Annotated in this window: 49 protein-coding genes and 1 pseudogene; 30 read left to right on the plus strand and 20 right to left on the minus strand. The window is 62.2% G+C overall.

The features are described from left to right. Positions 1 to 163: 163 nt before the first annotated feature. Positions 164 to 1033: an MBL fold metallo-hydrolase gene (locus LB524_RS26475; RefSeq protein ID WP_015316424.1), complete on the minus strand. Its 870-nt coding sequence runs from the start codon at positions 1031 to 1033 to the stop codon at positions 164 to 166. 313 nt (positions 1034 to 1346) lie between these two features. Here LB524_RS26475 and LB524_RS26480 point away from each other — a divergent pair, with 313 nt between their 5' ends. Further along, complete coding sequence (locus LB524_RS26480) at positions 1347 to 2516, plus strand: beta-glucosidase (protein WP_224531243.1); 1170 nt, start codon at positions 1347 to 1349, stop codon at positions 2514 to 2516. Positions 2517 to 2574: 58 nt separating this feature from the next. On the opposite strand, the gene LB524_RS26485 is transcribed toward LB524_RS26480, so the two are convergent. The 3 genes from LB524_RS26485 to LB524_RS26495 are packed head-to-tail and all read right to left on the minus strand — an operon-like array spanning position 2575 to position 5469. Then, positions 2575 to 3096 carry a ferritin-like domain-containing protein gene (locus LB524_RS26485; RefSeq protein WP_015316426.1) on the minus strand — a complete coding sequence of 174 codons (522 nt, stop codon included), beginning with the start codon at positions 3094 to 3096 and terminating at the stop codon, positions 2575 to 2577. Between the two features lie 34 nt (positions 3097 to 3130). Next, positions 3131 to 4294: a UDP-galactopyranose mutase gene (gene glf, locus LB524_RS26490; protein ID WP_140614620.1), complete on the minus strand. Its 1164-nt coding sequence runs from the start codon at positions 4292 to 4294 to the stop codon at positions 3131 to 3133. 2 nt (positions 4295 to 4296) lie between these two features. Beyond that, the gene (locus LB524_RS26495; RefSeq protein ID WP_224531246.1) at positions 4297 to 5469 is read right to left on the minus strand and encodes a glycosyltransferase; all 1173 of its coding nucleotides are present in this window, start codon (positions 5467 to 5469) and stop codon (positions 4297 to 4299) included. A gap of 360 nt (positions 5470 to 5829) precedes the next feature. Between LB524_RS26495 and LB524_RS26500 the strand changes: the two genes are divergently transcribed. After that, positions 5830 to 6747, plus strand: a complete 918-nt coding sequence (locus tag LB524_RS26500; protein WP_015316429.1) for a hypothetical protein — start codon at positions 5830 to 5832, stop codon at positions 6745 to 6747. A gap of 179 nt (positions 6748 to 6926) precedes the next feature. Then, positions 6927 to 7772, plus strand: coding sequence for a manganese catalase family protein (locus LB524_RS26505; protein WP_015316430.1), 846 nt, complete (start codon positions 6927 to 6929; stop codon positions 7770 to 7772). A gap of 66 nt (positions 7773 to 7838) precedes the next feature. On the opposite strand, the gene LB524_RS26510 is transcribed toward LB524_RS26505, so the two are convergent. After that, positions 7839 to 9479, minus strand: coding sequence for a M20/M25/M40 family metallo-hydrolase (locus tag LB524_RS26510; protein ID WP_224531248.1), 1641 nt, complete (start codon positions 9477 to 9479; stop codon positions 7839 to 7841). A gap of 344 nt (positions 9480 to 9823) precedes the next feature. Between LB524_RS26510 and LB524_RS26515 the strand changes: the two genes are divergently transcribed. The 3 genes from LB524_RS26515 to LB524_RS26525 are packed head-to-tail and all read left to right on the plus strand — an operon-like array spanning position 9824 to position 11660. Then, positions 9824 to 10435: a hypothetical protein gene (locus LB524_RS26515; protein WP_140715606.1), complete on the plus strand. Its 612-nt coding sequence runs from the start codon at positions 9824 to 9826 to the stop codon at positions 10433 to 10435. Further along, positions 10432 to 10824, plus strand: a complete 393-nt coding sequence (locus tag LB524_RS26520) for a phage holin family protein (RefSeq protein ID WP_224531250.1) — start codon at positions 10432 to 10434, stop codon at positions 10822 to 10824. Before LB524_RS26515 ends, LB524_RS26520 begins: the two co-directional genes overlap by 4 nt. Next, entirely contained in the window at positions 10821 to 11660 is an 840-nt protein-coding gene (locus LB524_RS26525; protein WP_140715604.1) for a DUF3618 domain-containing protein, read from the plus strand. Before LB524_RS26520 ends, LB524_RS26525 begins: the two co-directional genes overlap by 4 nt. 173 nt (positions 11661 to 11833) lie before the next feature. Here LB524_RS26525 and LB524_RS26530 read toward each other — a convergent pair whose 3' ends face one another. The 4 genes from LB524_RS26530 to LB524_RS26545 form a co-directional block, all read right to left on the minus strand. Then, positions 11834 to 12310, minus strand: coding sequence for a GNAT family N-acetyltransferase (locus tag LB524_RS26530; protein ID WP_140715603.1), 477 nt, complete (start codon positions 12308 to 12310; stop codon positions 11834 to 11836). A gap of 28 nt (positions 12311 to 12338) precedes the next feature. Then, complete coding sequence (locus tag LB524_RS26535) at positions 12339 to 13013, minus strand: LysE family translocator (protein ID WP_140715602.1); 675 nt, start codon at positions 13011 to 13013, stop codon at positions 12339 to 12341. Between the two features lie 241 nt (positions 13014 to 13254). Next, positions 13255 to 14109: an alpha/beta fold hydrolase gene (locus LB524_RS26540; RefSeq protein ID WP_224531298.1), complete on the minus strand. Its 855-nt coding sequence runs from the start codon at positions 14107 to 14109 to the stop codon at positions 13255 to 13257. Then, positions 14109 to 15200, minus strand: coding sequence for a flavodoxin family protein (locus tag LB524_RS26545; protein ID WP_140715600.1), 1092 nt, complete (start codon positions 15198 to 15200; stop codon positions 14109 to 14111). Before LB524_RS26545 ends, LB524_RS26540 begins: the two co-directional genes overlap by 1 nt. A 603-nt stretch (positions 15201 to 15803) precedes the next feature. On the opposite strand from LB524_RS26545, the gene LB524_RS26550 reads away from it, so the two are divergent. From LB524_RS26550 to LB524_RS26565, 4 genes are all read left to right on the plus strand, one after another. Next, entirely contained in the window at positions 15804 to 16553 is a 750-nt protein-coding gene (locus LB524_RS26550) for a Crp/Fnr family transcriptional regulator (protein WP_140660831.1), read from the plus strand. Positions 16554 to 17020: 467 nt separating this feature from the next. Beyond that, positions 17021 to 17452, plus strand: a complete 432-nt coding sequence (locus tag LB524_RS26555; protein ID WP_224531253.1) for a DUF2231 domain-containing protein — start codon at positions 17021 to 17023, stop codon at positions 17450 to 17452. Continuing rightward, entirely contained in the window at positions 17449 to 18795 is a 1347-nt protein-coding gene (locus LB524_RS26560; RefSeq protein ID WP_224531255.1) for a PQQ-dependent sugar dehydrogenase, read from the plus strand. Before LB524_RS26555 ends, LB524_RS26560 begins: the two co-directional genes overlap by 4 nt. 152 nt (positions 18796 to 18947) lie before the next feature. Further along, positions 18948 to 19211, plus strand: coding sequence for a DUF6894 family protein (locus tag LB524_RS26565; RefSeq protein ID WP_224531258.1), 264 nt, complete (start codon positions 18948 to 18950; stop codon positions 19209 to 19211). Between the two features lie 237 nt (positions 19212 to 19448). Here the strand turns inward: LB524_RS26565 and LB524_RS26570 are convergent, their stop codons facing one another. The 4 genes from LB524_RS26570 to LB524_RS26585 all read right to left on the minus strand — a co-directional run bounded on the left by LB524_RS26570 (position 19449) and on the right by LB524_RS26585 (position 21982). Continuing rightward, positions 19449 to 20168, minus strand: a complete 720-nt coding sequence (locus LB524_RS26570) for a Crp/Fnr family transcriptional regulator (protein ID WP_140790257.1) — start codon at positions 20166 to 20168, stop codon at positions 19449 to 19451. A 446-nt stretch (positions 20169 to 20614) separates the two neighbouring features. Then, positions 20615 to 20962, minus strand: a complete 348-nt coding sequence (locus tag LB524_RS26575) for a hypothetical protein (protein ID WP_224531261.1) — start codon at positions 20960 to 20962, stop codon at positions 20615 to 20617. 158 nt (positions 20963 to 21120) lie between these two features. After that, positions 21121 to 21537 carry an HD domain-containing protein gene (locus LB524_RS26580; protein ID WP_224531264.1) on the minus strand — a complete coding sequence of 139 codons (417 nt, stop codon included), beginning with the start codon at positions 21535 to 21537 and terminating at the stop codon, positions 21121 to 21123. Positions 21538 to 21586: 49 nt separating this feature from the next. Next, positions 21587 to 21982 (minus strand): GFA family protein, encoded by a 396-nt coding sequence (locus tag LB524_RS26585; RefSeq protein ID WP_015316449.1) that lies wholly within the window; start codon positions 21980 to 21982, stop codon positions 21587 to 21589. A gap of 432 nt (positions 21983 to 22414) precedes the next feature. Here LB524_RS26585 and LB524_RS26590 point away from each other — a divergent pair, with 432 nt between their 5' ends. From LB524_RS26590 to LB524_RS26600, 3 genes are all read left to right on the plus strand, one after another. Continuing rightward, positions 22415 to 23398, plus strand: coding sequence for an ABC transporter substrate-binding protein (locus tag LB524_RS26590; protein ID WP_224531267.1), 984 nt, complete (start codon positions 22415 to 22417; stop codon positions 23396 to 23398). Positions 23399 to 23493: 95 nt separating this feature from the next. Then, entirely contained in the window at positions 23494 to 24297 is an 804-nt protein-coding gene (locus LB524_RS26595) for an ABC transporter permease (RefSeq protein WP_140660837.1), read from the plus strand. A 122-nt stretch (positions 24298 to 24419) separates the two neighbouring features. After that, complete coding sequence (locus tag LB524_RS26600; RefSeq protein ID WP_224531299.1) at positions 24420 to 25178, plus strand: ABC transporter ATP-binding protein; 759 nt, start codon at positions 24420 to 24422, stop codon at positions 25176 to 25178. A gap of 110 nt (positions 25179 to 25288) precedes the next feature. Here the strand turns inward: LB524_RS26600 and LB524_RS26605 are convergent, their stop codons facing one another. Continuing rightward, on the minus strand, positions 25289 to 26887 hold the full coding sequence (locus LB524_RS26605) for a GMC family oxidoreductase (protein ID WP_224531269.1): 1599 nt from the start codon (positions 26885 to 26887) through the stop codon (positions 25289 to 25291). A 382-nt stretch (positions 26888 to 27269) separates the two neighbouring features. Here LB524_RS26605 and LB524_RS26610 point away from each other — a divergent pair, with 382 nt between their 5' ends. From LB524_RS26610 to LB524_RS26630, 5 genes are read left to right on the plus strand one after another with little or no spacing between them, the layout of a single operon-like run. Continuing rightward, positions 27270 to 28541: a flavin-containing monooxygenase gene (locus LB524_RS26610; protein WP_224531300.1), complete on the plus strand. Its 1272-nt coding sequence runs from the start codon at positions 27270 to 27272 to the stop codon at positions 28539 to 28541. Positions 28542 to 28585: 44 nt separating this feature from the next. Beyond that, positions 28586 to 29002 (plus strand): RidA family protein, encoded by a 417-nt coding sequence (locus tag LB524_RS26615; protein WP_015316456.1) that lies wholly within the window; start codon positions 28586 to 28588, stop codon positions 29000 to 29002. Positions 29003 to 29007: 5 nt separating this feature from the next. Next, the gene (locus tag LB524_RS26620; protein WP_140614607.1) at positions 29008 to 29682 is read left to right on the plus strand and encodes a DUF1028 domain-containing protein; all 675 of its coding nucleotides are present in this window, start codon (positions 29008 to 29010) and stop codon (positions 29680 to 29682) included. Between the two features lie 20 nt (positions 29683 to 29702). Continuing rightward, positions 29703 to 31193: an aldehyde dehydrogenase gene (locus LB524_RS26625; RefSeq protein WP_015316458.1), complete on the plus strand. Its 1491-nt coding sequence runs from the start codon at positions 29703 to 29705 to the stop codon at positions 31191 to 31193. 49 nt (positions 31194 to 31242) lie between these two features. Beyond that, positions 31243 to 32178, plus strand: coding sequence for a LysR family transcriptional regulator (locus tag LB524_RS26630; protein WP_015316459.1), 936 nt, complete (start codon positions 31243 to 31245; stop codon positions 32176 to 32178). A gap of 15 nt (positions 32179 to 32193) precedes the next feature. On the opposite strand, the gene argE is transcribed toward LB524_RS26630, so the two are convergent. Continuing rightward, positions 32194 to 33351, minus strand: coding sequence for an acetylornithine deacetylase (argE, locus tag LB524_RS26635; RefSeq protein WP_224531301.1), 1158 nt, complete (start codon positions 33349 to 33351; stop codon positions 32194 to 32196). A 224-nt stretch (positions 33352 to 33575) separates the two neighbouring features. On the opposite strand from argE, the gene LB524_RS26640 reads away from it, so the two are divergent. Both LB524_RS26640 and LB524_RS28945 read left to right on the plus strand, forming a co-directional pair. After that, positions 33576 to 35645: an FAD-dependent oxidoreductase gene (locus LB524_RS26640; RefSeq protein ID WP_224531272.1), complete on the plus strand. Its 2070-nt coding sequence runs from the start codon at positions 33576 to 33578 to the stop codon at positions 35643 to 35645. Positions 35646 to 35816: 171 nt separating this feature from the next. After that, positions 35817 to 35909: pseudogene (locus tag LB524_RS28945) on the plus strand (SDR family NAD(P)-dependent oxidoreductase); the annotation flags it as partial. 56 nt (positions 35910 to 35965) lie between these two features. Here the strand turns inward: LB524_RS28945 and LB524_RS26645 are convergent. Next, positions 35966 to 37288: an MFS transporter gene (locus LB524_RS26645; protein ID WP_224531275.1), complete on the minus strand. Its 1323-nt coding sequence runs from the start codon at positions 37286 to 37288 to the stop codon at positions 35966 to 35968. Positions 37289 to 37494: 206 nt separating this feature from the next. Here LB524_RS26645 and cyoA point away from each other — a divergent pair, with 206 nt between their 5' ends. The 9 genes from cyoA to LB524_RS26690 all read left to right on the plus strand — a co-directional run bounded on the left by cyoA (position 37495) and on the right by LB524_RS26690 (position 46542). Continuing rightward, on the plus strand, positions 37495 to 38676 hold the full coding sequence (gene cyoA / locus LB524_RS26650; protein WP_224531278.1) for a ubiquinol oxidase subunit II: 1182 nt from the start codon (positions 37495 to 37497) through the stop codon (positions 38674 to 38676). Between the two features lie 10 nt (positions 38677 to 38686). Continuing rightward, entirely contained in the window at positions 38687 to 40684 is a 1998-nt protein-coding gene (gene cyoB, locus LB524_RS26655; RefSeq protein ID WP_224531281.1) for a cytochrome o ubiquinol oxidase subunit I, read from the plus strand. A 2-nt stretch (positions 40685 to 40686) separates the two neighbouring features. Continuing rightward, on the plus strand, positions 40687 to 41313 hold the full coding sequence (gene cyoC / locus LB524_RS26660) for a cytochrome o ubiquinol oxidase subunit III (RefSeq protein WP_411909944.1): 627 nt from the start codon (positions 40687 to 40689) through the stop codon (positions 41311 to 41313). Next, positions 41310 to 41687 (plus strand): cytochrome o ubiquinol oxidase subunit IV, encoded by a 378-nt coding sequence (gene cyoD / locus LB524_RS26665; protein WP_224531284.1) that lies wholly within the window; start codon positions 41310 to 41312, stop codon positions 41685 to 41687. The genes cyoC and cyoD overlap by 4 nt, the downstream gene beginning before the upstream one ends. Beyond that, positions 41684 to 42490, plus strand: a complete 807-nt coding sequence (locus LB524_RS26670; protein ID WP_224531286.1) for an SURF1 family protein — start codon at positions 41684 to 41686, stop codon at positions 42488 to 42490. The genes cyoD and LB524_RS26670 overlap by 4 nt, the downstream gene beginning before the upstream one ends. Next, on the plus strand, positions 42487 to 43839 hold the full coding sequence (locus tag LB524_RS26675; protein ID WP_224531287.1) for an ATP-binding protein: 1353 nt from the start codon (positions 42487 to 42489) through the stop codon (positions 43837 to 43839). The genes LB524_RS26670 and LB524_RS26675 overlap by 4 nt, the downstream gene beginning before the upstream one ends. Further along, on the plus strand, positions 43829 to 44365 hold the full coding sequence (locus LB524_RS26680; protein ID WP_224531289.1) for a response regulator transcription factor: 537 nt from the start codon (positions 43829 to 43831) through the stop codon (positions 44363 to 44365). The genes LB524_RS26675 and LB524_RS26680 overlap by 11 nt, the downstream gene beginning before the upstream one ends. 227 nt (positions 44366 to 44592) lie before the next feature. Then, positions 44593 to 45201, plus strand: coding sequence for a cysteine hydrolase family protein (locus LB524_RS26685; RefSeq protein WP_015316470.1), 609 nt, complete (start codon positions 44593 to 44595; stop codon positions 45199 to 45201). 78 nt (positions 45202 to 45279) lie between these two features. After that, the gene (locus tag LB524_RS26690; protein ID WP_224531291.1) at positions 45280 to 46542 is read left to right on the plus strand and encodes a DUF763 domain-containing protein; all 1263 of its coding nucleotides are present in this window, start codon (positions 45280 to 45282) and stop codon (positions 46540 to 46542) included. Positions 46543 to 46553: 11 nt separating this feature from the next. On the opposite strand, the gene LB524_RS26695 is transcribed toward LB524_RS26690, so the two are convergent. Then, on the minus strand, positions 46554 to 46754 hold the full coding sequence (locus LB524_RS26695; RefSeq protein WP_224531292.1) for a KTSC domain-containing protein: 201 nt from the start codon (positions 46752 to 46754) through the stop codon (positions 46554 to 46556). 70 nt (positions 46755 to 46824) lie between these two features. Continuing rightward, positions 46825 to 47262 (minus strand): GFA family protein, encoded by a 438-nt coding sequence (locus LB524_RS26700; protein WP_224531293.1) that lies wholly within the window; start codon positions 47260 to 47262, stop codon positions 46825 to 46827. Between the two features lie 167 nt (positions 47263 to 47429). Between LB524_RS26700 and LB524_RS26705 the strand changes: the two genes are divergently transcribed. Further along, positions 47430 to 48041, plus strand: coding sequence for an alpha-ketoglutarate-dependent dioxygenase AlkB (locus tag LB524_RS26705; protein WP_015316474.1), 612 nt, complete (start codon positions 47430 to 47432; stop codon positions 48039 to 48041). Positions 48042 to 48201: 160 nt separating this feature from the next. Here the strand turns inward: LB524_RS26705 and LB524_RS26710 are convergent, their stop codons facing one another. Both LB524_RS26710 and LB524_RS26715 read right to left on the minus strand, forming a co-directional pair. Then, positions 48202 to 49059, minus strand: a complete 858-nt coding sequence (locus tag LB524_RS26710; RefSeq protein ID WP_224531294.1) for a DUF1236 domain-containing protein — start codon at positions 49057 to 49059, stop codon at positions 48202 to 48204. 123 nt (positions 49060 to 49182) lie between these two features. Next, positions 49183 to 49377 (minus strand): SDR family oxidoreductase (locus LB524_RS26715; RefSeq protein WP_140790503.1); only part of this gene is annotated, 195 nt, incomplete at its 5' end.

Consider the following 49377-nt stretch of genomic DNA (forward strand, 5'->3'; position numbering starts at 1 on the left):
AGAATTCGAGAAACGCCTGGTGTCGCCTGCCGCCCAACGAACGCCCTAACTGGCGCCCGTGGCGTTTGTTCCGCCGCCGTCCGTCTTGGGCCGCCCGGGCGGCAAAGCCGGCGCGTTTTTGACAATCTTGAGAGCAGCAGCAGAGCGCTGCGCTCGGACAGGCTCAGCTATTTGGAACCGTCGCCGGCTCGCGCACGAATTTCATTTTCGGCGGCACGGCAAACTCGGTGAACCGATCAGCCAGGCTGTCAAGAGCTTGACGCATGCCCATGCCAGCCGCCGCCGCCCCATGTCCACTGATGACCATCTGCGGCTTCAGCGCGGCCAGGCGCTTCACCGATCTTTCCGCCGCATCCCAGTCCGGCGTGAAATAGCGTGGCGGACCGTGCATCTCGAGATCCTGAACGGCGACCTCATAGACCGACTCCTGGCCTGTGGTGATGAAAGCGTCCCCTACGATCAGCGAGCGGTCCTCCTCGCGCCAGAGCGAGATATGCCCCGGGGCGTGTCCTGGCGTGTGCAGCCACTGCCATCCGGGCATTCCGGGGATCGAACCGTCGGCCGGCAAGAGTTCCAGACGGTTGCCAAGATCGATCGGCCCGCGTGGAAATAACGGCGAGAGCAGCGCCATCAGTCCACCCCCGACCCAGGGGTCCGGCGGCGGATAGGATGTGGTCCCGTCCAAATAGGGGCGCTCGAGCGGGTGCGCGAAGACAGGCACGTCCCACGTATTCGCCAGGTCCAGAACCGTTCCCACATGGTCGAAATGGCCGTGCGTCAAGATGATCGCAGCCGGCCGCGCGTCAATCCCGAAGCGCTTCTCCGCCACAGCAAGGATGCTGCTCCGGGACGTCGGCAACCCGGTATCGATCAGCACCCATTTCCGGTCTCCGCTGCCCGGTGCGCCGAAGAACACGACATTGACGATTGCCAGCCGCAAATAACCCAGATCCGGTGCGATGCTCCAAGCACCGTCGCCACGATCCTCGCGCCTGGCGTGGTCGATATCGGAAAGTTGAATTTGAACGGTCATGTGATCCCGTGCCTCTGTTGTTTGCCGGGCAGCCGGTCGAGTTAAGCGACGCCGGTGCTACATCGCCCCGAACTTGGCTCGAGCCTCCTTGTTCCTGATGTCGCCACTCGCCACCCAGCTCGCGGCTGGTCGACCACCGGAACAAAGGCTCGGCCAGTCGGTTCGGCTTTACCCCGCTCAGGCAGGATGAGGGGTCAGCTGAGCTGAGCAATGGGACGCGGCTTGCCTGATCGGATCCGGCGTTTCGCCAAGGCAATTCGTGGTCCAAACAGGGCGGCCGAGTTTGAAACTGACTGCCCAAAGGAGACTTCGAATGGACGAAGTGGGACGCACGGACGGGCACGAAGTGGGTGAGTCGGCTCCGAAAGCTTCGCGCTTTGCCAGTTTTTTCATGGCGGGCTTTGAGTGCTCCTCGCATCGGCGCAAGGATGGCGTCCGCCTCGACCTTATTCGTGCGACCTCGCATAATTTGCATGCCCTCGGCGATTACCGGGCCTGCGCCGAACTCGGCCTGCGCACCATTCGCGATGGGCTACGCTGGCACCTGATCGAAACCGCTCCTGGAACCTATGACTGGTCAAGTTGGATGCCTATGGTCGAGGCAGCCCAATCGGCAGGGGTCCAGGTCATCTGGGACATCTTCCATTATGGATCCCCGGATCATGTCGATCAGGGGTCCATCCAGTTCATCGATGCCTATGCCTCGTTCGCGGCGGAAGCCGTGAGGGTGTACCGTTCGATAACCGGAACATCGCCTCTGTTGTGTCCGATCAACGAAATCTCCTTCTTCGCCTGGGCCGTCGAGGTCGGCTATTTCCCGCGCGTAGGGCCGAACAAGCGGGGATGGTTCAAGCGGCACCTCGTCAAGGCTGCCATCGCCGGTGTTCGTGCAATGCGGGAGGTCGATCCGGCATGCGGATTTGTCTGGGCCGAGCCGCTCATCCACATCGCGCCTCGCGACCGGACCCGCGGCGAACGGCGCCGCGCCGAAAACGTCCGACTGGGACAGTTCGAGGCCTACGACATGTTGCTGGGCCGCGTCGAACCGGAGTTGGGCGGCAGCGAGGATGTTGTCGACGCCGTGGGCCTGAACTTCTATCCACACAATCAATGGTACATAAATGGACCGACCATTCCGATGGGGCACCACGAGTACCGTGCTCTGTCGGAAATGCTGATCGAGGTCGCTCATCGATACGGCAAGCCGATGTTCATTGCCGAAACCGGCTCGGAGGGATCGGGCGGGGCGGCTTGGCTCCACTATGTCTGCGACGAGGTGCGTGCGGCGATAAAACTCGAAGCGCCGATCGAGGGTATTTGCCTGTATCCGATAACCGCTTACCCCGGGTGGGATAATTCCCGACATGCGGAGGTGGGATTGTTTTCCGTCATCCAGGCGGATGGCACGCGACGCCTCCGCCAGCCCGTCGCGGACGAACTGGTTCGGCAGCAAGATCTGTTCGCACCAAACCGGACGCGTTGAAGGAGCGGCCGGCAACCAGGCGGGGGCGGCGTTGTGGATGCCGCCCCTGGCCGTTGGATCAGCTTTTTGCAGTCTCCCCCGCCGCGCGCAACTTGGCGTACCGCAGGGTCACGTCGCTCAGATTTTCCTTAAGCCAATCGGCCATCGCTTCCTCTTCGCTCAGATTTTGCTTGAGGACCGTTTCGGCATCCTGGAAGCCGCCGGCCTCGGCGAGCACCAGGAGCGAATTGTAGGCAGCGATCTCGTAGTTCTCGAAGGCGAAATTCGCTAGGCTGTTCTTGATGATCTCGTCGCCTGCCATCGAGTGTCCCATGGCAGCCATGCTGCCAACCATCGACAGGGCCGTGTCCTTGAGAGTCGAGTGCTCTTCATCGAGACCCTCCAGGACCGTCTCGAGCCGAGTGATCTGGCCCTCGGTCTCTTGAATATGCCGGCGCAAGCGATCAGCCACCTCAGGATAATTCTCGATACGCTCGACCTGTGGTTTCATGATCGACAGCGCTTGGTTCTCCATGGCATGGGCGTTGCGCAAGCCAACAATGAATATCGAACGGCTCTCCGAGTTGAAGTTTGTATCCATCGCAATTCTCCTTCTGTTTTCTGCCGCGGTTAATTCAGCTCCCATGTGCGGGAGAACTCGCCACCAGTCCGGCCAGGGACGTCCTTCCAGTGCCCGCCCATTCCGGCAGACTTTTCTGGATGCGAGCGAAAGTGGCCAGAGCCTGTCCGACCACCTGGTCCATGTTGTAGTAGCGGTATGTTGCCAGGCGGCCGACAAACCACACGTCGGGACAGGTTGCGGAGAGTGCTTCGTAGCGCTTGTAGAGCGCTTCGTTTTCGGCTCGCGGCACCGGGTAGTACGGGTCGCCGATATCCGTCGGGTATTCGTAAGTCAGGCTGGTCCGCGCGTTCTGCTGGCCGGTCAGATGTTTGTATTCCGTGATGCGGGTGTAATCTTGCGTCTGCGGATAATTGACGACGGCAACCGGCTGAAACTGCTCGCGGTCCAGGGTGACGTGCTCGAAACGCAGCGAGCGATAGGGAAGATGCCCAAGCTGCCACCCGAAATATTCGTCGATTGGACCGGTATAGATCATCCGCCTGAACGGGATCTTCTCACGGATTTCGCGGAAATCGGTCTGCAGCATGATCTTGATGTTCGGATGGTCGAGCATGCGTTCAAACATCCTGGTGTATCCGCCGGCCGGCATTTTCTGGAAACTATCGCTGAAATAGCGGTCGTCACGGTTGGTCCTGGTCGGCACTCGTGCCGTCACCGACTTGCTCAGTTGACTGGGATCGACGCCCCATTGCTTCCTGGTGTAGCCACGGAAGAATTTTTCGTAGAGCTCGCGGCCCACCGTGCTGACAACGACATCCTCGGCCGTGCGAACGTCCTCCACAGTCTCGCGTCGCGACGCGAAGAATTCCTCCAACTGGGCCGAGGTCAGGTCCAGTCCATAAAGGCTGTTGATCGTGTCGAGATTAATCGGGATGGGAACGAGTTTCCCGTCCACCGCCGCCAACACCCTGTGCTCGTATGACCGCCACTCGGTGAACTGCGACAGGTAGTCCACGATTGCCTGGCTGTTGGTGTGGAAGATATGCGGACCGTAGCGGTGGATCAGGATGCCGGCTTCATTGTAGCAATCATACGCATTGCCGCCGACATGGCCGCGACGATCTACCAGCAGGACGCTTTCGTGACGCTGCGAGGCTATCCTTTCGGCAAGCACGCTGCCGGCAAAACCCGCCCCGACGACCAGCCAGTCGAACATGGCTAAGCGCTCCTGCGAAGAGGGACGATTTTCTTGCGTTCATGGGCGCGCTCGATGTGAGCCGCCATGGCATTCCATGTTCGCTCCCAGGAGGTATCCGCAAGGTAGGCGTCGACTTGTTGCCGGAGCATCTGGCGCGGTCGCGAAAGAGCCGAGCGGAGCTTGGTTTCCAGATCGTCGCTGTCGGCGATTTCCACCAGCCCGGCAGCGCCGTAGCTGCGCACCACGTCCACGATCGCCGTCGAGACTACCGGCAGCCCTGCCGCGAGGAACTCCGGCGTCTTGGTCGGGCTGATGAAGCGGGTCGCTTCATTGAGGGCGAACGGCATCCAGCCGGCATCCCAATGGCGCAGGTAGTCGGGCAGATCGCGGTAGGCTTTCCCGCCCAGCCAGTGAAGGTTCTCGGCGCGCGGCAGGCTTGTAGCGTCGATCTTGACCACCGGGCCGAGCATGACGAAATGCACGTCCGGCATGGTCTCCGCCGCCTGGGCTACGAGATCGACGTCCAGCCGCTCGTCGATGACGCCGAAATAACCGACCCTCGGGTGAGGAATGCCGGCCTGATCGGCCGGGTCTTTTCCCGGCTTCCTGGCCTGGTGAAAGTGGTTCACGTCGATGCTGCTCGGAAAGGGATAGATCGCGTGATGCAGGTGGCGCTTGGTCTCGAACAAGCTCAGGCCGCCGGTGAAAACGAGATCGGCGCGGTGCAGAAGCGCCTTTTCCATCTGCCTCAATTCAGGCGGCGCATTCTTGAACGCCGAGAGTTCGTCCATGCAATCATAGACACATATGTCAGGCTCAAGGTACTCCGTGAAGCGGAGAGCCATTGGCGTATAATACCAAGCGATCAGCCGGCTGTGCGGCATAGAAGCGATTGTCTGCTGAACAAATCTGCGCTGCGTCGCATCTGCTTTCGCGGCCGACGTGCCGACCGGGAGCACTGGTGTCACAATCAGAATGTTTGGCGAGGCCTCGCTCGTCCGCATTAGCGGCTGCGGCAGTTCTTCAAAGACAGGTTCTTCAAAGTAGACAACCCTCTGCTGCATGGATGCGAGTGTGAGGATATGCTGCGGGCGTTGATGAACGAAGTTCCACCTTAAATGAGAGAAGCAAACCAGTAGATTTTGCCTGCCAGCCTGTTTACTGACGGTGACCCTGCCCAAGGCTGCTTCCATTGAGATATTCCTTTTATAGACGGTGGTTTATGTTGCGACTAACATTTGTTAATCGTGGATGAGGGGGAACTAGACTTCGGTTTCAGCTCCTAACTTTCGGGTAGGTGAGTTGTTCCAAGGTGAAACGGAGAGCCTCGGTCGCCGCTTCGGATTGGACGAATGCAAAGCGCCGGCTGCGCGGAGGCAGACTGGCTGTCTCAAATGGCGGGTCATCGAAACTGCCCGCGACCAAGTTTGCTGGTGGAGAACCGCCTTCGCCGTATTTGCGTTGAACTTGCTGGCTATAAAATGTGCCGGACATCAACTTGATTCGCCCGCGGCTTGGGCGGGTCCGGGGCAAGGGCAAATTCCGGGGCTAAGATGAAGATCGACTTCGATACCAACGTGTTTCCGCTGTTTCATCCGCAAAGCGTGGATGACCTCAAGGACCCATGCCCCGTCTTCGATGGCAGGCTGTGGCATGTCTTCGGTTCCAGCGGGACGGTGACGACCGAGACGTGGAGGATCCTGCACGCCACGGCCCCCGACCTCTATGGGCCTTGGACCGAGCACGAAGCGATCGAGCTTCCCATCAATGGGACGGGGGTCGCGGCTCCGGGCGTCATCCACGAAAGTGGCGTCTTCCATATGTTCATCCAGACCGAGTTCATGAAATCCGGGGGCCGCTGCGAGCATGCGGTTTCCAACGATGGCTTCCATTGGGTGGTTCTCAGCCCGGCCATTCTCGCCATCCCCGACACGGAAGAGGATGGCATCTACGATCCGCACCCGGCCGTCATTGGTGGCAGGCGCTATCTCGTTTACTCTGCCATGCCGAAATTCAACAGGGTGCCGCAGCCCGACATCTATCTCGCACGCAGCCAGTCCGACTCGTGGTTCGGGCCGTGGAAGCGGATCGGCAAGATCCTCGATCATGCTGATGTCCCTCATCACAATACGAGAGAGGACCCCGACTATGAATGGGGCATAGAAGGTGCCCAACTGGTCGAGTTGCCGGATGGCCGCGTGCTTCTGAACGCCACTTGCTTTCTTCCAAATGGCCTTCGTGGGAATCGCCAGCGCGTGTTTTTTGCCATCGCTGACGAGGTTGCCGGACCTTACGTGTCCATAGGCCCGGTACTCGAACCAGGCCAGCCGGGCGAGAACGGTCATTCAACGGTGATGATCGAAGGCAGCCAGCTTTCCCTGTTTTACCAAAGCCGGGTTGCCGCGACCGACCACCGGTGGCGCTACGGCTTGGCCCGATGTGACGTGGCTCTGTTTTCCAAGGTTGCATGATCCTGGTCTGCCGGCCGGCACGACTGCGTTCGACCGGCCGGAGCGGCTGTCGTCGTCGTGCAATTGAGTTCCGTTGACACGAGGCGATCCGTTGCCAGTTCTTTCCAAATTAAACGCCTACCCGGGCGGAACAATGCTTCCGGGCTGAGGTTCGGCTGACTTCAAACGGAGAGTCAGCCATGTATTACACCGACAAGAAATTGCAGTTCCCGGTTCGAGTCGAGACGCCGAACCCAATCTTTGCTCGCGCCTTACAGCAGGCCATAGGCGGAGTGGAAGGCGAAATCCGTGTCGCCTTGCAATATTTCTTTCAAGCGTGGGGGTGCCGTGGACCGGCCAAGTACCGCGACCTGCTGTTGAACACAGCCACCGAGGAGCTCGCCCATATCGAGATGCTGGCGACCGCGGTCGCGCTCAATCTCGAAGGGGCACCGCTTTCATTGCAGGAGGACGTGTCGTCCGATGCGGTCGGCGGCTCTGTCCTCAACGGGATGAATTTCCGTCATATCTTGTCGACTGGGCTCGCCGCCCTGCCGGAAAACTCCAACGGTGTTCCCTTCAATGCTTCGCATGTTTATGCCAGCGGCAATCTTGCCGCCGATATGGTCGCCAACGTAACCGCGGAAGGAAGCGGACGCGTGCTTGCGACCCGCCTCTACAACATGACCAACGATGCCGGAATGAAGGACATGCTGTCATTCCTCATTGCGCGCGACACCATGCATCAGCAGCAGTGGCTGGCGGCGATCGAGGACATGGGGGGCCTGACCGCGTCTCTGCCGGTGCCCAATTCCTTCCCGCAGGAGAAAGAGCGTCAGGACGTATCCTATGCCTTCATCAACTGTTTCATCGAAGGTGTAGCACCGGCGCAGGGACGCTGGAGCGAAGGCCCGTCGATGGACGGCAAGGGCGAGTTCTCCCTGGTGCCCGGCGCACCGATGGGCGAGGAGCCAATGCTTTCGCCGCCACGGCCAAGCTCTGGCGCGCAGAGCGAGCAGATGTTCGACAGGAAGGCAGCCGAATAGTCATAGTCGCAGGCCGAAGGCGGCGGCCAAATGGGGGCCGCTTCCGCTTTGTGCCGTTCGTACTTGTCAGGTCGCGTCGGGCCGAAGGATCCTGGCGCAGACATCGCGAATGAGCTGCGGCAGGACGTCGAACGCATAGCCGACATGCAATCGTTCGAGCGGCGTGTGATAATCGCGTCCCCACGGACCGATGTTGATTGTCGGTATGTTGGCCAGGGCTCGCGTGAGGGGCCAGCGCACGCTGTCTTTCCAGGCTGGTGTGTTGCGGGCGACGACGTCGAGGGAGGACTCGGCCGCTTCGCCAAAGAAGCTCATGTCCGAAATCCCGGCGAAATAGTCCGCGCAGGTGACCACGCTGCCATAGCGAGCCGCTGCCTCGTCGGCCACCTCGACGGCAGCGGCTCGCAGCCTGGCGGCTGCCGGCTGCGCGGAAAGGTTCGTCGGCAGATAGGGAATGGATCCGAAGCCCGTCACGATGGCTGGTCCGGCCAAGCGGCTGAGTTCCCAGGCCTGCTCGGTTATCAATCGGCACTTCTCGGGCAGGGGCTGGTCGCCGGCGGCGATCGAAGCGGAAACAGCTTCGAGCCGCATCCGCTCCGGTTCTTCGAGACGCGCCAGCAGAGTCTCATACCGATGGACCGGGATCGATTGCACCATCTCCAGCAGACCTGTTTCGTGCTGAGCGGAGACGCGCCGCCGGAGCTCCTGTAAAAGACGCGAGGCCGCTTCGGCGCATAGGCTGTCGAACCGGTCGAGCACCTCACTGGGCGCCCGGCGATAACTCAGCACATTGAAAGTGGCATGGGCGGTCCGCGGTGTCGTGACATCATACCCCGTCTTTCCGTCCCGAATCCCGAGCAGGCTGGGCGGGGTGCCGGGTTCGGTGCCGCACATGTCGGTGAACTCGGGCGCCCATTCGATCCGCGCGGCGATTGCCGCGGCGATCGCGCCGGCATTGAGGCCATTCAAGGGAAAGCCGCTATGTGTGGGAACACCAACCACGCAGGCGGCCGGAAGCAGCTTGCCGACGGTTCCCAGAGCGATGACGCGACCCTTGCTGCCGTCGCCATCATCCGCGATCGCATCGAGATTGATCACCGCGAGCAAATCGAGGTCCCGCTCTTTACAGAGTCCAGGCAGCATCTGCGCCGCCTTGCGGGCGCCGGCGGAATTGTTCTCCTCGTCCGGCACTGCGATAAAAAGCAGATTTCCAGCCGGCTTTGCGCTTTCGGCAAATTCGGCGCATACGGCCAGCCCGGCTGCAAGGCCCGCCTTCATGTCGAGAAGACCGCGTCCGGCAAGGAACTCCCCGCCCGCGAAATCATGGTGGGCCAGAATGGCGGCTGGAGCGTTCGCGGCGACGAGGGAACCGTGCAACGCCTTTGTCAACGCGTCGGGCCGAGTGGCCAGAGGCTCCAACTGTCCGTAGTCGCTTGTCCCGACGGTGTCGTAGTGACCGGTCAAGAGCACGGTCGAGCGACCAGTGCCGCGCAGGAGCATCGCCACGCAGTGACGGCCGTCCTGGGGTCCGACCTCGATCGTCCAGACCTCCGCGTTCTGAAATGCCGTCTCCTTTCGGAGTTCCGCCGCCAACCAAGGGCCGAAGGCAGCCTCGCCGTCCGTGCCGGTGATGCTCTTCTGCTCGGTCAACCCGATTGCCCAGCGCCGCGCGCGACTGGACAGCGTCTCGATAGGGTTGCGGGTCATTGCGGTCCTGCCATTCGGGTGGGAACGGTGGACCCTATCCTGGTCAAGCGATTTCTCTCAAGCGTACTTCGGCCCTGGCTTAGTGGAATTAGAAGGCATTCGTGCTCGGAGGGGAACTCTCGGGCCGGGGCAGCTCATCTCGATCGCGGACTGGCGGCGCTTCCGACCAGTTCTTCCTGCATTGCTCTTGGATCGCAAAAAGCTCTTCGCCGACGGAACATCGCAGGGTCCATGAAGTTGGGCTGCCAAGGAGGAACGTGCCATGAACGGTGTCATCTATCTTATCGGCCTCGTCGTTGTCGTGCTCGCGGTCCTCTCCTTCCTCGGTTTTCACTAGGTGACCCATGCAACGTAATGACGGCCAGGGCCGTAAAGCCACCGATTTCGACAAGGCGACAAGCGACGTTTCCGATAGGCTTGGCCGGGAAAAAGAGCGCGCGAGCGAGTTGCTTCACGATGCTCGCGACGGACTGACCCGCAAGGCTGGCGACTACGCGACAGAAGCCACGCAGGTTATTTCGGACAAGGCGGAGGAGACGCAGCGCGACATCGGATCAAGCTTGGCGGCGTTGGGCGGCGCGTTACGCGCGGCCAGCGAGCATCTGGCCAACAATGATGAAAGGACCGCGTCGAAATTTGCCCTGGACGCCGCTGGCGGGCTGGAGCGGCTTTCCTCCTCGTTGAAACAAAAGCCGTTCGGCCAGGTGCTTGAGGATGTGCAGTCCTTCGGCCGGCAAAACCCCGGTGTCCTGCTTGCCGGGTCTGTACTGGCCGGATTGGCGCTGGGTCGGTTCATCAAGGCTTCCCCGCCCAGAAGCCCCGAAGCATCTCGAAGTGCCTCGGGTGGTGCAAATTCGCAGACCGGCGAAGCTGCTGGTTGGTCGGCCGATGGGGCGCAAGGATTCGGCGGCGGTGTTGACGATCTGGCCACGCATTATGGGGAGCAAGACAGATGAACACTCAAGACAATCCCAGCCTCGCGACCCTGGTGACCGACTTGGCCCAAAACGCCACCACGCTGGTGCAAACCGAAGCCAGGCTTCTGCGGGCGGAGCTCTCTGAAAAGTTTACCAAGACGGGCGCTGGCGCCGCCGAGGTGCTGGGCGGGGCCATCTGCCTGCTCGCGGCTCTGCTCGTGCTGCTTCAGGCACTGGTCATCGCATTGACGAGGGCAGGGCTGGGGGCCGGGTGGTCCTCTCTGTTGGTCGGCGTGGTGGTGGCAGTTCTTGGCGTCATTCTGCTGCGCACCGGCATGGCAAGCATGGCGCCTTCCGAACTTACTCCCGACCGAACCCAGGAACAGCTCAGGCGCGACGCGACTGTGATCAAGGAACAAGTGAGATGACCGAGAAATCCGCAGCCGAACTCGAACGCGAGGCGGAAGCCGCGCGCGCCAGGGTGGTGGAGACCGCCGAATCCATTCGAGGCAAAATGACACCGGGACAATTGCTGGACGAATTCACCGGCATCTTCTCTGGAGGAGAGAGTTCGGCAATGCTCAACAACCTGAGAACGCAGGTCAGGGACAATCCCTTGCCCGTGACCATGGTGGGCGCCGGTCTGGCTTGGCTGATGCTGGGCAGCGGTCCGTCGAACGGCAGCCGTCGCCCGGCCGGCTATACGGCGCCAACCCCGCCCCGCGGGGGTGACGAGGCGGAGGGCGGCGGCTTGGGCAGCACGCTCTCCGGAACCGCTGAATCGCTCACGTCGGCCGCAAGCAGCGCTGGCGCAGCCATATCGGGCGCAGCAAGCGGCGTCGCCGAAGGGCTGACGAGCAACGCCGCCAGCGCAGGATCGACGGCTGGCGACATGGCTGCGAAAGCCAGCCGCTCGGCACAGGAGCTGTTGAACGATCAGCCCCTCGCCGTTGCGGCGGTCGGTCTCGCCATCGGCGCCGCGATAGGCGCCATGTTGCCCCATACCGCAATGGAGGATGAGCAGCTGGGCGGCTATGGCGAGAAGCTTCGCAACACCTCGGAGACCATGCTCGAGCAAGGCCTCGATCAGGCCAGGCAGGTTGCCGCGGACGCCTATGAGACGATCAAGCAGGAAGCTGGACGGCAGGACACACAAGCAGGCACGGTGGCCGACCAGATTGGTGAAATCGTCAAGTCCGCGGCCGACACGACGGAGCAGTCCCTACGGGAACGGATCTCTCTCCCGTCGGAACAAAAATCCTAGCCGAGGATGCTGGAGCCACCGCAACGATGGGCGATTCTCGCAAGGCAAGGCGGGAGCTTCAACCGATTGGCAGTGGGGGCTCCGCCACTTCAGCAACCACGATTGCGGCGGGCGCTTCGAATGAAGCGTCGCCTTCGATACACCAGCTCGCGAAAGGGTTGTCGCTCCAATCTTCAGAGCTCTTTTCGCAGGAAGATGCGCGCCGCGCCAGGAATGCCAAATTCAACCCTGCCAAATTCCTCGTATCCGTGGCGAACATAGAAGCCAGGTGCTTGGAAGCTGCTGGTCTCGACCACGGCGCGGGCGCAGCCACGCTTTCTTGCCTCTGTTTCAACGGCTGAAAGGAGCCGGCTGCCATACGACTTTCCTCGAACATCCTCAGCCACGAAAAACATGTCCAGGAACAACAGTCCAAGCTCAGTCCTGCCCCACAAACCCCCAACGACCTTTCCCGAGGCATCCCGCACTATGGCGCCGATCGGCATTCGATCCGCGACGCCGGACTTGGCCACATTGTAGCGATAGAGCGCAGCGCCCGCTTCTGCCTTGGCATCCCCGCCGGTTTCAACCAACTCGATCAGGAGATCCGGCTTCCGTGCTGCGCGGCTCGCTGAACATGCCCAGCCTGAAACCTGCTTCGATCTTGTCATGGTTGGATCTGCGGAGGAGACTTTCGCTTCACTTGCCGGCCCCGCCGCCCACCACCATTCGAATGCCAAGGCCGACAATGAAGCAGCCCGCTATCCGTTGTTGCCAAAGTCTCACGCGGGGTCGACGCATGACCCATTCGCCGAGCACACCAGAAGCAACCGCATAGGTCCCCAGGACCAAGACGCCAGTCAGTTTCTGGGTCGCGCCGAGCATCAGCATCTGGAACCAGACAGAGCCACGGTTCGGATCGACGAACTGAGGCAGGAAAGCGATCATGAAAGTCATGGGCCAAGGATTGATGAGGTTGGCTATCATACCTTCCCGTATCGCGGCGAGCGGCCCGACGCGCTTGACGCAATCGAGATCCAGATCGCTTTTCGTGTCCGAGAGCAAACTTATGCCCAACCAGACAAGATAGGCTGCTCCAGCCCAACGGAGCGCGTCAAATGCCAATGGCGATGCACGCAAGAGCGAGGAGACACCCAGGGCGATCAGCGGCAGTTGCACCATGCCTGCGCCCAATGTCATTCCCACGACCGTGAACAACGCCACGCCACGGCCTTGCCCGATGCCACGTGCCATGACCAGCATGCTGTCGGGCCCAGGCGGCATCTGCAACAGGATCACGGTGCCGAGAAAGGCGAACCACAGATTGGGATCGATCTTACACCTCCTTGGCCCAAGCCTATTTGGTGCGTTCAATGCTGGCCCCCTGTCCCGGCAAGCGGTAACATCCTTGCCTTGGGCGCGATCGCTCCTGGCGCCGTCTAGCCGGCCTTGTCAAACCGTATGGAGAGCCCCTGCTCGATGAGAACTCCGTCGCAAGGCGATATTTCCGGTCCGGAGCTTCCGGTATTCTCCTGGGCGTCACAATTTTCCAAAGCGAGATTTGTTCCCGGGGGAATGAACGCTGCGTGTCATCCCGCAAGACCAAACCAGCCGTTCAAGCAAGGAAGTCCAGAATCGCCTTTGCCAACAGCTCCGGAGCTTCTTCGGCGACATGGTGACCGCTGTCGATGCCCCGGCCTTGCAGGTGCCGGGCCCATGGGCGCCAGATCGCCAGCACATCACCATAGAGCCGTTCAAGATCGTCGCGCAGCGACCACAGGACAAGCGTTGGGCATTCGACCCGGAGCCCTCGGGCGCGATCCTCCGCATCGTGCCGGCGATCGATCGTGAGCCCGGCCCGGTAGTCTTCCAGCATGCCATGCACGACATGCGGACTGCTGATCGCCGCCTGATAGTCCTCGAAGTTTTCTCTGCCCATCGCCTCGGCCGATCCGCCATACCAGGCCTGCGGATCGACATTGATGGCGCGCTCCGGCTTGTCTGGCTGGGCAAAGAAGAACCAATGCCACCACTCTGTCGCAAAGCGGCTGTCGCAACGCTCCAGATGCTCAAGGACCGGAATGCCATCGATTTCGACAAGGTGCGAAATACTGGCAGGATGATCCATCGCCATCCTGAACGCGGTAAGGGCGCCACGGTCATGCCCGGCGGCGGCGAAACGATCAAAACCAAGCCTGTGCATGAGAGCCACGCAAATGCCGGCCTTTGCCCGCTTTGAAGATCCCGCGCTTTCCCAGGCATCGGCCGGGACGGACGATTGCCCGAACCCCGGCAGGTCCGGGCAAATGACGGTGTGATGTCTTGCCAGGATCGGCGCGACGCGATGCCATGTGGTGTGGGTTCGCGGGTGCCCATGCAGGAGCAACACTGGCGGGCCAGCCCCACCATGGCGCACGCGCAATGTCGCATCCGCAAGCTTGACGATCTCCAGGCTAAAGCCGTCGAACATCATTTTTGCCGAGGATCGGTCAGCGACTGTCCAGCGGCGACGAAAGTGCCCTCCTTGCGAGCGACCGCAGCGGCCAGAAGCGTACGCGCCGCGTTTCGGACTTCTTCCTGCAGGTCCATGTCGTCGTCGAGCTCGTTGTGGCTGGTAGCGTATGGCTTCCAATAACCGGTGTAGCGGTCGAGTTCGGCCTTCGGCCCCGCCGGGACCATTTCGATCGATTTCAGCCAATCCGATAAAGAGCGCCGGACGTTTTCGGCTCCCTCGGTATCGCCGTGCACGATTACCGAGAAGAGCCGGCCGGCAAGGTGCCGGGGATAGTCCCATCCCTCGAGTTCCAGCGCCTTCGCCTCCCGCGCCTCCTTGCCGTGCGTGGAACTAGGATCGGGATTGCCGCCATCGGCGCATACCAGACGGTCCATCATCAGCTTCAGCGGCGAGGTGGCCTGATACCAGTGGACAGGCGTTATGATCATCACCGCATGGGCGGCAACCCACATTGGATAGATCTCGTTCATCCAGTCCTGCGTCTGGCCGAGCGAATGATTTGGATAGCAGGAGCAAGGCCAGTGACAAAGCGCGGCAGCGGTGGAGAAGCAGGCCTTGCAGGGATAGATTTTGCGGCCGTATTCGGCGGCCAGCCGGGACAAATCCAGGATCTCGACTTCCGCGCCGCCGGCCTTGAAAATCTTCCGGGCGATTTCGACAAAACGATAGGATTTGGACATCTCGCCGGGGCAGGTGTGCTCGCTGCGCGGCGATCCGTTCACGATCAGGACGCGGCGTCGTTTGCCCAGCTCGTTCATGCGCTTTGCGCGCTCGATTGCTTGTCTGGCCTTGAGCCAATCGACCGCCAGATCGTAATCGGGATCGGCGAAGCCACGGCCCGCCTTTCGGGTCCGCGGGCTCTTCCTGGAATCCCTGTAGGCCTGCCAGGCGACCTCCGTTATCCGCTCGATGTCGGCGGCCAGGGGCTCGAACGCCGGATCATTGAACTGTTCGCCATAGCGACGCTTGAAAGCCTGTTCGTCCAGGCGGGGGCTGGGCATGCCCTTGCGCGGTTCTGGCGCGCCGCGCTTCAGCCAATCGAACATGGGGTTTCACCTCTGCATGGAAAGCGATCCAAGCTCAAACGCGGCAAACAGGCACGGCGTTCCGAACGCGCCATAGCCATGATCTGCAAGGACTTTTGGGCGAGTACAAAACAAGGCGCGCCGGAATCACCCGAGCCGGCGTGTTTCGAATTGATTCGCCAAGTTCGGTACGAAGGCGTACACAAAGAGGTCGTCAGCAGCACGATCCGGGCGTTGACGCTTGGGAGCGACCATCGCACTCCTGCCCCAGCGTGAGGCTAGGATGTCATGACAAAAGACCCTGAGCGCCCCGGTCTGGCGGCCGAAGCCGTGCGTACACTTGCCCGGGAATCGGGCGCTACGGAACAGCAGATACGTGACATAGTGTTGCTTGTAGGGTTCGACCGCTCTTCGATCCTCAGGGAAGCTCGTCTTCTGGCGAAGGATGGATAGTCGACAAAACTTGCGATTTGTCCACAGCAGCTATTGTCGGTTTCATACCGACGCGGCCGCCTGCCTAGTGCTGGCCGGGTGGGACAGTTTATGTTTTGCCACCGTCCCCTCGTTCGAGGGGCGCGGCCGGCCGAGAGATCCCAGTGCTCTTGCCCAAGTGGAGAGCGTCTCGTGGATCCCAAGATTCTGCAGGCCAAGAGCGAGTTGTTGCGCCGAATGAGCGTGGCCGATTTCGAGCGGCTGCGGCCGCATCTCGAAAGTGTTTTTCTGGAGTTGCGCTCGCCGTTGGAGATCGAAGGCCAAAAGATCGAAGCTGTCTATTTCCTGGAGAGTGGCATCGCATCGGTCGTCGCCAAGACTGCGGGAACGGCTGAATCGGAGGTGGGAATAATCGGCTTCGAAGGTATGACCGGTTCGGCGCTGATCATGGGCGACGATCTGGCAAGCTTCGATTGTTACATCCAGTCGACGAGCGAAGCGATACGGATGAGCGCCGCGCCGTTCGTCGAAGCCTTGGCAGAGAGCCCTACCTTGCGGCCCTTCCTGTTGCGCTACGTGCAGTATCTCCACGTCCAGACCAGCTACACGGCGTCGATCAACGCGCGGCACAGCCTGGAGGTCAGGCTGGCGAGATGGCTTCTGATGTGCAGCGACCGGACCGTTGGCGACAGGCTTATGATAACCCACGAATTCCTTTCCGTCATGCTGGGCGTCAGGCGCCCCGGGGTTACCGTGGGGCTTCAGACAATCGAGAGCCATGGCTACATCCGTGCCCGCCGCGGCGAAATCACGATCCGGGATCGGAAAGGTCTCGTGGCGCTGGCACGGGAATCTTACGGCCCTCCCGAACTGCAATACCGTCGGCTGGTCGGGGACCTCGGTTCAAAGAACCCTTCGAGGCAGGACCGCCCGCCCAGCTGACCGCCATCATGCCGGCATTGCTGGGCGAGGATCGCGGAAGTGGCCGACGCGACGATGCCGGTGACGGCACATTGCCTAAGCCCGCATCGGCCACTGCGGCATGATTTGGGGATGCCGCCTGGTTAATCTAGTCATCTGCCAATGACTGACAATAAAGGGCCAAGGCTCGGTAAGAAACGTACGAAGCCGAACCTAATCTCACTGGCGGGAGGCGATACGGGCCCTGCTCATCTCCCACACGGAATGGAACTGGCGTCCCACCGCTTGCCCGGCAATGTTACTCGCGCTGCGGACATTGCGAACTTGAATTCCCGGAGCACACCGCGCTTCGCGCCATTCACCGGCGACAGCGATCGGCATTGGTCAGGGCAATCACAAGTCCTTGAACGCAAACAGTTCCCGGAACATCTCAACTTCAGGTTTGTTTGAAGCCCAGATGCCATCTGGAGCAGGGGCGGAGAAGATCCGTGGCCAATTCGCGATCGATACCGGTGGTCGTCGGCCGTCCGATCCATCGGACACCGATGGCGGTCGCCAATGCCTGTTTCATCGGCACGCTGCTGACCGACCTCACCTATTGGCGAACGGCGGAGATGATGTGGGCCGATTTTTCCGCATGGCTGCTGTTTGCCGGCCTCGTGATGGGCGCTCTTGCGGTGCTTGCGGCGCTTTTCGATCTCTTCACCCGTCGAATTCTCCGTACGCACGGAGCCTATCTGCTCTGCGGCCTGGTGGTGCTTGTGCTGTCGTTCTTCAACGCGCTGGTGCACAGCCGTGACGCCTGGACGTCGGTCGTGCCGACAGGGCTCATCCTCTCCGCGGCGGCCGTGATCGTCTTGGTTCTCGTGTGGTTGCTGGAATGGAGCACCGGCCGCACCCGCGTCGAGGTGCTCGAATGAACGCCCTACGGGTTTCGAACACTCACATCCGGCGTGCCCTTGGGTTCGGTCTGTTGTGCGGATCGCTTTTGGCATTGCCCGCCTGCAGCAACGACGACCCAGACCCAAGCGGCCAGGTCGGGCCAAATCCGACACTGCCTGAACCAACGCAATATCTTGTTCCGCCCATGCATGTCGCTTCGGTCGTCGGCTGGAAGCAGGACGAGAAACCAACGGTCGCGAAGGGTTTGCAGATCCAGGCATTCGCCAAGGGATTGAAGCATCCACGCTCGCTCTACACCTTGCCGAACGGTGACGTTCTCGTGGTCGAGTCAGTGGCGCCGCCCGGCGCCGCAATCAAGCGTCCGAAGGACCTGATCATGGGCTGGATCGAGTCCATGGCGACGTCGGGCGGCGGCACCGAGGGAAGCAACCGCATCACGCTGTTGCGTGATACGAACGGCGACGGCGTGCCCGACGTGCAGGATGTATTCCTCGATCACCTGAATTCGCCCTTCGGCGTGGCCCTGGTCGGCAACGATCTCTACGTCGCCAACACGGATGCGATCGTGCGTTATCCCTACACGTCCGGCGAGACCAAGATCACCGCGCCAGGCACCGCGCTGACGCCGCTGCCCGGCGGCCCGATCGATCATCACTGGACCAAGTCTCTCGTCGCCAGTCCGGACGGATCGCTGCTTTATGTCGGTGTCGGCTCCAACAGCAACGTCACCGAGAACGGCGTCCAGGCGGAAAAGGATCGCGCCGCGATCTGGGAGGTCGACAGGGCGACAGGCCGTTCGCGCATTTTCGCAAGCGGGCTGCGCAATCCCAACGGCTTGAGCTGGGAGCCGCAGAGCGGAGCGCTGTGGGCCGTCATCAACGAGCGCGACGAACTCGGCCCCAATCTGGTTCCCGACTACATGACCTCGGTCAAGGACGGCGCGTTTTATGGCTGGCCCTACAGCTACTATGGCCAGCATGTCGATCCGCGGGCGATGCCGCGGCGGCCGGACCTGGTCGCCAAGGCGATCCCTCCGGACTATGCACTAAGTTCCCATGTCGCGCCCCTGGGACTGGCATTTTACACTGGCACCAACCTACCTGAATCCTATCGCAATGGCGCCTTTGTCGGCGAACATGGCAGCTGGAACCGCAAGCGTTTCAACGGCTATAAGGTCGTTTTCATACCGTTCAATGGAGGTCATCCCGACGGTAAGCCTCAGGACGTCGTCACCGGTTTCCTTGACAATGACAACAAGGCACCTGGGCGGCCCGTGGGCGTTGCCGTCGACAAGGCGGGCGCGCTGTTGATTGCGGACGATGTCGGAAACACGGTCTGGCGCGTGACCGCAGCTCGGTAGTTATCGGATTGTATGCGCAGGAAGCCCGGTAGTGAAACTGATCCTCACGCTGTTATCGGCGGCGTAACCTATACTGAGGATTCAAAGCATGCGTTACCCGGCACTCGCGATAAGTCGAGAGGAACAAAGGTCGCGCCGCCTTGTTACCGATGATGGCGCGCTATTATTTTGATCTAGTCGACAACGGAACCTCCTACCCGGACACTGAAGGAACCGAGCTTCCGAGCTTGGAGGCAGCTGAGGATGAGGCGGCAAAGGCGTTGCTCGAAATAGCAAAGGACCAGATGCCTGAAGGCAATTTCCGAGAGGTTGCCCTGCATGTCCGTGCTGGTGCTAGCAAACCCCTCGTTATGGTGAAGGTAACGTTCGAACTGGTGCGCAACGGACCTGATCGCGATGGACCCGTGGGAACCTGACTACTTCCTCAATGAAAGTGCGCGCCTATATCAACGGAGGGCGGCGGCACAGATTGCCGATCTTCGCTCGAATATTGAAGACACGCGGCGCGTAATCGAGGAATCGCGCAAGCTGCTGGACCGGCTTTCCGCCAAATCAGGCGCTATCCACCCGTAGGGAATGACAAGGCCCGCTCGTAACGCGGGCCGCTTGAGTTGTGGTGGAGCAATCCGCCTCATAACTGAGTTTAAGGCTGCTCATCTCGGTTCGTTGTTGATGCTCAGATAGGTAGGGTCGAACTCGGCAAGCCTGGCAAGCTGGTCCCAGTCCAAAATGGTGACCATATGGTTCGTCCAGGTGATTACCTTGATCTTCTTCAAGCCTCCGATCACCCGGTTCATGTGCACGACCGACAACCCAAGCACGTCGGCCATTTCAGTCTGTGACAACGGTAGATGGAAACTCATGCCGCTGGTGCGTTTCACCGCCTGCAGACGTACGAACAGTTCGCAGATGAGATGGGCCAGATGCGAGGTCCTGGAGCGGCGGCCCATTGCCACGATCCATTCGCGATGTATGGCCCCATCGACCAGCGTATCGAGCCACAACAGCCGGGTCAGGTGAGGGGCCTGTTCCGTAATGGCTTTCAGCTTGTTGTGGTCCGCGTACATCACCCGGCAAGGCGACAGCGCGACGATACCGTGATCCATGGTCTTGAGCAAAAAGGCGTGGAGATCGACGAAGTCGCCGGGCACCTGCAAGGACGTGAACTGCCGGCCGCCGTCCTCGAGCACCTTGTAGCGTGCCGCCAGGCCATCCAGCAGCATGGTGCTATAGGTTGGCCGGGACCCCGCTTTGACCACATCTTGCCCCTTTTCGAACTCGCGTCCGAAAACAACCGTTTCGGCCAGCAAGACCTTCTCGACGTCCGAAAGAGTGTCGTGCTGGCCGAGTTGCAGATAGAGGGACTCTAACATCATGGCCTCAAGGCGATCGGGGTTGAAACGCCGATCGCCAGATGTCCTGGACGCAAGGATAGCAGCCGGACCTTAGGCCTTCGGAAGATGGCGGACCCTATCATCGGCAGCCTGCGCGTATTCTGGCGCAAGCGCCGGAGCGGGAACCACCAGTGTCGCTAGCTATTAGCACGCTAGAGGTGTCCAAGGCTGCCCCGAAAATGAAACGGTGTCATTTCGATCTCTATAACGGTCATGGCCCCGCACCCAACGACGACGGCAGCCATTTGAATCGCGAGAACAGGCGAGGGCAGAAGCCATTCGCATTTCGCAGGAAGTCGCTCGCGATGAAATGCCGGATCGCGACCTGGTCAACATACCGGCAAAGTGCGCAATGAGGCGGGCGCCCAGGTGTTCGAGGCATCGCTTGTCCTGACCGCCGGTTGGAGCGCGTGACCTTGATGCGGTCAGCGTAGGAGTCGCTGTGGAATTTGCACCACATTTTCCGATCCGGGCAGTTCAAAGGCCATGGCCAACCGACGCAAGGAAGCCATTTCCACGATCAACTCTTCGATCGAACGATCCGGCAATCCCGTCTTCACTTTCTGCCTTACCCTTGCTGTGAGTTCATGAACGCGGACAGGCACGAAAAGCGCGCTGTCGTCCAGCAATCTACTGATTTCGATCACCACATCGGCGTCAATGTCTTTCGGCAATTCCCGCATGGGCGTCACCTTGGTCTCGAAGCGATCCGAAGGCAGCCAGGCATTGCGCATCAGAGGGCATGCCGGACGCGGATCGATCATCGGATTCATAAAACCACCCACCCAGCGTGTCACTAAAAACGTTGGTACGAAAATTACCAAACGGGTTGGTTCCCGTAATCCATGTATTTTGGCATCGCGCGACTACAGGCATCGTCCAGTGGCGCTTGTCGCATACCAGGACGCGATTGCCGCCAGCATCCCGGCACTCACTTGGTGAACTCGTCGTCAAGAATGCGCAACGCTTCTTCATACTTGGCCGTGGATGCTCCGATCTGCTTTGATTGCCAGATATTATCGGCCAGATCCGCCCGTTTTACCGGCAGCGCCAAGGGGTTCGAGGCGGCCCGGCGTACGAATGCGAAATAGTCCTCGCCTTCTCTGCGTGTCATGGCGTCGACCGCGGCGGCGATCGTCGGTCCAAAGCCCGCCTCTTCGAGCTTGGCCCGGCTCCAGCCTTCGCTTTTTTCCAGGACATCGTGCAGATAGGCGACGACTTTCTGATCTATCGTTTCGACGGCGTCGGCCACTCGACGGCAATGATCGATATAGGGGCCTCCTGTCTTGTCATGCTGCGATGCATGCGCCTGCTCCGCAATCTTGGCCGCCCGATAGAAAATACTCATCACATCGATCTCCGTCCTTTCGGCCAGCGAGCCGCATCGCCTTCATGCGCTACCAGCGTTCCTCGGTTTCGCGGTGCGGCAAGTCCACGCCGCAGCAGACCCAGCCGAGCCGCTGCCCTGATCCGTAGTTGTAGCGAGGCTCCAGCCGCGCTGGATCGTCGAATGTGCCGACATGCAGCGCGATTTCCCCGGGCGAGACGTCATAGGCAAGGCTGAGCGGCGATCCGCAGGCGGGACAGAACCCCCTTTGGGCGATTGGCGAAGATCGGCGATAGGCGGGAGTGGCGTCGATCCAGGTCAGGTCTGGCGAAGGCACCCACGCCAGGACCGCAAATGCACTGCCGGTCGCGCGCCGGCACATATCGCAATGGCAATAGTGCACTCTCGGTTCGCTTGTGACGTTGAAGCGAATCCGGCCGCAAAGACATCCGCCGTTCAGTTCCACCTTGGCTCCAGTCCGATGAGCCTGCGTTTCGGCAGGCTCTCCAATCTCGTGCGGGCAGCTTCGTTCATCTGGCGAAAACGTCGGCCGCCCTCGTCGGTTCCTATGCCCCGCAGGAGGGGTTCGCGCACGGGACTCTCGTCTTTTCGAGCGCCGTGGCATTGAGGCCGCTTCTGTCGGCGGCCCTGCGGAAAATGGCCAGCCAGGTCCAGAGCCAGGCCGCCGATCGGCTATCGAGCCGCTTCGGTTTCGACGAAGCAATGGGCAGAAAAAGACTTCTTTTTGCGATCCGGCCCGGATGCTCTGTTGCAAACCTTAGAACACGCAAGGCTCGCTGGGAGGCGACGCCCAAACAAGAGCGGCTGCCGAAACGCAACCGGCATAGGCCGCGAGAATGAGGCCGATGCCGGCAACAGCCATAGGGGAACCACGACAATGAAGACATTTCGAAACTGCCTGATGAGCGCGGTCGGCGCAGGCCTGCTGGGCCTGGGGCTTGCAGCTCCCGCCAATGCGGGCGCCATCCGTCTCGGCATGACGACCTGGGTAGGTTACGGGCCGCTGTTTCTTGCCCGCGACCTCGGTTACTTCAAGGAGGCCGGCGTCGACGTCGACCTGAAGGTCATAGAAGAATCAGCGCTTTACATGGCTGCGGTCGCCGGCGGCGATCTCGATGGCGCCGCCTCCACCGTAGACGAGCTGATGAAGTACCGCTCGGACGATCTCTGCTTCAAATACGTCCTTGCGCTCGACGACAGCCACGGCGGTGATGGCGTCGTCACGCAGCCCGATATCAAGTCGCTCAAGGATCTGAAGGGCCAGCAGGTGGCCTTGAACGAGGGCTCCGTTTCCGAATTCTGGTTCAACGTGCTCCTGAAAAAGGAAGGCATGACCGAGGATGACGTCACCATCACCAACATGACCGCCGATGACGCGGCGACTGCCTTCATCGCCGGCCAGGTTCCCGCCGCCGTGACATGGGAGCCGCACCTCACCGAAGTCCGCAAGGGCGGCAAGGGCAAGGTGCTGATCGATTCCACGACCACCCCTGGCTTGATCGTCGACGTGATCGCCCTCAAATGCGATCTGGTCGAAAAGCATCCCGAGGACGTAAAGGCCCTCGTTAAGGGCTATTACAAAGCGGTGGAATACATCAAGACCAATCCGGAAAAGGCCTATGAGATCATGGCCAAGGGCATTGGCGGTTATCTCGAAAAGCCCGAGGATTTCGCCGCCGGCGCCAAGGGCGTGCGCTATTACGATCGCGATCGCAACCTGGAATTCTTCGGTATGCCGGAAAAGAGCGAGGCGTCCGAGCTGGTGAATTTCGCGCAGGACATCTGGGGCAAGGCAGGCAAGCTCAAGATGACGATCGACGCGAAAACCATCCTCGATACCGACTTCATCAGGGAACAATGAGCCTTCGAGAAACCGGGGTCGGTCCGCTTGGGCCGACCCCGATTTCCCGACGGGCCGGAGCCTTCTCGCTTCAGAAAATCAACGGAGGCCATGCCATGGCACAGAGGCGGACGGCGTGGACACGCCTGACGACCCCATTCGCCAACATTCCCGCCAGCACGGCAACGACACTCGCGCTGGCGATGTGGGTGGTCGTGATCGGCGGCTGGGCGCTGCTGTCCTATGGCCGCGTCGTGCCGAACATGTTCCTGCCGACGCCCGGAACCGTGCTGCAGACGACCTATCGCATGTCCCAGGACGGCAGCCTTTTTTACCACACTTTCACCAGCGCCAAGGTGGTGATCCTGGGCTTCATCGTCTCCTCGCTGATCTCGGTGCCGCTGGGGCTGTGGATGGGGACCTATCGGGTGGTGCAGGCGCCGCTGGAGCCCTTGGTCAACTTCATCCGCTACCTCCCTGTGACCTCCTTCGTGCCCCTGTTCATCCTTTGGATCGGCATCGGTATCGAACAGCGCATAGCGGTCATCTTCTTCGGCACCTTCTTCCAGCAGCTCGTGATGATTTCGGACTGTGCGCGCAGCGTCTCCAGGGACCTGGTCAACGCCTCCTACACTTTGGGCACCAAGCGGAGCGAAGCGGTGTGGCACGTCATTTTCCCGGCCGCGCTTCCAGCCATCCTCGACACGCTTCGCGTCACCATGGGCTGGGCCTGGACCTATCTGGTCGTGGCCGAACTCGTCGCCGCGTCGAGCGGCCTCGGCTATATCAGCCTGAAGGCGATGCGAGGCTTCCAGGTCGATGTGATCTTCATGGCAATCGCCGCGATCGGGCTTCTGGGCCTTATCACCGACACGGCGTTCCGCATCATCCGGGCCAGGGTCGCGCCATGGGCATCCTGATCTTGAACGCAAGCTCGCAAACCGCAGTCGGATCAAGGGTAGCAATGAGCGAGACCATAAAGGCGAACGATCTGGCCGGCACGGCCGCGACGACCGGCGATCCGCGCTCGACCGGCACGACGATGGCCGTTGAGGACCTGACATTGCGTTACGGCGACGCCAACGGCGTGCTGGCGCTGGACGATGTGTCGCTGAAGGTGGCCAAGAACGAATTCTGCGTCATCGTCGGCCCTTCGGGATGCGGCAAATCGAGCCTGCTCTACCTTGCGGCCGGCCTCAACGACGCGACTTCAGGCAGCATCAAGGTCGATGGCAGGGAAGTGATCGAACCGGGTCCAGACAGAGGCATGGTGTTCCAGAGCTACACCTTGTTTCCCTGGCTCACCGTGCGCGCCAACATCGAGTATGGACCCAAGCGCAAGGGCCTGCCGGCGGGGCGGCGCAAGCAGATCGTCGACCAGTATCTCGACGAAGTCGGCCTCGCGCCGTTTGCCGACCACTACCCCGCCCAGCTTTCCGGCGGCATGAAGCAGCGCGTGGCGATCGCGCGCGCCCTTGCCAACGATCCGGCCGTTCTGTTGATGGATGAGCCGTTCGGCGCCCTCGACAGCCAGACGCGCGGCACCATGCAGAAACTGCTTTTGCGCGTCTGGGAGCGGCAGCAAAAGACGGTGCTGTTCGTTACTCACGATATAGACGAGGCGCTGGTCCTGGGCGATCGCGTCTTGGTGATGACGGCCCGGCCCGGCAAGATCAAGGCCGAGATCAAGGTCGACATCCCAAGGCCGCGTTCGATGGATGTGATCCTCGAACCCGAGTTCATCGCCCTCAAGCGCCGCATCCTCGGCCTCTTGCACGACGAGATCGATGAGGATCATTGAGAGCAATCTCGAGGAAACACAAAGGGTCGTCGGCAGGTCGGCGTTGCCAACGCTGAACTGCCTACGATGTTGAAAGGCGGAGCGGGTCCTTACCTTTCGCCGCGATACGCCTAGCCCAGGATCATCTCCGAGCACTTCTGTCCGATCATCATGCTTGGCGCGTTTGTGTTGCCGCCGATCAGCTTCGGCATGACTGACGCATCGGCGACCCGGAGACCGTCCACGCCTCGCACTTTCAGCGTCGCCGGATCAACGACCGCCATCGCGTCCGTCCCCATCTTGCAGGTTCCGACAGGGTGGTAGACGGTCAGAGCTTCGGCGCGCAGATAGGCCAGGATCTCGTCGTCGCTTCGAACATCCTTGCCGGGAAGCATCTCCTTGCCACGGATGTTATCGAACTCCGGCGCGGCGAGAATCCTGCGCGCGATCTTGATGCCTTCGACAAGCACCATGGCGTCGTCCTCGTCCGCGAAGAAGCGGTGGTCGATGAGAACGTCACGGCGAGAACTGTCCCGTGACAATCTGATCTCGCCAACGCTTTTCGGCCTGAGAACGCAGGTGTGAATGGCGTAGCCGTGGCCATATTCGATGAGCCTGCCGCGATGGCTGCGATAGCCCGGCACGAAGTGGAACTGAACATCGGGCAGGCCGTTCGCGTGCCTGGTTTTGGCAAAGCCACCGGCTTCGACATAGTTGGTGGTGAGGATTCCCTTGCGGCGCGCGAAATACTGGAAAGGCGCTGCCGCAATGCGGGGCAGGTTGGCAAACGACAGGCCGAGCGTCCTGGTGCTCCTGGAGCGCACGGTGACCATGCCGTCGACATGGTCCTGCAGGTTCTTGCCGACACCAGGCAGATCGAGAATCGGAGTGATGCCGATCTGCCGCAGCTCGTCCGCGGGGCCGATGCCGGATGCCATCAGGATCGTGGGCGAGTTGATGGCCCCGGCACAGAGCACGATCTCGCGGCTGGCCGCGAGTATTTTTTGCTCGCCGTCGTGGCGCACCCGCAGGCCGGTGGCACGCCTTTCGGCGACGACAAGGTCGACTACCTCGCATGCACTGAGCAGCGTCAGGTTCCCGCGCTGGAGCACCGGACGCATGAAGGCGGTAAAGCTGCTGAAGCGCTGGCCCCGGTTCTGGGTGACGTTGTAGATGCCGAGGCCGAACTGGCTCTCGGCATTGAAGTCTTCGTTGGCGGGCAGGCCGACATTTTCCCCGGCCTTGACGAACATGGCGGAAAGCACGTTCGGATCGCGCGGATTGTCGACCATGAGCTCGCCGTCCGTGCCGTGATAGCGTGGGTCCTGGGCGATGAGGTTGCGCTCCAGCTTCTTGAACACCGGCAGCACGTCGCTGTAAGCCCAGCCGGTGCAGCCGAGCCCGGCCCACTCGTCATAGTCCTGCGCGGCACCGCGAATATAGACCATCGAGTTGATCGAACTCGATCCGCCCAGCGCCTTGCCCCGGTTGACCGGAATGCGGCGGTTGTTGAGACGGGGCTGCGGCACGCCGACGAAACAATAGTCGTAGTTCGGGTTGCCATAGAGCGACAGAATGCCCGCCGGAATCCTTACCCGCAGGCTGTTGTCGCTGCCGCCTGCCTCTACCAGGCACACCCTGACCGCCGGATCGGTGCTCAGCCGATTGGCCACCACGCATCCGGCCGAACCGGCGCCGACGACAATGTAATCATAGCTCTCAGTCTTCATGCCAGCCCCTCGAGAATGCCGGCTCGTGGCATTGCCGAACGGACCGCTGCGAGGCTGCGTTCTGTTCCGCAACAATTCCGTGCCGACACGTGCCCGGCTTCGCGGCCAGCTCATGCGGCGCTGCGGATCCGGCCGCTGAAACTGTAGATGCGTCCATCGGCACGAGAAATTCGGAAATGGTTACGCGTGACTTCGGAGATTCGTTATGGGCGCCCACCGGCGCGTGCTGTTACTTGTGAGCGCCAATGGGGAGGCGACCGGATGGCGCACGGCCTGTCCGGAACACGGAGAAATGGATCTCCCGGGGCTGCGTTGCCGGCCGCCGGAAATCGGTTTCATCGCGTGCGGCGGGAGCTGTCGGATGGTCAGAAAAGGACTGGGCATGTCGGTTGAGACGATAGACACGCTTGTCGTCGGCGGCGGCCAGGCTGGGGTGGCCATGAGCGAGCACCTGGGCAAATGCGGGGTGCCGCATCTCGTTCTCGAACGCGGCCGCATCGCCGAGCGCTGGCGCTCGCAGCGGTGGGACTCCCTGGTTGCCAATGGCCCGGCCTGGCACGACCGCTTCCCGGGCATGGAATTTCCTGTGACAGGCCCCGATGGCTTTCCCTCCAAGGAAGAGGTCGCCGACTATTTTGTCGCTTACGCAAAGCAGATCAATGCGCCGGTCCGCTGCGGTGTCGAGGTCAGGCTTGTGCGAAGAAACATCGGGCGGCCCGGATTCCGTGTCGAGACGTCCGATGGCATGATCGAGGCCAACAGCGTTGTCGCGGCGACTGGCCCTTTCCAGGTCCCGGTCATCCCGCCCGTCGTTCCTGCCGATGCCGGCATCCTGCAAATCCACTCCAGCGCCTACCGCAATCCCGCGCAGTTGCCGAGAGGCGCGGTGCTGGTGGTCGGCGCGGGATCCTCGGGCGTCCAGATTGCGGACGAACTCCAGCGCGCTGGCAAACGCGTCTATCTCTCGGTAGGCGCGCACGACCGCCCGCCGCGCGCCTATCGCGGCCGCGACTTCTGCTGGTGGCTGGGCGTTCTCGGCAAATGGGACCTCGAAACTCCGGGACCCGGCACGGAGCATGTCACGATCGCGGTGAGCGGTGCGCGGGGCGGAGAAACGATCGATTTTCGCCGTCTGGCGGCGCAGGGGCTTACGCTCGTTGGCATGACGAGGGCGTACCAGGACGGTGCCATGACCTTCGCGCCCGATCTTGCCAAAAACATTGCCCGCGGTGATGCCAATCTGATGGCATTGCTGGACGAGGCCGACGCCTATGTCGCGCGCAACGGTCTCGACCTTCCCGAAGAACCCGCTGCCCGCCGGATCGGTCCTGACCCGGACTGCGTGACCAATCCGATCCTCGAGCTCGATCTGACCGAAGCCGGGATAAGTTCGATCATCTGGGCGACGGGCTTTGCCGTCGATTACAGCTGGCTGAAGGTCGATGCCTTTGACGAGCAGGGCCGGCCGAGGCATCAGCGCGGCGTCTCGACCGAGCCAGGGATCTATTTCCTGGGCCTCCCCTGGCAGTCGCGCAGGGGATCGAGCTTCATCTGGGGCGTGTGGCACGATGCCAAGCACGTGGCCGACCGTATTTCGACGCAGCGCAAATATCTCGCTTATCACGCCGCTAAGCGCGAGACCGTGGACGCCTGACCAAAGCTGGCGACGGCCGCGAGCCCGACCTGATGGAGATCAAGATGAAGCATACCCGAATTCGCACCTTCAATACGAAGGACACTTATCCCGAGCAGAAGCTCGACAACGATCTGTGCCAGGCGGTCGTCACACGGGGTGGCCGGACGATCTATCTGCGCGGGCAGTGCCCGCAGGATCTCGACACCGCCAAGAATATCGCCAGCCACGATCCGGTCGAGCAGACCCACAAGGTGATGCAGAACATCAAGCAGCTCATCGAGGAATGCGGCGGCACCATGGAGCATCTGGTGAAGGTGGTGGTCTACATCACCGATGTCCGCCATCGCGAAGCCGTCTACCGGACGATGGGCGAATACATCAAGGGCGTCTATCCGGTTTCGACCGGCCTTGTCGTGTCGGCCCTGGCAAGGCCGGAATGGCTGGTCGAGATCGACGGCACGGCCGTAATTCCGGACTGAGCGCCATGACCTTCTCCATCGTCGCACGGTGCCGGCGCACCGGCATGTTCGGAGTGGCGGTGTCCTCGTCATCCCCCGCGGTCGCGGCCCGCTGCGCCTATGCACAGGCCGGCGTCGGCGCCGTTGCCAGCCAGAATGTCACGGACCCGACGCTCGGGCCACGGGCGCTGGAGCTGATGGCGCGAGGCGCCTCCGCCGCCGAAGCCGTCGCGATCCTGAAGCGCACGGCTGCTTTCAGCGAATACCGGCAGGTCCTGGCGGTCGACAAGGCCGGCGGCAGCGCGATCCATTCGGGACCGAAAGCGCTTGGCATCTGGAGCGAGGCACGCGGCGAGGACGTCGCCTGCGGCGGCAACCTGCTTGCCAGCGATAGGGTTCCGAAAGCCATGGTGGACGCCTTTCTCGCCTCCGAGGGCGATCTCGGAGACCGGCTGATTGCCACCATGCGAGCCGCGCTCGAGGCCGGCGGCGAGGCGGGGCCTGTCCGCTCCGCCGGTATGAAACTGGTACGCGATGTGTCATGGCCGGTCGCCGACCTGCGTTGCGACTGGACCGAAGGGTGTCCGGTCGAGCAGCTGGCAATGCTGTGGGACATCTATAAGCCCCAGCTCGATGCTTATGTCACGCGCGCCCTCAACCCGTCCGGTGCGCCAAGCTACGGCGTTCCCGGTGATGAGTAGTTCGACAATCTGGAGCCAGCATGAGCGAACTCAGTCATAAGGATTGGATCAGCAAAGCCTCGGCTATCCGTTTTCGCGACAGGGCGTTCATCGACGGCAAGGCAATGCCCGCGCGTTCCGGCAGAACATTTACCAGCATCAATCCGGCCACCGGAGCAACGCTCGCTGAGGTGGCTTCCTGCGGCGAAGAGGACATCGACCTTGCCGTCGCCGCGGCACGTCGCAGTTTTGAGGCCGGCGTCTGGTCGAGAGCGACCCCTCAGCATCGCAAACGGGTGCTGCTGCGGCTGGCGGAATTGCTGCGCGAGAACCTGCAGGAGCTCGCGCTGCTGGAATCTCTTGATATGGGCAAGCTGGTCAAGGACGCAGCGACCGTCGACGTGCCGGGGTCGGCGGCGATCTTCCAGTGGTATGGCGAAGCGATAGACAAGGTCTATGACGAGGTGGCGCCGACGGCCCGAGGCGACCTTGCTTTGGTACGGCGCGAGCCGCTCGGGGTCGTGGGCGCCGTCGTGCCGTGGAACTTTCCGCTCGACATGGCGACCTGGAAATGCGCGCCCGCGCTGGCTGCGGGCAATTCGGTGGTGCTCAAACCCGCCGAGCAGTCGCCTTTCTCGGCGCTCAGGCTGGCCGAGCTTGCCATGGAGGCAGGGCTGCCCGCCGGCGTGCTCAATGTGGTGCCCGGCCTCGGCGAGACGGCCGGCCAGGCGCTTGGCCGTCATATGGACGTGGATTGCCTTGCCTTCACCGGATCGACCGCTGTCGGCAAGATGTTCCTGCAATATTCCGGCCAGTCGAACATGAAGCAGGTCTGGCTGGAGACCGGTGGCAAGAGCCCCAATCTGGTGTTCGCCGATTGCGGTGATCTGGACGCGGCAGCCGACATGGCCGCCTTCAGCATCTTCTTCAACCAGGGACAGGTATGCTCGGCCAACTCCCGGCTTCTGGTGGAGCGCGGCATCAAGGATACGCTCGTCGAGAAACTGGCGCAGCGCGCGACGGCGACCCAGCCCGGCGATCCGCTCGACCCTGCATCCAGGATGGGTGCGATGGTGGACGCGCGCCACGCCGCGACCGTCATGCGTTTCGTCGATGGCGGCAAGAAGTCGGCACGGCTAGTGACCGGCGGCGACCGGGTTACCGTCGACGGGCGCGGCAGTTTTGTGCAGCCCACGATCTTCGACGACGTCTCGCCCGACGACCCGCTTGCGCGCGACGAGATATTCGGTCCGGTCCTGTCGGTGATCGCCTTCGACACCGAAGACGAGGCGCTTCGCATCGCCAACGACAGCGTCTACGGCCTGGCCGCATCTCTGTGGACCGACAGCCTGTCGCGGGCGCATCGTCTCGCGGAAGGGCTGCGCGTCGGCACGGTTTCCGTGAACACCGTCGACGCGCTGAGCCCGATGACTCCCTTCGGCGGTTTCAAGCAGTCCGGCTTCGGGCGCGACCTGTCGCTGCACGCGCTCGACAAGTACACCGCGCTGAAGACTACCTGGATAAAATATTGAGAAGCTGCCGCGACTTGATCGCCGGCTGCAAACCGGCAACATAGCCACCATGCCGCTTCGCTTCACGCTGAGACAACTCGAATATTTCGTCGCCGTTGGCGAAGCGGGTTCGATCGCCAAGGCGGCCGAGCAGGTGAATGTCTCGCCGCCATCGATCTCGGCGTCGATCGCTCAGCTCGAAGCCGAGTTCGGCGTGCAGCTTTTCGTGCGCAAGCATTCGCACGCGCTGGCGCTGACGGCGGGCGGGCGCCTGTTCCTCAAGGAAGCAGCGCGTCTGCTTAACGACGCGGATGCGCTGCACGACATTGCCGGGGATATCGCCGAAAAGGTGCGCGGACCGCTGGCGATCGGCTGCCTGCTCACTTTCGCCCAGATCGTGCTGCCGGCACTGCGCAAGAAATTCGAGGACGCCTATCCCGATGTGCGGGTCAGGCAATTCGAGCGCAACCAGGGGCAATTGTTCGAGATGCTCCAACGTGGCGAAATAGACGCCGCGCTGACCTACGATCTGGAGCTGTCGCAAGACATGACTTTCGAGCCGCTGATGCAGTTGCCGGCCTATGTCATGCTGCCGGCCGCGCATCGCCTGGCGGCGAAGGCAGGTATCACGCCCGAGGAACTGGTCGATGAGCCGATGGTGCTGCTTGACCTGCCCTACAGCAGAGAATATTTCCTGTCGGCTTTCCAGCCCAGGGGCCTGCGGCCCAAGATCGTCGAGCGTACCGGCGACATCGCCGTGATGCGCTCGATGGTCGCCAACGGCTTCGGCTACGGCATCGCCAATATGCGGCCGCTCAACACCATGTCGCCGGACGGCAAATTGCTGGTCTTTGTGCCTTTGTTGGGCGACCTCAGGCCGCTGACCATAGGGATTGCCCTGCCGAACGCCGAGCATCGCACGCTGACGGTGCAGGCCTTCATCGACCACTGTCGCCGCTTCGTCGTCGAGCAGGGCGTCTTCGGTACCGAGCGCATCGTGAAGTGAGACCTGCCATGCGGCTCACGGCCAGCCGTCCGTGAGCCGTTCCAGCAATCTGTCCAGCATCGCGTCGCAACGACGCAGCTGTTCGACGCTGACAAATTCGTCGGGCTTGTGGCCCTGCGCCATGGAGCCCGGCCCGCAGACGACTACAGGCGTGCCGAGATCGCGGCTGAACAATCCGCCCTCCGTGCCGAACGCGACTTTCATCGTGTCGTTGGCACCGGTCAGCGACTTGACGAAAGCCACCGCCTCCGATGCGGCCGGCGTGTCGAGGCCCGGATAGGTGTTGGTGATCTCGATGTCGATCGCTGCCTCTGCCGCGATCGAAGCGGCGTCCCCGGCAATGCGCACCGCGGCGGCGCGCAGCCTGTCGAGAATGCTGGCGGCATCGTCGGCGGCAATGTTGCGGATCTCGAAATCGACGTGGCAGAGGTTGGGCACGATGTTGAGCGCGACGCCGGCATTGATCTTGCCGACATGAACCGTCGTGTAGGGAATGTCGTAGTCGCCGTCGCGGGCGCCGTCGCGGGCCAGCCGTTCCTGTTCGTCACGCAAGGCGCGCACGAAATCGCACCCAAGGTGGATCGCGTTGAGCGCCAGCGGGGCGAGCGCCGAATGGCCTTCGCGTCCCCTGCAGACGGCGCGAGCGGCAAGCTTGCCCTTGTGCCCGGTCGCCACCTGCATGTTGGTCGGCTCCCCGACGATGCACAGCAGCGGGCGCTGCGGCGCCGCACTCAGCATTTCGATCAGGTCGCGCACGCCCAGGCAGCCGACTTCCTCGTCACAGGAGAGCGCCAGATGCAACGGCGTCCGAAGCGCCATCCTGGAGGCCTTGATGCAGGTCGCGAGCGCAGAGGCCACAAAACCCTTCATATCCGCCGCGCCGCGCCCATAAAGCTTGCCGTCACGCTCGGTCATTTCGAAGGGAGGCAGCGTCCAGTTCTGGCCGTCCACGGGAACGACGTCGGTGTGGCCGGACAGCATGACACCGGGTCTGCCTGCCGGGCCAATGGTGGCAAAGAGGTTGGCCTTGTGCCTGTCCGCGCCGTGGACGATCTGGCAGGCAACGCCGCTCGCTTCGAGCAAGTCGGCCGCATAGCCGATCAAGTCGAGGTTCGAGTCGCGGCTCACCGTGGGGAATGCGATCAGCCGTTCGAGAATCCTGATGCTGTCCATTTTCTGTCTCTCGGTCGGGTTCTGGCTGTCTAGCATCATGCCGCCGATGCTCTGAAGTCGCATTTCGCTCAGCCCCGGTTCAACGCAGACTAATTCGCGCCGGCGCGCGCGATTAGGCGCGTCCTAATCGGCACAGAAGAAATCCGTAGTTTTCCCGCGCCGGCTCGAACTTATGAGTAGTCTCGGCAGCACCGGCGGTGCCGAGCCGGCAGGGAGGAAGCTACATGCGCGACCCACGCTACGACATCCTGTTCGAGCCGATGAAGATAGGTCCGGTGACGGCCAAGAACCGCTTCTATCAGGTTCCGCACTGCAATGGCGGTGGCTATCGCGATCCATCGGCGGCGGCAGAGATGCGCCGCATCAAGTCGGAAGGCGGCTGGGGCGTGATCTTCACCGAGCAGACGGAGATGCACCATACCTCCGAGATCACGCCCTTCATCGAACTGCGGCTATGGGATGACGCCGACATTCCGGCTTTGGCCAAGATGGCCGAGGCCATGCACGAGCACGGGGCGCTGGCTGGCATCCAGCTCGCCTATTCCGGGATCAACGGTCCCAACCTCTACACCAAGGAGGTGCCGCGCGGGCCGTCGGCCCTGCCGATCCGCACCTTCACCAATGATCCGGTGCAGGCGCGCGCCATGGACAGAGAGGATATACGCGACCTGCGCCGCTGGCACCGCAATGCCTTCAAACGCGCCAAGCAGGCGGGTTTCGACCTGGTGTGCCTCTATGGCGCGCATGGCTTCGGCATCATCCAGCATTTCCTGTCGACGGCCACCAACCAGCGCGGCGACGAATATGGCGGCTCGCTGGAAAACCGTTCGCGGCTGATGCGCGAGCTGATCGGGGAAGGGCGCGACGCGATCGGCGACACGTGCGGCCTGACGCTCAGGCTGTCGCTGGACGAGATGATCGGTGAACACGGCTTCGCCAATTCGGAGGTCCGCGACATGATCGAGATGCATGCCGAACTGCCCGATCTTTGGGATCTCGCGCACGGCGCCTGGGAGGATTGCTCGGGTCCGTCACGCTTCAAGGACGAGGCGGCGCAGGAAAGCCTGGTATCGGGCATCAAGAAGCTGACCTCGAAGCCGGTCGTCGGCGTCGGCCGCTTCACTTCGCCCGACGTGATGGTCAGGATGATCAGGTCGGGCACGCTCGACTTCATCGGCTGCGCGCGCCCGTCGATCGCCGATCCCTTCCTGCCGAGGAAGGTCGAGGAGGGGCGTATCGAGGACATCCGCGAATGCATTGGCTGCAACATCTGCATCACCGGCGACATGACCATGTCGATCTCGCGCTGCACGCAGAACCCGACCTTCATGGAGGAATGGCGCAAAGGCTGGCATCCTGAGCGCATGCAGGCGAAAGGCGACAGCGACAGCGTCCTGATCGTCGGCGCCGGGCCTGCCGGACTGGAGGCCGCGCGTGCGCTCGGCCTGCGCGGCTATAAAGTGGCCATCGCGGAAGCGGGCACTGAGCTTGGCGGACGCGTGGCGCGCGAAAGCAAACTTCCAGGCCTGTCGGCCTGGGGCAGGGTGCGCGACTATCGGCAGTATCAGCTCAGCCAGATGCCCGATGTCGACATCTATTTCGAAAGCCGGCTGTCGGCCGGTGACATCCTCTCGTTCGGCTTCCAGAACGTCGCCATTGCCACCGGATCGACTTGGCGCCGCGACGGCGTCGCTCGTGCCCATGTCGTGCCGATGCCGATCGACGCCGCGATGCCGGTCTACTCACCCGACGATCTGATGGCCGGCAAGGTTCCGGCCGGCAAGGTCGTGCTGTTCGACGACGACCACTATTACATGGGCGGCGTTCTCGCCGAGCTGATGGCGCTTCGGGGAACGAAGGTGACCCTGGTGACGCCATCGGCTTATGTCTCGGACTGGACCCGCAACACGCTGGAGCAAGGGGCCATTCACCGCCGCCTGGCTGAACTCGGCGTCGATATCGTCCTCAACAGGACCGTCACGAGTGTCGCTTCAGGTGGCGTCGTGACGGCCTGCGTCTACACCGGCGCGAAACAGGATCTGACGGCCGATGCCGTCGTCCTGGTCACGTCACGCAATCAGGACGAGGCCGTTTGGCGCGAGCTCAAGGCGCGGGAAAACGAGTGGGCCGACAACGGCATCCGTTCGGTCAAGGTCATTGGCGACGCCGAAGCACCGGGGCCGATCGCCTGGGCAACCTATGCCGGCCACCGCTTCGCCCGGGAGCTGGACGAACCTGACATCGGCGACGCATTGCCATTTCGGCGGGAAGTCGCCGCACTGGCGGCGGAATAGAACGCCGGGACGCGGCAGATCAGATCGCCCGCCCTTCCTGGTCGAAGAAGTGCAGATGCCCGGGTTCGGCCCGCAGGCCGACCTCGGCGCCGGTTTCGGGCGGCAGGTCTGGCCACTGTCCAGCTCGACATGGAGGAGCGTGACGGCGCCGGTGTATTCGGCGAGCCTTACCTTGCCGCAGCGATCCTGTTCCTCTGCTCCGACGCCGCGAGCTTCGTCTACGGCGCGGCGCTCGACGGGGATCGCGGCTCGATGTTCCGCTGACCGGGAGGGCAGCGGCTCCGGCGACGCTCGCTGACCCTTCCGGCCATTTATAGAGTTTAGTCGGTCGGACGGTCCGCGACCGAACGCCGCCCGTCGATCCACAAGGCAAGCAAGGTGCAGGCCGCGCCCGAGAGCAGGTAGGCGCCCGCCGCGATGAGGCCGAAATTGCCGGCCAAAAGCAGGGCTGCGAGCGGCGCGAAGCCGGCGCCGAACATCCATGCGAGATCCGAGGTTATCGCCGAGCCGGTATAGCGATAGTGTCGCGAAAAGCTCGATGCGACGACGCCCGACGATTGCCCGAAACTCAGCCCCAGCAGGATGAAGCCCAGCACCATGAACACGGCCTCCCCAACGGTGCCGCCATCCAGAAGCTGCGGGGCAAAGCCGCTGAACGTCGCGATGGCGATCGCCGAACCGCCGAGCAGCGCACGGCGTCCGACACGATCGGCCAGTGGCCCCGATGCGACGATGGCCGCGATGCCGAACAGAGCGCTCACCGCCTCGATCGTCAGGAAGCGCGCCGGCCCCTCATTGGTGAACAGGAACACCCAGGAGAGCGGAAACACCGTCACCATGTGGAACAGGGCGAAACTCGCCAGCGGCGCGAAGGCGCCGATGACGACGTTGCGGCCTTCGGCCCTGATCGTATCCCTGATGCGCGTCGGCTGCAGGTCGCCGCTCTCGTACAATCTTGAAAATTCGGGCGTCACCACAATGCGCAGCCTGGCAAACAGGGCCACGACATTGATGGCGAAGGCGACGAAGAAAGGATAGCGCCAGCCCCAGGCAAGGAAGTCGTCGGCCGACAGGTTGGCGACGAAGAAAGCGAAGAGGGAACTCGCCACGATGAGGCCGATCGGCGCGCCGAGTTGCGGGATCATGGCGTAGAAGCCACGCCGGTTCTGAGGCGCGTTCAGCGCCAGCAGCGAGGGAAGTCCGTCCCAGGTTCCGCCGAGCGCCACGCCTTGCCCGATGCGGGCCAGCGCCAGAAGCCAGATCGCAAGCGGGCCGATATCGCCATGGGCGGGAAGGAACGCGATGGCGACGGTCGAGGTGCCGAGCAGGAACAGCGCGATCGTCAATTTCGCCCCGCGGCCATAGGCGCGATCGACGGCCATGAACAGAACCGAGCCGAACGGACGGGCGATGAAGGCCAGCGCGAAGATGGCGAAGGAGTAGAGCGTTCCGACGAGCGGATCGTGCGTCGGAAACACCAGCTTTGGGAACACGATGACGGACGCGATCGCATAGACGAAGAAGTCGAAGAATTCCGACGTCCTGCCCACGATCACGCCGACCGCGATATCGCCCGCGCTGACCTGGCCGTGGTCCGAGCCGATCAGCCCGCTGTTTGTTTCGGCAGTCGAAGTCTGAGCCATCTTGTCCGTCGCCACCGCGTGGAATGAAATATCTGGGACCCAATCACAGGGATTCCATTGTGCGCTGCACACTGTGCCAGACCCACCCCGGCTGGGCATTGGACAAATTGTCCAATGTCAGCGCGCCGCCGCCGGCAGTAGCCCTTTGTTGATACCGCACCGCAACATCCCTCCACGTTGCGGCGGTCCATCGAGGGCAGCATCTGATGAAACGATTTGGGGCCTTGCTTCTGTTTCCCCTGACCGGGCTGTTGAGCGGCTGCGATATGGTCGTGCTCGCGCCGGCAGGCGATGTCGCGGCCCAGCAGCGCGACCTGCTGGTGGTCTCGACCTTGCTGATGCTGATCATCATCGTGCCGGTCATGGCGCTGACTGTCTTTTTCGCCTGGCGCTACCGGCACTCCAATGCCTCGGCGACCTATGCACCGGATTGGGATCATTCGACGAAACTGGAACTGGTGATCTGGGCAGCACCGCTTCTCATCATCATATGCCTTGGCGCGCTGACCTGGCTCGGCACGCATTTGCTCGACCCGTACCGCCGGATCGACAGGATCGAACCCGGCCAGCCCGTCACCCAGTTGAACAAGCCGCTCAGGGTCGAGGTCGTGGCGCTCGACTGGAAATGGCTGTTCATCTATCCCGATTACGGCATCGCTGCCGTCAACGAGCTGGCGGCGCCGGTCAACCAGCCGATCGACTTCCGCATCACCTCCTCGGCGGTGATGAATTCCTTCTACATTCCAGCCCTCGCCGGGCAGATCTATGCCATGCCGGGCATGGAGACGAAGCTGCACGCCGTCATCAACCGGCCGGGCACCTATAGCGGTTTCTCCGCCAATTATAGCGGCGCCGGCTTTTCGGGCATGCGCTTTGCCTTCCACGGCCTATCCGATGATGCCTTCAGCCAGTGGGTGGCACAGGCCAGGACCGCATCCGCGGCTCTCAACCGCGACAGTTATCTCGAACTCGAAAAGCCGAGCGAGAACGAACCCGTCCGCCACTACGCCTCCGTCGATCCCGACCTCTATGGTGCCATCCTCAATCTGTGCGTCGAGCGCGGCAAGATGTGCATGGACGAGATGATGTCGATCGACGCCAAGGGCGGTCTCGGCCTTGCGGGTGTGCGCAACACCTTGCCGCTGCAATATGACAAGCTCGCGCGGCGCGGCGCGGTGTTCGGAAACGATCCCTCCTATGTCGCCAGCATCTGCACGGTGGAGGAGGCCGCTGCCGTCTCGCGCGCGTCGCGCGATGCCCGGCCGACCTATTGGCCGGCGAAGAACCTGTCCCCGCTGCGCGGGGCGGGACTGCTCCGGCCCCGGACAGACAGCCGCAGCGCGGCGGCCGATACGCCGGCCCTCGGCCTGCTGCGGCGCGAATTGTGAGAGACTTGCGATGCCCTATACGCTGACCAAATTCATTTTCGGCCGCCTCAACTGGGACTCGCTGCCGCTGCATGAGCCGATCGTTGTCGCCACCTTCGCCGCGGTGGCACTCGGCGGCATCGCGCTTCTCGGCGTCATCACCTATTTCAAGCTGTGGGGCTACCTGTGGCGTGAATGGTTCACCAGCGTCGACCACAAGAAGATCGGCATCATGTACATGGTGCTGGGGCTGGTCATGCTGCTGCGCGGCTTCTCGGACGCCATCATGATGCGCCTCCAGCAGGCCATCGCCTTCAATGGCTCCGAGGGCTACCTGAACTCACATCACTACGACCAGATCTTCACCGCCCATGGCGTCATCATGATCTTCTTCGTGGCGATGCCCTTCGTAACCGGGTTGATGAATTTCGTCGTGCCGCTGCAGATCGGCGCCCGCGACGTCTCCTTTCCGTTCCTCAACAATTTCTCCTTCTGGATGACGGTCGGCGGCGCCATCCTCGTCATGGCCTCGCTGTTCGTCGGCGAATTCGCCCGCACCGGCTGGCTCGCCTATCCGCCGCTTTCCGGCATCGGCTACAGTCCCGACGTCGGCGTCGACTATTATATCTGGGCGCTGCAGGTGGCGGGTGTCGGCACGACGCTGTCGGGCATCAACCTGATCTGCACCATCATCAAGATGCGCGCGCCCGGCATGACGATGATGCGCATGCCCGTCTTCACCTGGACGTCGCTCTGCACCAACGTGCTGATCGTCGCCTCCTTCCCGGTGCTGACGGCGGTGCTCTCGCTGCTGGCGCTCGACCGCTATGTCGGCACCAACTTCTTCACCAATGACTTCGGCGGCAATCCGATGATGTATGTCAACCTCATCTGGATATGGGGTCACCCGGAAGTCTACATCCTCATCCTGCCGCTGTTCGGCGTCTTTTCCGAAGTCACCTCGACCTTCTCCGGCAAGCGCCTGTTCGGCTACACGTCGATGGTCTACGCCACGGTGGTCATCACCATCCTGTCCTATCTCGTCTGGCTGCACCACTTCTTCACCATGGGCTCCGGCGCCAGCGTCAATTCCTTCTTCGGCATTACGACGATGATCATCTCGATCCCGACGGGAGCGAAGATCTTCAACTGGCTGTTCACAATGTACCGGGGCCGCATCCGCTTCGAACTGCCGATGATGTGGACGGTGGCCTTCATGCTCACCTTCACCGTCGGCGGCATGACCGGCGTGCTGCTTGCCGTGCCGCCGGCGGATTTCGTGCTGCACAACAGCCTGTTCCTGATCGCGCACTTCCATAACGTCATCGTCGGCGGCGTGCTGTTCGGGCTGTTCGCCGGCATTGCCTACTGGTGGCCCAAGGCCTTCGGATTCAAGCTCGACCCGTTCTGGGGCAAGGTCTCGTTCTGGTGCTGGGTGGTCGGCTTCTGGTTCGCCTTCATGCCGCTCTACGTGCTCGGCCTGATGGGCGTGACACGCCGCATGCGCGTGTTCGATGATCCCTCCCTGCAGATATGGTTCGTCATCGCCGCCTTCGGCGCGGTGCTGATCGCCTGCGGCATCGCCGCCTTCCTGATCCAGATCTTCGTCTCCATCCGCAGGCGCGAGGCGCTTGCCGATCCGACCGGCGATCCATGGGACGGCCGCACGCTCGAATGGTCGACCTCCTCGCCGCCGCCTGCCTACAATTTCGCCTTCACACCTGTCATTCGCGACAACGATGCCTGGTTTGACATGAAGCAGGCCGGCTACACCAGGCCGCTCGCCGGCTTCAAGCCGATCCACATGCCCAGCAATACCGGCACCGGTGTCTTCCTGGCCGCCTTCAGCGTCGCGCTCGGCTTCGCCCTGATCTGGTACATCTGGTGGCTGGCGGCGCTGAGCTTCGTTTGCCTCATCGCCACCGCGATCGGCCACACCTTCAACTATCACCGCGACTTCCACATTCCGGCAGCCGAAGTCACTCGGACGGAAGAGGCGAGGACGACGCTCCTCGGGGCTGGGGTTTGAGCATGGCATCGACAGCAATCACAGCCGGCACCGAACCGGTGTTTCACCTGGAAGAGGAGCATGCGCACGCCGAAGGCGGCTCCACCATGCTCGGCTTCTGGCTCTATCTCATGAGCGACTGCCTGATCTTCGCGATGCTGTTCGCCGCCTATGGCGTGCTTGGCGGCAACTACGCGGCCGGGCCGGCACCCAAGGACCTGTTCGACCTCGATCTGGTGGCGGTCAACACCGCCATGCTGCTCTTCTCGTCGATCACCTATGGCTTCGCCACGCTGACCATGGACAGGGGTCGCGTGGGGGCGACGCAAGCCTGGCTCGCCGTCACCGGCCTGTTCGGCCTGGCGTTCCTGTCGATCGAGCTCTATGAATTCTCGCACATGATCCATGAAGGCGCGACACCGCAGCGCAGCGCCTTCCTGTCGTCTTTCTTCACCCTGGTCGGTACGCACGGCCTGCATGTCACCTTCGGCATCGTCTGGCTGGTGACGCTGATGACCCAGGTCGCACGATTTGGCCTCGTCGAGGCGAACCGCCGCCGGCTGATGTGCCTCTCGATGTTCTGGCATTTCCTTGACGTCGTCTGGATCGGCGTCTTCACCTTCGTCTATCTGATGGGAATGTTGCGATGAGCGCTCATGATCATGCCGAGGGTCACGGCCATGCCCATGGAGGAGCAGCACACGGATCGTTCCGGAGCTATCTGACCGGCTTCATCCTGTCGGTGATCCTGACCGCCATCCCGTTCTGGCTGGTCATGAGCGGTGCCATCGACGACAAGCAGGCGACGGCCATTGTCATTATGGCCTTCGCGGTCGCGCAGATCGTCGTCCACATGGTCTTCTTCCTGCATATGAACACCACCTCGGAAGGCGGATGGTCGATGCTGGCGCTGATCTTCACGCTGATCCTGGTCGTGATCGTACTGACCGGCTCGCTCTGGGTGATGTATCATCTCAACGCCAACATGATGCCGGGGCTGCACGACATGCGCGAGATGCCATGAGCCCGGTTGCGGGCTCTGGGAGAACCAACGCCGAGGCGACGGGCATCGGTCCGCGGCCCGCGTCGCAAGAGGGCGCCGGCCGGTCGTCCGCATCGCGCCTTGTCCTTGTGCTGCTCGGGCTCCTCGGCGTGCTGGTGTTTGTCGGGCTCGGCATATGGCAGCTGGAGAGGCGGGCCTGGAAGCTCGACCTGATCGCCCGTGTCGACCAACGCATTCATGCCCCGGTTTTCGAAGCGCCTGGCCCGGAGAGCTGGAACGGCATCACCGCAGCCCGCTACGAATACAGCCATGTGCGATTGGCCGGACGCTTCCTGGGCGGCGCCAACACGCTGGTCCAGGCGGTGACGGAGCTTGGCGGCGGCTATTGGGTGCTGACGCCGATGCGGACCGACAGTGGCTTCGTCGTGCTGGTCAATCGCGGCTTCATTCCCCCGGAGCGCAAGGCCGAGTTCGGACAAGAGAGCGGCGGCTCAACCGCGCCGGTCATCATCGATGGACTGTTGCGCATGAGCGAGCCAGGCGGTGGCTTCCTGCGCAAGAATGACACCACGGGCAATCGCTGGTATTCGCGGGATGTCGCTGCCATCGCAACCGCGCGCGGCCTGACGGATGTCGCACCCTATTTTGTTGATGCTGAGGCATCCGGCATCGACGGCTGGCCACACGGCGGGCTGACCGTCGTGACTTTCCGCAGCAGCCACGTCATCTATGCTTTGACCTGGTTCACGCTCGCTGCGATGCTTGCCCTCGCCCTGGCCAGGCCGATGACCGGCCGCCCCCAGCGGCAAGGACCAGCAAGATGAGCGTCCCCACGCAAGCGCTCCGCCGCGACAAATCGCTGGTGACGGCGTCCCTTGCCGCCAACAATGGCGCGGTACCAAATCCCGAAGCAACGAACAGGAAGAACTTGTTCCTGCTCATCCAACTGCGTTGGCTGGCGGTGGCGGGTCAGGTGCTCACCATTCTGGCGACGCAATACTGGTTCGAGATCCCGCTGCCGCTGGCGAAGATGGCCGGCGTTGTGCTTTTCCTGGTTGGCCTCAACATCTTCAGCTTGCTGGTCCTGCGCGGTGTCAGGCCGATCACCAACACCCAGCTCTTCGTCGCGCTCATCTTCGACATGGCGGCACTGACGACGCAGCTTTACCTGAGCGGCGGCGCGTCCAATCCGTTCGTATCGCTCTACCTTCTGCAGATCACGCTCGGCGCGGCACTGCTGACCCCAAGGTTTACCTGGATCCTGGTGGCGGCCGCGTCGGCCTGCTTCGTCTTCCTCATCTTCCTTTTCCAGCCGATCGCCATCCCGCATCATGGCGGCAGCGATCTCCTGTCCCTGCATATCAGGGGCATGTTCATCTGCTTCGTGCTGGCCGCCGGCCTGATCGTGATCTTCATGACGCGCATCGACCGCAACCTGCGCGAACGTGATGCCTATCTCGCCGACCTGCGCCAGCGCTCGGCCGAGGAGGACCACATCGTGCGCATGGGCCTGCTGGCCTCCGGCGCCGCGCACGAATTGGGTACGCCGCTTGCCACGATATCCGTCATCCTGTCCGACTGGCGCCAGATGCGCACCCTTGCACGCAACCGCGAACTGGCGGCCGACATGGCCGAAATGCGGGCGCAGATCGAGCGCTGCAAGCGCATCGTGTCCGGCATTCTGATGTCTTCCGGCCAGGCCAGAGGCGAGGGAACGATACGCACCACCATTCGCGGTTTCCTCGACGATCTGGTCGAGGAATGGCGCATCAGTCGCCAGCCATTCAAGCTGGAATACACGAACGATTTCGACCCGGACGAGCAGATCGTGTCCGACACGGCACTGAAGCAGGTCATCTTCAACGTGTTCGACAACGCCCAGGAAGCGTCGCAGGCTTGGGTCGGCGTCACTGCCGAGCGGCAGGGCGACAAGCTGGTGATCGCCGTGCGCGATCGCGGGCCGGGTTTCGACGAGACTATTCTGGCAGCGCTTGGCCAGCCCTATATGTCGAGCAAGGGACGGCCAGGGGGCGGTCTTGGTCTTTTCCTTGTCATGAATGTGGTCCGGAAACTGGGAGGCGATTTTTCCGCGCGCAACATGGAGCAGGGCGCCTGTGTTACGCTTTCGCTGCCGCTCGCGGCGCTGACCGACGGAGATGATCATGAGGCCTGACCGATCCCTCTTTATCGTCGAGGACGACGCGACCTTCGCCAAGACGCTGAAGCGCTCCTTCGAAAAGCGCGAGTACGACGTCATGGTCTGCCACGACAGGGAAGCCTTGCTAGACGCCCTCGAAAAAGCCGTTCCGACTTATGCCGTAGTCGATCTCAAGCTTGGAGCCGGCGGTTCCGGGCTGGAGTGCGTCAAGCTGCTCAGCGCCCGCGATGCGTCGATCAGGATCGTCGTGCTGACAGGGTTTGCCAGCATCGCCACGGCGGTCGAGGCGATCAAGCTCGGCGCCAGCCATTACCTGGCCAAACCCGCCAATACCGATGACATCGAAGCCGCCTTCGGCCGTGCCGAGGGCGACGTTTCCGTACCGCTTTCCAGCCGGCCCACCTCGATCAAGAACCTGGAGTGGGAGCGCATCCACGAAACCCTGGTCGAAACCGGCTTCAACATCTCCGAGACGGCGCGCCGGCTTGGCCTGCACCGGCGCACTCTGGCCCGCAAGCTCGAGAAGCGTGTGGTGAGATAGCGGGAAGGTCCGGCGAGCCGGTGCCGCTCTCGGCACAGCCTTAAAAGAGGACCGCCCCACAGCTCCGACAGTTTTATGCGAGCGCCTCCGTTCACCGCGGCGGAGACGCCGGCCATCCGCGTCGGTCCCTGTAGGCGGCTCAGGAACGAGTTCCCGCATGCGGCGTTGCGTATCCGGATGGCAGTGCCGGAAGTCATGAGAACGCACCGCCGGTCGGAGATGCGTTGATGTCGATGCCAGGCTTGGCTTATGGCCCATTGGGCGACCGGTGCATGCATGTCTGTGTGGATATGCAGAAGCTGTTTGCCGAACCGTCACCTTGGGCGACGCCTTGGATAACCCGTGTCCTGCCTCAAATTGAGAGGCTGGTCGAAAGGCGTGCGGAACAGACGGTCTTCACGCGCTTCCTGCCTGCGCAAAGGCCGGGGCAAGGCGCTGGTACATGGAAACGCTATTATGAGCGCTGGGCCTCCATGGCGATCGACAATATCGGGCCGGAGATGATCGAATTGTTGCCGGCGCTGGCCGCTTACTGTCCGCCGGCGGCAGTCATCGACAAGCACATCTATTCCCCCTGGTTCGAAGGGCGCCTCAGGGCCTTTCTGATGGAACGCGAGATCGACACGCTGGTCGTCACGGGAGGCGAAACCGATGTATGCGTCCTAGCCACCGTGCTCGGCGCCATCGATTTCGGCTATCGCGTGGTGCTCGTCACCGACGCATTGTGCAGCTCTTCCGACGCAACGCATGACGCGCTGCTTACCGTCTATCACCAGCGCTTCGCGCAGCAGGTCGAGACAGTCGAGATGGAAACGGTTCTCTCGAACTGGACTTGACGCCAGTGTAGCGTCAGCCTTCCCTGCGGGGTCTGTAGTGCTTATCTGTCCCAATCGCGGACATTGGAGCAGGCAAACGTGGCGCAACGATCGGGCAGTGCTGATCTTCCCCTTCACGGTGGACGCGTGCCGAAATGGCTGGGCGACCGCATGACGCGTCTCGGTGCCGTCATGTGCGAGGCGATCATCCATCACTATGGCCGCAACGAATTGCTGCGGCGTCTGGCGCATCCGTTCTGGTTCCAGTCCTTCGGCGCCGTCATGGGCATGGATTGGCATTCGTCCGGCATCACCACCAGCGTCGTCGGCGCCTTGAAACGCGGCCTCACGCCGCTGTCGGGCGAACTCGGCATCCACGTCTGCGGCGGCCGTGGCGCGCATTCGCGCAAAACCCCCCACGAGCTTGCCTCCATTGGTGAGCGCATCGGCTTCGACGGAGCCCGCCTTGCGACCGCCAGCCGGCTTGTCGCCAAGGTGGACAGCGCCGCCGTTCAGGACGGGTTCGACCTCTATCTGCATGGCTTCATCGTCACCGACGACGGCGACTGGGTGGTGGTGCAGCAAGGCATGAACGGCGACAGCAAGGTGGCGCGCCGCTACCATTGGCTGTCCGAAGGTTTGAAGAGCTTTGTCGACCAGCCGCATGCTGCCATCGAAGGCGCCAACCAGGGCGAGATCGTCAACCTGACCGACCGCCGCGCCGAAGCCTCGCGCCAGGGACAGCTTGATCTCCTCCAGGATCTTGGGCCGGACCGCATCCTTCGGGAGTTCGCCGCGCTGGAGCCTGGTACGGCACCGGCTCCGGTGCAGCCCCTGCTGCCGCATTTGATCATGCCGGCTCATCACGACGTCCGCGAAAGCGACGTCGTGATGCATCGGCTTCATGGCAACATGGCCGCCGCCGCCGAGCGAGGTCCAGCCGATTTTGCCGAGCTTCTCCTGGTTCCGGGCGTAGGCGCCCGCACGGTGAGGGCACTCGCTCTCGTTGCCGAAGTGGTGCATGGCGCGCCTTGCCGATTTTCGGACCCGGGTCGTTTTTCGCTGGCGCATGGCGGCAAGGACAGGCATCCGTTCCCTGTACCGCTCAAGGTATATGACGAGACGATCGGCGTGCTGAAGTCCGCCGTGCAAAAGGCCAGGCTCGGTCGCGAAGAGGAAATCGGCGCCCTGAGGCGGCTCGACCATCAGTCGCGGCAGGTCGAGCGATACGTCACGGGTCCCAGCCTCAAGGAAATTGTCGCCGGCGAATTCGACCAGTCGCATCTGCTTGGCGGCCGCAGTGTCTTTGGTTGGGAACCGGCGCCGGATGAGATGGGCGCCGACGAGAACAGGAAGGCATGACGGGCCGGGCATCACGCCACGCGACGGTACCTGTGGTGGTCCTTGATGAATTTATTGAAGAAGCGGCCTTTCGAAGGAGCGCGCATGAACGCCGCATAGGTAGCCAGGGCGACGTCCTCATAGTCATAGCGGTTGCCGTGCGGCACGAACCAGACCGAGAGGATCCTGGTCGCGGGATCGTATTGCGTGTTTCGAATGACGGTCGATGGCATGCTGGCACCTGACGGCTCAGCCAAATAACCCGCCAGGCGTGGTGCGGTTCCGTGCCGCCATCCGACATCGCTACCTGTCGCTTGGGTTGCCGAACTTCGCATCGCGTTTCCTCGAATATCGATCGATGCGCGGCAGCTTGTCGGCAAAGTCGACCCAAGGCAGCCTGAGGTCCCAATAGGCATGGGCCTGTGGCCGCAGCCCTTCGGGTTTGTCGAAGAATCCGATCGTCAGATAAAGCTCGTCCGGCAGCCCTTCGTCGCTATAGCTTATCGAACTCCCGCAGTCGGGACAGAAAGTGCGGATAACACCCGGCGTCTTGGAAAAGGCCTTTGGCGCCCCCCTCAAAAGATTGATTTGGCTCGGCCGATACCCGACCCAGACGGTGAGTGGACTGCCGATGGCCCGTCGGCAATCGTCATCGTGATCGTAGCATATCCAGAAAGGCTCACCGTCCATGGTGGCGGCGATCGCCCCGCAAAAGCAGGCCCCGGTTTCAACGCGCGGCATCCGGCACTCCAAGGCTAGAACGTGTCCGGCGGCCTCCGACGGAACCGCCGTTGCTAAACTTTCACGCTCCTCCCGCGGTTCCGTTGCGCCGGTTTTGGGACGTATCCAGGGCGGGCAAGCGCGGTTCCCATATTGCCTTGTGGTCCGGCCTTCACCATCTGGGCAAAATGTCGCCGCTCAAACCGAAAACAGCCGGCCGTGTGGCCCAGCACGATCTCTTCGGTGCCGCTCAGGATGATCTGCCGGAGGGTTTCGCCTACCAGACCGGACTGATCACGCCACAGGACGAAATCGAACTCGTCCATCATCTAGAGGCGCTGCCCTTCAAGGCCTTCGACTTCCATGGCCATCTGGCAAACCGGCGTGTCGTCGGTTTTGGCCTTCGCTACGATTATGACCGGCGCGAGGTGGTCGAGGCACCGCCGATACCTGATTTTCTGCTGCCCTTGCGCGAAAAGGTCGCGGCTTTTGCGCGCCGGCCGGCCGAAACCTTCGCGCAGGTCTTGATCAACGAGTACCGGCCCGGCGCCGGTATCGGCTGGCACCGCGACAAGCCGCATTTCGAGGATGTCGCGGGCGTTTCGCTGCTGGCGCCCTGCGATTTTCGCCTTCGGCGCAAGAATGGGTCTAAATGGGAGCGTCGGACCATCACTGTCGAGCCGAGATCGGCCTATCTCATGACGGGGCCGTCGCGGTCGCAATGGGAGCACAGCATCCCGCCGCTTGCCGAGCACCGCTACTCGATTACCTTGAGGACATTGCGGCCTCGCAATCCCTGAGCATGCGCAGAGGTTTGCACGGGAAGTTCCGCATCATCTCGCCATAGTGCTCAACCCGACCCGCGTGCAGCGGGGCGGGTTGAACGATCCTGTGCTCTAACTCTTTGTTTTTACGCAATTCCGAACGGAAAACCGCTACGCACTTTTCCCTGGAATTGCCCTAGGTCAGCACCAGCACGATTTTGTATGTATCCGGATCGACGATGACGATCCGGCCGTCGGCGAGAACGAAATACTCGTACGCCTCGTAGGCCGGAACGATCTTGACGATGCGAGCCGGCAAGCGATGCAGCCTGACCTTGTGCCGCGGAACTTCGATGCCGACGGAGACGTCGAAGTCGACGTTCGTGACCGGCTCGACCTTGGTTTCCCTGATCACATGAGTGATCTGGGTCTTCTGTTCAACCGTCACATTGTTGATGGAAGCGGTCGAGGTCTTGTCCTGCGTGGAGGCCTTGCCTTGGGCCTGCTGATCGGTCTGGACCTTTGTCTTGTCCTGAGCCTGCTGATCCGTGGTGGTGCCGGCCTTGCCCTGTGCCTGCTGATCGGTCTGGACCTTTGTCTTGTCCTGAGCCTGCTGATCCGTTGTGGTGCCGGCCTTACCCTGTGCCTGCTGGTCGGTCTGGACCTTGGTTTTGTCCTGGGCCTGCTGGTCGGTCTTGGTGCCAGCCTTGCCCTGCGCCTGCTGGTCCGTCTGGATCTTCGTCTTGCCCTGGGCCTGCTGGTCCGTGGTGGTGCCGGCCTTGCCCTGGGCCTGCTCGTCCGTCTTGGCCTTGGCCTTGCCCTGTGCCTGCTCCTCTGTCTTGGCCTTGGTCTTGTCCTGAACCTGCTGATCAGTCTGGGACTTGGTGCCCTGCGCCTGCTCCTTCATCTTCGAGCCCTTCTGGCAGTTGGTCGTGCCGGAAGCGCAATTTGTGTCCGCTCCTGATTGGCTGTCGGCGGGCTGCTGCGTCTGAGCCATCGCCGTCCCGCAGCCTAGCCCGATCGCCAGCATGCTGGTAATGAGAACATGTTTCATAGGAAATCTCCTTCGGAGAGTTCGTCCCTTCAAGGGGTAAAACTTCGGCCAAAAAAGATTGTTCCGAACTGGCTGCGTTAATGCACCACTCCCGATTGGGTCCCGAGATCGATCTTCACGGTCTTACTTCACGCCGATGCCGGCGGTGAGGCCGCCATCTATCTTGTAGTCGGCGCCTGTGCAGAAGCCGGCCTTCGACGAGCACAGGAAAGCGATGAGTTCCGCCACTTCCTCCGGTTCCCCGATGCGGCCGAGCGGATGGGCCGCGCCGAAGCGCCTGTAGGCCTCTTCCACGTCGGCATCGCTGCCGCCGTCGCC

Origin of the sequence: Mesorhizobium sp. ESP6-5 (assembly GCF_020164695.1) — a bacterium.
In the GTDB taxonomy this organism is placed as follows: domain Bacteria; phylum Pseudomonadota; class Alphaproteobacteria; order Rhizobiales; family Rhizobiaceae; genus Mesorhizobium; species Mesorhizobium australicum.

Coding starts and splice junctions, on each gene's coding strand:
- LB524_RS26620 (WP_140614607.1), top strand. CDS start 29,008: ATGACCTTCTCCATCGTCGCACGGTGCCGGCGCACCGGCATGTTCGGA.
- argE (WP_224531301.1), bottom strand. CDS start 33,351: ATGGACAGCATCAGGATTCTCGAACGGCTGATCGCATTCCCCACGGTG.
- LB524_RS26530 (WP_140715603.1), bottom strand. CDS start 12,310: ATGACAAGATCGAAGCAGGTTTCAGGCTGGGCATGTTCAGCGAGCCGC.
- LB524_RS26645 (WP_224531275.1), bottom strand. CDS start 37,288: ATGGCTCAGACTTCGACTGCCGAAACAAACAGCGGGCTGATCGGCTCG.
- LB524_RS26685 (WP_015316470.1), top strand. CDS start 44,593: ATGTCGATGCCAGGCTTGGCTTATGGCCCATTGGGCGACCGGTGCATG.
- LB524_RS26630 (WP_015316459.1), top strand. CDS start 31,243: ATGCCGCTTCGCTTCACGCTGAGACAACTCGAATATTTCGTCGCCGTT.
- LB524_RS26580 (WP_224531264.1), bottom strand. CDS start 21,537: ATGAGTATTTTCTATCGGGCGGCCAAGATTGCGGAGCAGGCGCATGCA.
- LB524_RS26545 (WP_140715600.1), bottom strand. CDS start 15,200: ATGTTCGATTGGCTGAAGCGCGGCGCGCCAGAACCGCGCAAGGGCATG.
- LB524_RS26700 (WP_224531293.1), bottom strand. CDS start 47,262: ATGCCGCGCGTTGAAACCGGGGCCTGCTTTTGCGGGGCGATCGCCGCC.
- LB524_RS26495 (WP_224531246.1), bottom strand. CDS start 5,469: ATGGAAGCAGCCTTGGGCAGGGTCACCGTCAGTAAACAGGCTGGCAGG.
- LB524_RS26505 (WP_015316430.1), top strand. CDS start 6,927: ATGTATTACACCGACAAGAAATTGCAGTTCCCGGTTCGAGTCGAGACG.
- LB524_RS26615 (WP_015316456.1), top strand. CDS start 28,586: ATGAAGCATACCCGAATTCGCACCTTCAATACGAAGGACACTTATCCC.
- LB524_RS26625 (WP_015316458.1), top strand. CDS start 29,703: ATGAGCGAACTCAGTCATAAGGATTGGATCAGCAAAGCCTCGGCTATC.
- cyoD (WP_224531284.1), top strand. CDS start 41,310: ATGAGCGCTCATGATCATGCCGAGGGTCACGGCCATGCCCATGGAGGA.
- LB524_RS26500 (WP_015316429.1), top strand. CDS start 5,830: ATGAAGATCGACTTCGATACCAACGTGTTTCCGCTGTTTCATCCGCAA.
- LB524_RS26480 (WP_224531243.1), top strand. CDS start 1,347: ATGGACGAAGTGGGACGCACGGACGGGCACGAAGTGGGTGAGTCGGCT.
- LB524_RS26565 (WP_224531258.1), top strand. CDS start 18,948: ATGGCGCGCTATTATTTTGATCTAGTCGACAACGGAACCTCCTACCCG.
- LB524_RS26680 (WP_224531289.1), top strand. CDS start 43,829: ATGAGGCCTGACCGATCCCTCTTTATCGTCGAGGACGACGCGACCTTC.
- LB524_RS26515 (WP_140715606.1), top strand. CDS start 9,824: ATGCAACGTAATGACGGCCAGGGCCGTAAAGCCACCGATTTCGACAAG.
- cyoB (WP_224531281.1), top strand. CDS start 38,687: ATGCCCTATACGCTGACCAAATTCATTTTCGGCCGCCTCAACTGGGAC.
- LB524_RS26595 (WP_140660837.1), top strand. CDS start 23,494: ATGGCACAGAGGCGGACGGCGTGGACACGCCTGACGACCCCATTCGCC.
- LB524_RS26525 (WP_140715604.1), top strand. CDS start 10,821: ATGACCGAGAAATCCGCAGCCGAACTCGAACGCGAGGCGGAAGCCGCG.
- LB524_RS26600 (WP_224531299.1), top strand. CDS start 24,420: ATGGCCGTTGAGGACCTGACATTGCGTTACGGCGACGCCAACGGCGTG.
- cyoA (WP_224531278.1), top strand. CDS start 37,495: ATGAAACGATTTGGGGCCTTGCTTCTGTTTCCCCTGACCGGGCTGTTG.
- LB524_RS26705 (WP_015316474.1), top strand. CDS start 47,430: ATGTCGCCGCTCAAACCGAAAACAGCCGGCCGTGTGGCCCAGCACGAT.
- LB524_RS26605 (WP_224531269.1), bottom strand. CDS start 26,887: ATGAAGACTGAGAGCTATGATTACATTGTCGTCGGCGCCGGTTCGGCC.
- LB524_RS26695 (WP_224531292.1), bottom strand. CDS start 46,754: ATGCCATCGACCGTCATTCGAAACACGCAATACGATCCCGCGACCAGG.
- LB524_RS26510 (WP_224531248.1), bottom strand. CDS start 9,479: ATGACCCGCAACCCTATCGAGACGCTGTCCAGTCGCGCGCGGCGCTGG.
- LB524_RS26560 (WP_224531255.1), top strand. CDS start 17,449: ATGAACGCCCTACGGGTTTCGAACACTCACATCCGGCGTGCCCTTGGG.
- LB524_RS26485 (WP_015316426.1), bottom strand. CDS start 3,096: ATGGATACAAACTTCAACTCGGAGAGCCGTTCGATATTCATTGTTGGC.
- LB524_RS26520 (WP_224531250.1), top strand. CDS start 10,432: ATGAACACTCAAGACAATCCCAGCCTCGCGACCCTGGTGACCGACTTG.
- LB524_RS26640 (WP_224531272.1), top strand. CDS start 33,576: ATGCGCGACCCACGCTACGACATCCTGTTCGAGCCGATGAAGATAGGT.
- LB524_RS26575 (WP_224531261.1), bottom strand. CDS start 20,962: ATGAATCCGATGATCGATCCGCGTCCGGCATGCCCTCTGATGCGCAAT.
- LB524_RS26475 (WP_015316424.1), bottom strand. CDS start 1,033: ATGACCGTTCAAATTCAACTTTCCGATATCGACCACGCCAGGCGCGAG.
- LB524_RS26610 (WP_224531300.1), top strand. CDS start 27,270: ATGTCGGTTGAGACGATAGACACGCTTGTCGTCGGCGGCGGCCAGGCT.
- LB524_RS26540 (WP_224531298.1), bottom strand. CDS start 14,109: ATGTTCGACGGCTTTAGCCTGGAGATCGTCAAGCTTGCGGATGCGACA.
- LB524_RS26710 (WP_224531294.1), bottom strand. CDS start 49,059: ATGAAACATGTTCTCATTACCAGCATGCTGGCGATCGGGCTAGGCTGC.
- LB524_RS26670 (WP_224531286.1), top strand. CDS start 41,684: ATGAGCCCGGTTGCGGGCTCTGGGAGAACCAACGCCGAGGCGACGGGC.
- LB524_RS26675 (WP_224531287.1), top strand. CDS start 42,487: ATGAGCGTCCCCACGCAAGCGCTCCGCCGCGACAAATCGCTGGTGACG.
- LB524_RS26570 (WP_140790257.1), bottom strand. CDS start 20,168: ATGTTAGAGTCCCTCTATCTGCAACTCGGCCAGCACGACACTCTTTCG.
- glf (WP_140614620.1), bottom strand. CDS start 4,294: ATGTTCGACTGGCTGGTCGTCGGGGCGGGTTTTGCCGGCAGCGTGCTT.
- LB524_RS26590 (WP_224531267.1), top strand. CDS start 22,415: ATGAAGACATTTCGAAACTGCCTGATGAGCGCGGTCGGCGCAGGCCTG.
- cyoC (WP_411909944.1), top strand. CDS start 40,687: ATGGCATCGACAGCAATCACAGCCGGCACCGAACCGGTGTTTCACCTG.